Genomic DNA, 53,339 nt, shown 5'->3' with positions numbered 1-53,339 from the left:
CCGGGGCGGGTGAGCACGACGGCGCCGGCGCCCTCGCCGATCCGCCAGCCGCCCGTGCCGGCGCCGAAGGCGAGGCCGGGGCCGGTGGCGGGGGCACCGTGGGCGGCGGTCCGCTGCACCAGGTTCTCCGGCGAGCCGGCGAGGTCGACGGCGCCGACGAGGACGGCCTCCACGCTGTCGTCCAGCAGCAGCAGTCGGGCGGTGTCCAGGGCCTGCGCGGTGCCGGCGCCCTCGGCGGAGACGGTGAAGGACGGACCGGTGAGGTTCCACAGGGAGGAGATCCGGCTGGCCATGATGTTGCCGATGTAGCTGAGCACCTCGTTGGCGACGATCGGCTCGTGCACCCCGTCGCGGGCGATCGCGGTGAGCCGCTCGCGCTGCTCGTCCGTCAGGTCGCTGCCGGCGAGCAGCTCGCGCAGGTGGGCGGCGATCCGGTGGCGGGCCAGGTGCAGGTGGGCGGAGGGCTCGATCTCCATCGCGATGACGACGGCGATCCGCCGGGCCTCGGGCGCGGAGGTGCCCGGGGCGGGGGCGCGGCCGTACCCGGCGTCGGTGAGCGCCTCGTCGGCGACCTTGGACATCAGCGCGTGCTGCAGGTTGTAGTTGCGCAGGTCGGCGGGCGGGATCCGGTGGTCGACGGGGTCGAGGCCGACGGTGTCGACGAAGGCGCCGACCGGCGGCGTGCCGGGGGTGACCCCGGCTGCGGCGAGGGCGCCGTCGGTGGTCTCCTCCAGGCCGCGCCAGCGGCGTTCGGGCAGCGGGCGGAAGGAGTCCAGCCCGTCGTGGACGGCCCGTTCGAAGGCGGTGGCCGAGTCGAAGGCGCCGAAGTGCGCGCCGAGGCCGACGATGTCGGGCGCCGGCAGCACGGTCGCCGCACGGGCCGGGACGGGGGTGTCCCGGGTCGGGACGGCGTCGGAGAGCACCACATGGGCGTTGGTGCCGCCGAAACCGAAGGCGGAGACGGCGCCCCGCCGGGCACCGGCCGCGGCGGGCCAGTCCCGTCCGGTGCGGACCAGGGCGGTCGCGGCCGCCCCACCGGGCCCGGGCACCGGCTCGGTGACGCCGACCGTCGGCGGCAGGTGGCCGTGCTCCATCGCGAGCACCACCTTGAGCAGGCTGCTCAGGCCGGCGACGGTCAGCAGGTGGCCGATGTTGCCCTTCACCGAGCCGAGCAGCGGCAGTTCGCCGCCGTGCGCGCCGAAGAAGCCGGCGACCGAGGCGGCCTCGGTGGTGTCGCCGATCGGGGTGCCGGTGGCGTGGCACTCCAGGTAGTCGACCTCGGCCGGCGAGAGGCCCGCGGCACGGTAGGCCAGTTCGTAGGCACGGTGCTGTCCTACCTCGTCCGGCACCAGCAGGTGGCGGCCGCCGCCGTCGTTGGAGAGACCGATGCCGTCGATCACGGCGTGGATCCGGTCGCCCTCGCGCAGCGCGTCCTCCAGGCGCCGGACGGCGACCATGCCGGCGCCCTGGCCGGTGAGGATGCCGGCCGAGCGGGCGTCGAAGGGCTGGCTGAACCCGTTCTCGGGGTAGGCGTGCAGGTCGGAGAAGGAGAGGTGGATCAGGGTCGGGTCGGGGGCGCAGACGCCGCCGGCGAGCACCAGGTCGGCCTGGCCGGTGGCGAGGTGGTCGCAGGCGAGCTTCAGCGCGTACAGCGCGGAGGAGCAGGCGGCGTCCAGGGCGTACCGGGGGCCGCCGAGGCCGAGGGCGGCGCCGACGATCCGGGCGGGTGCGCCGCTGACCCGGGCGTCGGCGGGGTCGCGGCGCGGCGCGGTGTCGGGGCGTGCGGGCAGGTCGAGGCCGGCCCGGCGCAGGCCGGTGCGGACGGCCTGCTCGACCAGCGGCAGGCTGAGGTCGGCCGAACCGGGCGTCGGGAACGAGTAGTTGCCGAGCACCAGGCCCGTCCGGGCGAGCAGGTCGGGGCGGTCCAGGTGGCCGCCGGTGCGCAGCGCCTCGCGGGCGGTGTGCAGCGACCAGTGGAAGACCCGGTCGAGGCCGGCGAGGCGCTCGGCGGCGATCCGGTAGCCGGTGGGGTCGAAGTCGAAGCCGCGGACGAAGCCGCCGCGGGTGCAGGTGATGCGGTGGTGCGGGTCGAGGTCGCGGGGGTCGGCGGGCGGTCCGAAGACCTCCGGGCCGCCCTCGCCCCGGCTGTCCGTCCCGCTGACGAGGTTCTGCCAGAACCGGTCCGGCGTCTCGGCGCCGGGGAACAGGCAGGACAGGCCGACGATGGCGTACGTGCTCATGGAAGCGGTGGTCCCTCCGGTCCGTGCGGCGGTCCGGCCGGCCTGCTGGGGTGCGGCCGGCCGGACCTGCCGGGTCGGGTGCGTCAGCTGCGGGCGAACTTCGCGGCCAGCTGCGGGGTCGACACGAGGCTGACTCCGCTCAGCCGGGCGAGGACCCGCCCGCCGTGGCCGACGGCGGTGACCGTCAGGCTCGCCGAGGTGCCGTTCACCGAGGCCGGTTCGACCACGGCGAGGAAGGTCTCGCCGTCGGCCGGTGCCCGGTGCAGTTCGGCGCGGGCCACCGAGAGCGGCAGGCTGGCCGTGGCGCGGAACAGCCGCATCCAGACCAGGCCCGCCTGCAGCAGCAGGTCGGTCGTGCCGGGCCGGTACAGCGCGCCGGCGAACGCCCCTGCGGCGGCAGCCGGTTCGGCCAGGGCGCACTCCAGCACCAGCCGGGACTCGTCCTCGGCCAGCACCCGGCGGACGCCCTGCAGGGCGGCGCCGTGGAAGAGCGTGCCGTCGGAGTAGAACCCGCCGGCGTCACGTCCGCCGCCCGCGGCCGGCAGCCCGGCCAGGGTCGGGTGGTTGAGCTCCGTCGCCGGGTCGTTGCCGAGCACCACCGTCGCCGCGTAGTGCGGGCGGACGGTGCCGTCCGCGGCGACCGAGCGGATCACCACCTCGGTGCTGGCGCGGTCGCCCGCCGGGGTGGCCGCCAGCTGCAGCCGCTCCGGCACCGTCTCGTCGAAGAGGACGCCCTTGTGCACCGCGAAGTCCCGCACCTGGCGGACGGTTCCGCCGCTGAGCCGCTCCACCGCGCCGACCGCCCAGCCGAGCGCCAGCGCCGCGGGCAGCACCGGCACCCCGCCGATCACGTGATCCGCGACGATCGGCTCGGCGGCCAGTGCGGCCACCGGGCGCTCCAGCACCACGGCGGCAGCGGGCGCGGCCGGCTCCCGGACCGACAGCGGGGTGGTCGGGCCGAGCACGGTGACGGTGTCCTCGGCCCGCCCGGCCGCGAACTGGCCGGTGAACAGGGCCGTTCCGGTCTCCACCGGGATCAACGTGATGCCGCGCTCCTGGAACACCGCCTTGATCTGCGGGGAGACCATCCCGCTGTCCCAGGCGCCCCAGTTGAGCGAGCTGACCCGGGCGGCGGGGTGCCGCCGCCGGAACGAGGACGCCCAGGCGTTGAGCACCTCGTTCGCCATGGCGTAGTCCGACTGCCCCTGGTTGCCGAAGAAGCCCGCCACCGAGGAGAACAGCACCACGTGCCGCAGCCGGTCGCCCGGCAGCGCCTCGACCACCGCGCGCAGCCCGCCGAGCTTCGGCGCGAAGACCCGCTCGATCTCGGAGGCCCGCTTGTTGGCGATCAGCTGGTCGGCCAGCACCCCGGCCCCGTGCACCAGACCGGTGATCCGGCCCGCGTACGGCGCCAGCGCGGCCGTGGTCGCGGCGGTGTCGGTGATGTCCACGGCCAGGTACTCGGCCTCGGAGCCGGCGGCCTTCAGCTCGGCGAGGGTCTCGCAGACCTCCCGCTCGCCGACCACCGCCCGATACAGCTGCTCGACCCGCTTCGGGGTCGGCTTCTCCCCCTCGGACTTGAGGTGGGCCACGGCGGCCGCCTTCAGCTCGGCGGTGCCGGTCACCCCGGCCGCCCAGGCGGGCTCCTCGCCGAGCGCCGTCCGGCCGAGCAGCAGCAGGCCGGGGCGGTGGGCGCGGGCCAGGTCGGCCACGCAGCGGGCGGTGATGCCGCGTCCGCCACCGGTGACCACCAGCAGGTCCTCCGGGCCGACCTCGGCAGCGGTGGCGGAACCGGGCCCGGCGGCGAGGCCGGTGGGCCGCTCCGCCAGCGTCAGGGCGACCCGGCGGCGACCGTCCAGGCCCACCTGCACGGGCTCGGCCGAGGCGTCGGAAAGCTCCGCGAGCAGCAGGTCCGCAGCCGTGCGGTCGGCGACAGCGGGCGCCAGGTCGACGGCCCGGCAGAACACCTCGGGTGCCTCCACGGCCAGCGTCTTCACCAGGCCGCCGTAGCCGCCCGCCGGGACGAGGTCCTCGGCGACACCGGTGAGACCGAAGGCCCCGTCCAGCCGGGTGACCGTGACGAAGCCCGTCCGGCCGGCCGAGGCAGCCCGGGTCAGCGGCTCCACCAGATGCTTGGCGACCAGCAGCGCGTGCGAGAGCCGGCGGACGCCGTCCGCCCACTCGGTCTCCCGACGGGTGTCGAAGACCACGGCCAGCGCGACCGGCCGGTCCAGCACCTGCTCGACGCGCTCGGCGAGCTCGGTCGGGCCCCATCCGGAGAGCGCGTGGTCCTCGACACCGTCGATCCGGCGCCCGACGGACGGCAGCCGCAGCACCCGGACGGGCCGGCCGTGCGCCAGCAGCCGCTGGGCGACCAGCGGCACCAGCTCCCCGCCGTCGTCCACGAGCAGCGCCGCCGCACCCTGCGGGTAGGCGTCCACCAGGACGTCCGGGGCGGGCAGTTCGAGGAGGGCGGCCTGCGCCCGGCCTATCGCACCGGCGGGCACGGTGGCCTCCGGCCGGGGCGCGGGCGCAGCCGACGCCTCGGGCGCGGCGGGGGCGGCGGACGCCTCGGTGCCGCCGATCGTGCCGGTCATGAAGTCGACGATCTGGCCGAGGGTGCGCAGCTCACCGAGCTGCTCGGGGCCGACTGCCACCTCGGCGGGGAACCGCTCGGAGAGCACACCCAGGATCTCGACCCGCTTGATCGAGTCGATCCCCAGATCCGCCTCCACGTCCATACCCAGCTCGAGCATCTCCGCCGGATACCCCGTCTTCTGCGCCACCACCTCCAACAGCGCAGCCGACACCTCCCCCGCACCGAAAGCCGGAGCAGCAGGCGCTGCGGCGGCGGGCGCACCGGCACCGGCCACCCCCACCATGAAGTCCACGATCTGCCCCAGCGTCCGCAGCTCACCCAACTGCTCCGGACCCACCGGCACATCACTGGGGAACCGCTCGGAGAGCACACCCAGGATCTCGACCCGCTTGATCGAGTCGATCCCCAGATCCGCCTCCACGTCCATACCCAGCTCGAGCATCTCCGCCGGATACCCCGTCTTCTGCGCCACCACCTCCAACAACGCAGCCGACACCTCCCCCGCACCGGCCGAGGGCGCCGGGGCCGCCTCCGCTACGACAGGGGCGGGTACCGGGACCGGGGCCGGCGGCAGCGCCGGTGCGACCGGCGTTTCGGCGGTGGGCAGCGGCTCGGCCGGTACCGGTACGAACTCGGCGACCGGGGCGGCGGCCGGCAGCGCGGGTGCGGCCACCGGCGGGGGCGTCTCGACCGCCTGCGGCTGCACCGGTGTGCCCGGTGCGGTGGGCGCCCCTGGTGCACCGCCGAGCTCCAGGGCGGCGAGGTCGCGGAGGATCTCGTTGGCGCGCAGGTGGGTGCGGCCGATGGCGAGGCCGTGCTCCTTGACGGCGGTGACGCCGGCCAGCACTTCGTCGACCCGGCCCTGTCCTGCGGCGTTCTCCAGCAGTCCGGCGAGCCGCTGGGCGCTCTGCAGCTGGCCGTTGAGGTAGTCGTCGTGGAGGGCGAGGTGGTCGGCGATCAGCTCGGGCAGTCGGTCGGGCGCCGCGGCGGCGGCGTGGTCGTGGTCCACGGGTGCGTTCTCCTGGACGGCGTTCCTCGCGGGGAGGAGGACGGGTGCGGGCTCCGGCGGAAGGGCGGCAGCGGGCGGCGGTGCGGGTGCGGGCGGCGCCACTGCCGTCGGGGCGGGGATCACGGGCTCCGCGACCGGAGCGGCCAGCGGGGCGGCGGCCGTGGGCGCGGTGGGTGCGGCTGCCACCGGGGTGATCCGGTAGCCGTTCTCCAGCGCCTCGCGGTAGGCGGCCTTGCGGGCGTCCGAGACGTGGTTGATGCCGTTCAGCGGCACCGTCATGCCCTTGCTCGGGACGGCCTCCGGAGCGGCTGCGGCGTAGCGGTCGGCGAGCGCCAACGGCACGCCGAGGACTGCGAGTTGGGCGACGGCCCGCTTGAGGGCGAGGTCGGCGTCGGCGCCCGGTCCGCCGTCCAGCCGGACGGCGTGGTGCGGGCGGTCGCCGAGGATGCGGGCGACCAGCTGGGTGAGGACGCCCTTGGGGCCGAACTCGACGAAGGTGCGGAACCCGGCCGTGTACATCTCCTCGACCCGGTCGGCGAAGTGCACCGGGTTGATCAGCTGTTCGGCGAGCAGGGCGGCATTGGCCGCGAGGTCGTCCCCGTAGCGTCCGCCCGGGGTGTTCGCGTAGACGGGCCGCAGCGGCGGACGGACCTCCACCCGGTCGACGGCGGCACGGAAGGCCTCGACGGCGTGGCCGACGAAGGGGGTGTGGAAGGCCGCGGAGACCGGCAGTCGGGAGATCCGCAGCCCCGCTCCCGACGCCGTGGCGACCAGCCGCTCCACGGCGGCGGTCGGGCCGCCGACGACGATCTGGTCGGCCGCGTTGCGGTTGCACACCGCCAGCTCGGGGTGGTCGGCGAGCAGCTCGGCGACCTTCGCCTCGGGGGCGCTGACGGCGGCCATCGCGCCGGCGTCGAAGCCGGGGTCGGCGGGCGGTGCCATGGCGGCGCCGCGGGCCCGGGCGAGCGCGAAGTAGGCGTCGTCGGTGAGCGCGCCGGCCGCCCAGAGTGCGGTCAACTCGCCGAAGCTGTGGCCGAGGTGGCCGTCGGCGGCGAAGCCGAGCTCGCCGAGGTAGCGGTACTGGCCGGCGGCGAGGGCGCCGATCGCGGGCTGCGCGTACTCGGTGCGGCGCAGCGACTCCTCCTGGGCGGTGCGGGCCGCGGCGGTGAAGGCGGGCGGCGGGAAGGCGACCCGGGAGAGCAGTTCGGCGCCGTCGAACTCGCGGTTGGCGCGGTCGAAGGCGGCGCGCAGCGGTGGCAGGGCGAGCACGGCGCGGTGGCCGGGGTTGACGTACTGGCTGCCCTGGCCGGCGAAGAGGGCGCCGACCTTGCCGGTGTCGGCGGCGCGGCGGCGGTACCAGAGTCCGCGGGGGTGGGCCCAGTCGGCGGCGTCGTGCTTGGCCCGCAGTTCGGCGGCGGCGAGGGCCCGCAGTTCGGCGAGTTCGGCGTCGTCGCGGGCGGCGAGGGCGAGCCGGGCGTGGTCGGCGGGGGCGGGGCCCTCGGCGGCGGGGGCGCCGTCGGCGAGCAGCGCGGCGAGGGCGGCCGGGTCGGCGGCGTGCCAGAGGTGGACCCGGGCGACGGGGAACATCACCTTGAGGTCCTCGCCGTCGCCGTGCTCCTGCAGCACGAAGTGGAAGTTGGTGCCGCCGAAGCCGAAGGAGGAGATGGCGGCGCGGCGGTCGGTGCGCCGGGGGTCCTTGATCCAGGGCCGGCTCTCGGTGTTGACGTAGAACGGGCCGGCCGTGAAGTCGATCGCGGGGTTGGGCTCGTCGACGTTGATGGTGGGCGGGAGCACCTTGTGGTGCAGGGCGAGTGCCAGCTTGATCATGCCGGCCGCGCCGGCGGCGGCCTTGGTGTGGCCGATCTGGGACTTCACGCTGCCGACGGCGGCGTACTGCCGCTCCTCGGTGGTGTCGGCGACGACGGCGGCGAGGGCGGAGAGCTCGGTGGCGTCGCCGACGGCGGTGCCGGTGCCGTGCGCCTCGAAGAGCTCGACGCTGTCGGGGGTGCAGCGGGCGTCCTCGTACGCGCGGCGCAGGGCGACCATCTGGCCTTCCTTGCGCGGGGCGTAGATGGACTTGAAGCGTCCGTCGCTGGAGGAGCCGATGCCGCGGACGACGGCGTAGACCTCGTTGCCGTCGCGTTCGGCGTCGGCGAGGCGGCGCAGAGCGAACATGCCGATGCCCTCGCCGATCAGGGTGCCGTCGGCGTCCTTGTCGAAGGGGCGGATCCGGCCGGCCTTGGAGAAGGCGGGGGTCTTGCTGAAGCAGAGGTACATGAAGATCGTGTTCTCGGCGTCGCAGCCGCCGGCGATCATCGTGTCGGCGCGGTGCTCCAGCAGTTCGCTGACGGCGGCCTTGGTGGCGGCGAGCGAGCTTGCGCAGGCGGCGTCGATGGTCATGTTGGTGCCGCCGAGGTCGAGCCGGTTGGCGATCCGGCCGGCGACGACGTTGCCGAGCATGCCGGGGAAGGAGTTCTCCTCCCAGGGGGCGAAGGCGAGTTTGAACTTCTCGGCGATCTCCTCGGCGTCGCGCTCGCTGAGGCCGCAGCTGCGGACGACCTCCTTGAGCACGGGGGTCTGCAGCCGGGCGGAGAGCGGCTGGGTGAGCTGGTTGGCGCCGGTGACTCCGAGCACCACGCCGGTCCGCTCGGGCCGGTACCAGGGCCGGTGGGCGCCGGCGTCACGCAGCACGTCCCGGGCGACGACCAGGCTGAGCAGCTGGAGGACGTCGGTGACCTCCAGGGTGGTCGGCGGCAGCCCGAACTCCATCGGGTTGAACGGGACGGTGGGCATGAAGCCGCCGCGTCTGGCGTAGGTCTTGTCGGGCGCGGTCGGGTCCGGGTCGTAGTGCTCGGAGACGTCCCAGTGGGTACTCGGCACGTCCTCGATGCAGTCGGCGGCGGACATCACGTTGCCCCAGAACTCCCGCAGGTCACGGGACTTGGGGAAGAGCGCGGAGAGGCCGACGATGGCGATCGGCTCGTCCGCGAGCCGGCGGCCGAGTTCCGCGTCGGGCAGGGGGCTGGTGTGCTTCGAGGTGTTCACGGCAGGGCTCTCTCGAACTCGGAGGGCCGGGCGCCGGCCGGGGCTTGCGGGCGGCCGGGCCCGTACGGACGGGCCTGCGTCAGACCTTCGTTGCGGGTGCGCGCCGCGCGGAGGCGGCGGGGCGGACCAGGCGCGCGATCACGGCGGCGGCGTCCGGCCGGCTGAGCATGGTGTAGTGGTCGCCGGGGCTGCGGTGGACCTCCAGCCCGTGCGGGGCGAGCGGCCCCCAGCCGAGGGTGCGGTCGCCGGGCAGCAGGCTGCGTTCGGCGGTGACGAGCACCAGCGGCACGGTGGAGGGCCGGGCGGTGTAGGGGGCGGTGAGCCGGTTGTTGCGGAGCAGTCCGTCCACGTAGGTGCCGTAGAGCTTGCGCAGGCCTGCCGGCGGGGTGTCGGCGGGCAGTGCGCCGCCGGCCGCGGCGGCCGCGAGGACGTGGCGCAGGCCGTCCTCGGTGCCGCCGCCGGCGAGCAGCTGCGGGTCGACGTCGACCGGGCGGCTGCGCTTGGCGCCCAGGTACATGGCGAACCAGCCGAGCAGCAGCGGCGGTTCGAGCGCCTCGTCGGGCTGCTGGTACTCCGGGGTGGGCGCGATGCTGTCGAGCAGGACGAGCCGGTCGGGCCGCCGCCCGGCCGGCATCCGTTCGACCAGGGCCTGGGCGACCACGCCGCCGAAGGACCAGCCGGCCAGGGTGCGCGGCCCGCCGTCGTCGAGGGCGGCGAGCTCGTCGCCGATGCGGTCGGCGAGTTCCTCGACGGTGGTGTCGGCGCGGCCGCCGGTGAGTGCGGCCTCCCAGTACGCGGGGTGACCCGACAGGTCGAGGACGGTCAGTCCGGTGCCGGGCGGCAGCGCCTCGGCGAGGGTGCGGTGGACGCCGGCGGCGAGTGCGCCGGGGTGGACGAGGAAGACCGTGCCGAGGCCGTCGCCGGCCTCGGCCAGCCGGTGGACGACGGCGGGGCCGGCGTCACGCCGAGGCCGCATGGTTCTCCCCGGCTCGTGCGGCGGACTCCTCCGCGATGTACTCGGCCAGGTCCTTGATGCTCGGGTGGTACCAGAGGGTGGTGGTCCCGAGTTCGAAGCCGAGCCAGTTCTCCATCTCCCCGGCGAGGATGAGCGCCTCGGTCGAGTCGAGGTCGAGTTCGTCGAAGTACGTCTCGGGCGGAACGTCCTCCGAGGGCACTCCGAGCCGGTGGGCGATCTTCTCGATCAGCCACTGCTGGGCCTCAACGGCGGTCACGACAGGCACGGTCGGTCCTTCCCCAGGGTGCGGTGATTTCGTCCGGTCGGAACATTTCCGAGAGCAACCCGCAGGTAAATCGGCGGCAAAGCCGAGACTGCGGGAAGGCAGCCCGAATCACGCGCCGACGGCGCACGGCAGACACGGAATCCGGGCTCTTCACACGATGGCGCGACCGGCCGCCACCAGCCGCCGACAGGCCATGACCTGCAGCAACTCCGGTACGACAGACGGTCGTTCAGTGGGTGAGCGGTGACGGCGGGAGCACAGCGGGCAGTTCCGCCGCGTCCCGGGTCAGGACCGTACGCGAGTGGCATTCGCACGTGCAACCAACTCCGCGTAAATCAACGCGGATGCAACGCAGGAGAAATGTACTGACCGGACGGAATATCCTGTCGAAACTCGGCCCGGAAAAATGAAATTGATGCGGCGCCAGGCCCGTGCTTCGAATACGCACGCGCCTTGCCGTGTCCGGTCCGCGGGCGGCCGGCGACCCGGACGGCCGGCGCCGCCGGCATGGTCCAGACTTCAACGACACCTTGCCGCCCGCTCCGGCGGCTGGTTATGGTCACGTCAGCGCGCCGCGGCTGCCCCACGGCCGTGCGCCGACCACCGCGCAGAGGGGGATCGAGGACGCCATGTCCGCGGACCGGCAACGGAAGCGGCCGCCGGGCGACGGGCGGCGGCCCGCACTCCCCCGGCGGCAAAGGCCGAGGGGCGGACCCGCCGCCCGGCAGGCCCGCCCCTCCGACACACGTTCAGCCCAGCTGCACCACGGCGCGGGACATGCCGAGCACCTTCTGGCCACCGCTGGTCGCCAGCAGGTCGACGCGCACCCGGCGGTCGTCCAGCAGCGCGGCGACCTTGCCGGACACCTCGATCACCGCGCCGACGCCGTCGTTCGGCACCGGGACCGGCTTGGTGAACCGCACGCCGTACTCGACCACCGCGGCCGGGTCGCCGACCCAGTCGGTGACCACCCGGATCGCCTCGGCCATGGTGAACATGCCGTGCGCGATGACGTCGGGCAGGCCGACCTCCAGGGCGAACTTCTCGTTCCAGTGGATCGGGTTGAAGTCGCCGGAGGCGCCCGCGTACTGCACCAGCGTGGCGCGCGTCACGGGGAAGGACTGCGCCGGCAGCTCGGTGCCGACCTCGACCTCGTCGAAGCTGATCGCCATCGGGTTCACTCCCCCGCCTCGTCGGCCGCACGGGCGACCAGGGTCATGACCGACGTCACCACGTGCTCGCCGGACTCGTCGTTGACCTCACCGCGCACGGACAGCACGTCGTTGCCGGCCAGCGACTTGATGGAGTCGATCGTCACGGTGACCGTCAGCCGGTCACCGGCCCGCACCGGGCGGGTGTACACGAACTTCTGGTCGCCGTGCACCACCCGGCTGTAGTCCAGGCCGAGTTCCGGGTCGGTGACGACCTGCGCGGCGGCGGCGTAGGTGATGACGAACGGAAAGGTCGGCGGCGCGATCACGTCCGGGTGGCCGAACGCCTTGGCGGCCTCCGGGTCGGTGTACGCGGGATTGGCGTCGCCGACGGCAACGGCGAACTCGCGGATCTTCTCCCGGCCGACTTCGTACGGCGCGGTGGGCGGGTAGGTCCGCCCGATGAAGGAGGGGTCGAGCGGCATGGGCAACTCCTCTGATCAACCGTCATGCAGACATGCAGAAATGACTCCAGGCCGCGCCCCGCGAGGGGGAGCGGCCTGGAGTCGAGGCAAAGTCAGCGGGTCTCGCGGTGCGCCGTGTGGGCGTTGCAACGCGGGCAGTGCTTCTTCATCTCAAGACGGTCCGGGTCGTTGCGCCGGTTCTTCTTGGTGATGTAGTTCCGCTCCTTGCACTCCACGCAGGCCAGCGTGATCTTCGGGCGGACGTCGGTGGCAGCCACGGGAGTGCCTTCCTGGGACAACGAATAAGAACACAGACAAGTGTAGCCGATCGGGAGGATGACCCCCCGATCGACTACGCGGGGTAGCGGTGACCGGACTTGAACCGGTGACACAGCGATTATGAGCCGCTTGCTCTACCAACTGAGCTACACCGCTTTGATGAGCAACCACCCCGCCGGAGCGGAAGGCCTTTCACCAGAGCCCCCATGCGGAATCGAACCGCAGACCTTCTCCTTACCATGGAGACGCTCTACCGACTGAGCTATAGGGGCGAACGAGGAAGAGATTACACGGTTCCGGGCCAGAGGTGAAATCCGTATCCGGCACGGAAGACCCCAGGTGGGGCGGGCCGCACGGACGCCCGCAGGCAGTACGGCCGTTCGAGGCACCGCGCATCCCGGCGGCCCGACCGATACGACTTTCCCCCGCCTCCGCGGCGACCGTGCGCCTGCGTCCTAGGCTCGACCAGCAGCAGGCCACGGCCGGCCCCGGGCACCCCGGACCGGCCCGGTCCGCCCCGCGCAGGTCAGGCCCGGACGGGCGACGCGGGCGCGGGTCACAGGAGCTGCGGCAGGAGCCGGACGAGGGATCTGGAGGAGGAGGAGCGGATGACCGGGGCAGACGCACCCGCCGGCGGGCCGCCCGGCCAGGAGCCCGTCCTGCTGCTCACCGGCGCCCGGCTCTCCGACGGCCGGGTGGTGGACGTCCGGATCGCCGGCGAGCGCATCCAGGCGGTGGGCACCCCGGGCGGCCTCGGCCCGCTGCCGCCGCCCGGCAGCACGGGCGGCACCGCCGGCACGCGGATCGACCTCACCGGCTACCTGCTGCTGCCCGCGCCGGCCGAACCGCACGCCCACTACGACACCGCGTTCTCCGCCGCCCTGCCCGGCCCGCCGCCGCACGGCCCGCCCGAGCTCGTCCGCCGGGTCACCGAGGCCGCCCTCACCGCACTCGGCTACGGCGCCACCGCCCAGCGCACCCACGTACGGATCGGCGACGTGCACGGCCTCGGCCGACTGGAGGCGGTGCTGACCGCCGCGCAGGCGCTGCGCGGGCTGGCCGACCTCCAGGCGGTCGCCATGCCCCGGCTGCTCACCGGCCGGGCCGGCGCGGACGGCCGGGCGCAGCTCCGCGAGGCGATCCGGCTCGGCGCCGCGGCGGTGGGCGGCTGTCCGGAGCTCGACCCCGACCCGGTCGGGTACGTACAGGTGCTGCTGGAGGCCGCCCGTGAGGCGGACCGGCCGGTCGACCTGCACTGCTCGGGCGCCGACCCGGGCCGACTCGCTCGTATGGCAGGCGTGTTGGCGCCGCTCCGGCCTAAGGTCACGCTGGGCCCGTGCGACGCGCTGGCCCCTGGCGCGTCCATGGTGCTGGCGAGCGCGGGCATCCGGGTGGTCTGCCTGCCGCAGTCCGGCGGCTGCGCCGGCGGCGAACGCCCGCCGGGGGGCCTGCCGCCCTCCGTGGTCAGGGAGTTGGCGCGGGCCCGGGTGCCGCTGGCCGCGGGCAGTGGGGCGCTGCGCGATCTCGCAGCGCCGGTCGGGCGGGCCGATCCGCTGGAGGCCGCGTTCCTGCTGGCGTCCTCGGGGGCCCTCGGCCCGGAGGACGCGTACGACGCGGTCGCCGGTCAGGCCCGGGCCGGGCTGGGGCTGCCGCCCGTCCGGGTCGACGTCGGCTTCCCGGCCGAGCTGCTCGCGGTGCGGGGCGACAGTCTGGCCGGAGTGCTGGCGGGTGGGCACAGCCGGGTCGTGGTGCACCGCGGCCGGGTGGTCTCCCGGACCAGCGCCGTCCGCGAGTTCGCCGACACCGTGGCACTGGCGCTGCCCCGCCAGCCCCTCCCGGAGGACTGACCCGCCGGAGGACCCGACCGCCGGAGGACCCGACCGCCGGAGGACTGACCTGTTGGGGGCCGGCCCGCCGGAGGACTGACCCGCCGGATGGCTGACCTGCCGGAGCCCGGGACGCCGGACACACAGTGCGGGCGGGCCGCACCCCCGTGCCGGCCCGCCCGCACTGCTCCCCCGTGTCCGGGGCACTCAACCCCGGGCACTCAACCCCGGGCACTCAACCCCGGGCACTCAACCCCGGGCGCGGCTTCCTCGGGATCGACTCGCCCGGGCCCGGCTCCCCGTGCCGCGACCCGTGGGTGAGCTCCCGTCAGCGGCCCCAGGCCGAGAACTGGACGCTCGCGTTGTTCCCCGAGCCGCCGCTCCTCGAGACGTAGAACTTCAGGTCCGTGCCCGAGGAGTCGTAGGAGTTGGAGCCGACGTACGGGTCGTTCCAGTGCACCCGTACCAGGCGGCCGTTGAGCACCGGGTTCGCGCAGTTCTCCGAGAAGAACCGGGCGTAGCCCTCGGTGCCGGTGGCGAAGCCGTTCGACTCGGACGCCCAGCTGCCCGTGCCCTGGTCGTAGATCCGGACGGGCGGCTGCGCCGTCCAGATGCCGTGGCTGAGGCCCCACTCCTCGCGGGTGAGGGTGCAGCCCGTCCAGTTGCTGAACGTCACGTCGACGCTGCGGGCGGCGGAGGCCAGTGCCGGCGCGGCCGCGGCCCCGTTCGCCCCCTTGGTCTCCTTCGCCGTCTTCGCCGTCTCGGCGGCGGCGGCGGTGCCGGCCGCGCCGAGCGACAGCGCCCCGGCCGCGGCCAGTGCGAGAGCGGCTGCTCCGATTCTGCGTGCGGTGCCCATCGTGATTCCCCCGTGTGGTCCGGCCCCGGGACTCCCCCGCGGCCCGGCAACAACTCTGCGGGAAGCGGATAAACACCGGATCGGCAACGGCTGACCGCACCGTCAACGCCCCGCCCGTCGAGCACTGCCCCGCCCGTCGAGCACTGCCCCGCCCGTCGAGCACTGCCTCGGCCGTGGCCGATCGGTCACGGCCGGGTATGAGTTGAACGCGTTCAAAATAGGCGGACGCCGGGGAGGTGCCCGTCGGTCGGGCCTGCGCATGCCGCGCGGTCCGCAGGAACGGGGGAGAGAGATGAAGGTGCTGAGAGCGGCCGCGGTCGCCGCACTCCTCGGGGTCTGCGCGTGCCAGGGGCAGGCCGCGCGCCCTGCGCCGAACACCGGGTCCGCGTCCGCCGGCGCCGGCGCCGGAGCAAAGGACGCCGACCGGCTCCTCGCGGCGGCCGCCGAGAACGGCCGCTCCGCCGGGTCCGTCACCGCCGGCTTCCGTATCGCTGCCATGGGTCAACTGGCCACCGGCACGGTTTCGGTGGACGCGTCCGGCCACTGCACCGGCACCATCGAGAGCACGAAGCTGGGCAGGATGTCGTTCCTCACCGACGGGACGCGGGCCTGGCTCAAGGCAGACGAACGCGTCTGGGGCCCACGGGTGGCGGCCATGGTCAAGAACCGCCACGTCACGGGCCCGGCCTCCGCAGCACCCTTCAGCTCGTTCGGCCCCCTGTCCTGTCGGGCGGCCGCCGCCCCCATCACCGGCGACATCGACACCGCCGTCACGACCGCCCGGAGCAGCACAGCGGCGAACGGTGTCCGGACGGCCGCGCTCACCGACTCCGACGGCTCGACCCTGGAGATCACCGCCGGCGAGCACCCCTTCATCGCCCGCACCGCCTTCGGCAGCAACGGCGAACAGCGGACCTGGGTCTTCCGCCACTACGGCTGGCCGGTGGACTTCACCCCGCCCCCGGCCGCCGCGACCATCGACCTCGCAGCCGTCCTCCTGCCCGACACCGCCCGGTAGGGCCCGACCGCGATGCCACCTCGACCGAGACCGGCGGACCGGCTCGCCTCTTCGCCCGGCTGACCATGGTGTGCCGCTCGATCCGGCGCGGGTGCGGCACGACGCGCCCGTTGTAGCGCAGTCGGACACTCGACCGGTGCTTTCGCATGCCGTCGGCGGCAGGCGGTTGCTCGTCTCAGCGGGAGTCGGTGGCTCCGCGGGGCGGGTACTGCGGGTACTGCGGCGGTTGCGTCGATGCTTCCGTCCGCCGGCCGGCTATGGCTGCAGCGAGCGCGAGAAGTGCTTCAACCTGCGCCATCTGTATGCGGATCTCCGGATGCGCCGCGCTTGAGAAAGACTTCGGGTTCACCATCGCGAGAAGCTGCTCGGCCCTGGAGACGTGCGCGAGGTAGTCAGTCATGTGTGCACCGTAGCGCCGAACTCGCAAGCGGTGGAGTGGCTTTGGCCGGCGTCCTGTGCGGCCTGGGGTCGATCGTGGTCGGGGGGCCGCAAGCACTTTTCGTACCGTTGGCCGGTGCAGCGATAAGTGCTGCTGCTCTGGTTCACGACGAGCGAGGAAGAAGCATGTTCGGACTGATGGTTCGCTTCACCTGCAAGGACGAGTCCGCGGCGGCCGCGTTCGACGACCTGGTTGCGCGGACCGGCGAACTGATCCGGGTCAACGAGCCCGGCACGACGGTCTACGCAGTCCACCGCGTTGACGGCCGTCCGCTGGAGCGGATCTTCTACGAGCTCTACCGCGACCGCGCCGCCTTCGACGAGCACGAGTCGAAGGGCTACGTGAAGGTCTTCCTCGCCGAGCGCGACCAGTACCTCTCCTCCGTCGAGGTCGACCGGCTCGACCTCGTGTCTGCCAAGGGCGTGGACGTTTGAGCGCCGAGTACGAGAAGCACTGGGCAAGAAGATCGCCTTCCACCGCAAGCGCCGCGGGCTCTCGCAGCAGGAGTTCGCCCAGCTCCTCTGCCGCTCGAAGACCTGGGTGTCCCAGCTGGAGCACGGTGTGCGGCGCATCGGTGGTGGACGCCCGAAGGGTCCGTTGATGCTGCTGCAAGCAACCCTCCGCGGACCGAAGTGGAGGCTGCCCGAGCTTCGCGGTGATCCCGACAGGCGGCTCGCCGCGGCCCCTGTCGGGTCGCAGGTGGCGCGGCGTCCGTCCGAGCAGGGCTGTTCGGCTGCATCAACGGCCGGCTGTTCCGGACCTCTCGGAACGGCATGGTGCAGGAGAGCGGCTACGGAGTGGTCTGGAAGCGGCCCGGGCCGAGGTCCCCTCCCCTCGCCGACTGCGCGACGGCGCTCGGCCGGCGCCCGTACGACCTGCGGCACGCCGGGATCTCGCTCGGGCTGAACTCCGGGGGCGACCCGACCGAGATCGCCCACCGGGCCGGGCACAGTGTCGCGGTGATACTGCGGGTCTACGCGAAGTGCCTGCACGGCACCGAGGACGACGCGAACGAGCTGATCTCGCAGCGGCTCGCCCGCGGCTCGCACCGCCCCGCCGGCCGCCGCCGCGGGCCCGGATTCTGGTCCGTGACTGGTCCGTACGCCCTGGTCAGACCCGGGATTCGGGCGACTCAGGGTGAGACGAGCCACACATAGCGCGCATGTCGATCGCCACAACGACCGATGCAACGAAACAGCCCCTGATCTGCGTTTCCGCAGATCAGGGGCTGTTTTCTATCCTGTGGCTGGTGCAGGGTTCGAACCTGCGTAGCTTGCGCGACAGATTTACAGTCTGCTCCCTTTGGCCGCTCGGGCAACCAGCCAGGATGTTGTCCCCCGGGGGCGCTGCCCCGTTCGACGCGGTAAACAATACCTGATGGATGGGGGTGGTTCGCCACTCGGTTGCCGGGGTCCGATCACGGGCTCGGCCGCGGCGGACGGGGGCGGGGCCGGGCCGTGCTGGATAGGCTTGGGCGGCGCCCGTGCCGTACGGCCGGGCGGTGACCGTGCAGCCAGTACCCAAGGAGACCAACACCCATGGCCGACTCCAGTTTCGACATCGTCTCGAAGGTCGAGTGGCAGGAGGTCGACAATGCGATCAACCAGACCTCCCGCGAGATCGCCACACGCTTCGACTTCAAGGGCGTCGGCGGCGAGATCAGCCGGTCGGGCAACAAGATCGAGATGAAGGCCAACGGCGAGGAGCGGGTCAAGGCGATCCTGGACGTCCTCCAGAGCAAGTTCATCAAGCGCGGGCTCTCGCTGAAGGCCCTGGACGCCGCCGAGCCCCAGCTGTCCGGCAAGGAGTACAAGATCTTCGCGGACGTCAAGGAGGGCATCACCACCGACGACGCCAAGAAGGTCGCCAAGATCATCCGCGATGAGGGCCCGAAGGGCATCAAGGCGCAGGTCCAGGGCGACGAGCTGCGGGTCAGCTCGAAGAGCCGTGACGATCTGCAGGCCGTCCAGGCGCTGCTCAAGGGCAAGGACCTCGACTTCGCGATCCAGTTCGTGAACTACCGCTAGACCGTTCCGGCCCGGGAGGGCGCATCGGGGCAGCGTGCCGACACGGCCGCACTGCCCTCGGTGCGCCCTCCCGCCGGTTACAGGTGCATCGAGGCATCGAGACCCGTCGACCGCTCGGCTCGGCCGAGTCGCCGCCGCGCCTCTCGGCAGTCCCCCGACCGCCTGTCGGCTCCGAGCGCAGCAGCGCCGGGGTTTCGTACGCCACCTCGCCGTCCCGCGTTCAGGAGAGCGTCTGCCCGAGCACCCCCGCCGGACCTGGCCCCGCCAACCCTTGAAGGCACTCCCGCCTGCTTCCGGCCGGCCGGCCGTGCGATCCGTGCGGGATTCGTGGAGTCGCGCCGCGGAGTGCGGGGATGCCGGAACCAGCCATGCTCCCGGCACGAACGAGCCAATCGGATCGCCATCGAACGAGCCTTGAAGTTCAAGGGGCTACCGTCGCCTGAGTCTGCCGCCCGGCCGGGGCGAGGGCCCCGCGCGGGACGTTGCGGCAGTCGAGGGGGGATCGTGATGCGTTCATCGCTCAGGCATGCGGTGGCGGCGGGTTTCACCGCGTGCCTGCTCGCGGCGGCCTGCGCCGGCACCGCTCAGGCGGTGCCTTCGACCGGTTCGGCCGGGCGGACGACCGCGCCGGCACAGGCGATACAGGCGGCACAGGCGTCGAAGCACGTGCCGCCGGCCGGCGCGACGGTCGTCAGGATGACGGTCCGCGGCGTTGACCGGAAGGTCGCGGAGTCGCACGGTTTCAAGGTGGTGACCAATCCGGACGGCAGCGAGCGCGTGGTGCCGACCGCGTCGGCGACCAACCCGGACGGCAGCCCGTACCGGGCGAAGGGCGGTGTCGGCGCGGCGGCGGTCAGTCCGCACAACGTCGTCGAGGGGGACTGCGGCGACTCCTACCTGTGGATCCACCCGGTCGGCGGCTTCGTCTCCGAGATCGAGACGGGCTTCGACCTCAACATGGGTGCGGTCGCCTATCACTGGCAGGTCAACAGGTCCGACAAGTACGGCTCGGACTCCCACTCGTGGGGCGGCGGCCTGGGAGTGGACACGTCCTGGCGCGGCGAGTGGGACGTGCGGAGCGGCGGGGTGACCTGGGAGACCGCGGGTGTCACCCCCTCCAGCGACGCGCTGCTGTGGGACGGCGAGATCTGCTCCAGCGGCGGTCCCAGCGACCGCGACTACGTCGTCTGATCGGAGGATGACTGCATGACAGCGATGTCGGGCGCGCCGTGGTCGGTGTCCCTGGACTACTCGCACGACGCGGCCTTCGCGCTGGCGATCCGCGACGCGCTCGGCATCGCCGGCCCGCACGGGCTGCCACCGGTGGCGCCTCCGCCGGAGCTGGTCGTCGACCCGGCCACCTCGGCGGACGAAGCCGGCGCGGCGTGGCAGCGCTGGTGGGACCGGATCCTGCCGCCGACCGGGCGGGGCGAAACCGGCTCCCCCGTCCTGCCGGATGCCCCGCTCGACCGTGTCGTCACGGAGAACTTCGGCGCCCTGCACGCGTGGAGCGCCGCACGCAAGCGCGAGGTCGCCCGCGCCACCAGCCCGACTCGCGCCGTTCCCCGGATCCGGGACTTCCTGCGCGAGTACGAGCAGGCCACCGGTGTCCGCCCGGCGGGGTTCCGGCTCAGTGTGACCGCGCTCCCTGTCGCGGGCTCCGTGTTCCTGCCGCTCGGCGGCGAGCGGATCGCCGTCAGCATCGCGCTGCTGTCCGATCGGGCGGAGTACCTCAGGCGCATCCTGGCGCACGTCGGCCCGTGAGCGGGAGCCACAACCCTGCAGCGGCCGGAACGGCCGGAACAGCGTGAATGCGCCGGGCCCCGGACCGTGCACTGTCCGGGGCCCGACGTATCACTGTGCCCAGCACGTCGCCGTGCCTGGCGCAGCCCCTGACTGCCGTCAGCCCCGGACCCAGTCGGCCGAGTGGCGCCGCGCTCCGAGCCCGACCGCGTCGAACTCGTCGAACCGCCCTTCCGTCACGGTCGCCCCCAGCCGGCGCAGCGCCTGCGAGATGGGGGTGCCCTCGGCGGGTCGTTGCTCGTCCTCCTCGATGCGGAGCGGTCCGAGCTCGATCCGGCCGTGCAGCCAGACGGCTGCCTGCTGGGTGCCGGTGCCGCCGAAGAAGTCGGCCTCGACGTAGGCGATCGCGCCGGCCTGCGACCAGGCTTCCAGCCTGCGGCCGAACCCGGCCGGGAAGCGGGTGAAGCCCGGCTCGGTACGGTCCCCGGGGACGTTCAGCACGCCGTGCAGCCGGTCGGTCATCGGGATCAGCGCCAGGCCCTGCGCCAGTCGCGCCACCTGCGCGGTCGGCACTTCGGCCGCCACCACGTCGAGCAGGTCGGCGGTGGCGAGCAGAGCGTTGAGTTCGTATGACATTCCGTCATTCTGCGCTGCTCAGCGCCGTCGGGTCAGCCGAATATTCGAACTGACTATCCATCGGTCAGGATGGAGGCATGACGAGTCCCTTCCGTCGCCCGACGGCCGAGGAGTTGGCGGCCGCGCACGACACGACGATCCCGGACGTGGCGGCGCCCGGGCTGCGGGTGCTGTTCTGCGGGATCAACCCCGGCCTGTGGTCCGGCGCCACGGGCCGGCACTTCGCGCGGCCGGGCAACCGCTTCTGGCCGGCGCTGCACCGGTCCGGCTTCACCCCGCGGCAGCTGCGGCCCGACGAGCAGGACGAACTGCTCGGGTACGGCCTCGGGATCACCAACGTGGTGGCGCGCACCACGGCCCGGGCGGACGAGCTGACCGCGGACGAGTACCGGGCGGGCGGGGCCGCCCTGGTGGACCGGGTGGAGCGGCTGCGGCCGCGCGTCCTGGCGGTGCTCGGCATCGGCGCGTACCGGACGGCGTTCGGGCGGCCGAAGGCCCGTGTCGGACGGCAGCCGGAGGGCATCGGCGCGACCGCGGTCTGGGTGCTGCCGAACCCGAGCGGGCTCAACGCGCACTACACCCCGGACGGCATCGCCACCGAGTTCCGCCGGCTGCGCGAGGCCGTCGAGGCCTCCGAGGCGGAGGAGGCCGCCGAGGTGGGCAAGGCAGTCGAGGCGGACGGGGCGGACGACGCGGGCGAGGCACTCGCGGCGGAGGAGACACCGGACGCTCGCGACGAACGCTGAACGGGCGTCAAGCCGACCGGCAGCGGCGCCGAGCGCAGTTCGCGGACGAGTGCACGGACGGCAGCCGTCCGGGCCAGGGCCGGCGTGGTGACGTAGCCGACCTGGCGACTCGGGGGGTTCGGGCCGAGGTCGGTGACGGCGAGGCCGGGAGGTGCGCCGAGCAGGCTGAGTCCGGGCACCACGGCCATGCCGATGCCCTGGGCGACCAGCGAGAGCACCACGGTGTCGTCCTCGACCCGGATCGTGGCCGGCGGCATCCAGTCCTGTTCGGACCACCAGCTCCTGGTGTAGGAGCTGCAGTTCTCGTCCCAGTCGACCAGCGGGAGCTCCTTGGGCCTGGGGTGGCCGGCCGGGTGGACGAGGGCGTAGGACTCCTCGAAGAGGGGCACCACGACCAGTCCGGGCGGGGGTTCGGTCGTCTGGTCGACGGTGGCGATGCCGAGGTCGGCCCGGCCGTCCGCGACCTCGCCGGCCGTGCCGGGTCCCAGCTCCCGAACGATCCGCACCTGCGGGGCGAGACCGGGGTGCCGGGCGGCGAGCCGGGCCAGCACCGCGGGCAGCAGGTGCGCGGCCGCGCTGCGGAACGCCGCCACCACCGGACGCCCGGTGACCTCACCGGTCGACGCCTCCCGGACTTCCGCCGGCATCGCCGCCAGCAGCCGCAGCACCTGCCGGGCGTGCGCGGCGGCCCGCTCGCCGGCCGGGGTGGGCCTGGCGCCGTGCCGGCCGCGGTCGTACAGCACCGTGCCGAGCTTGCCCTCCAGGGTGCGCACGGCGTGCGAGACCGCGGACTGGGTCAGCCCGAGGGCCGACGCCGCTGCGGTGAAGCTCCGCTCCCGGTCGACGGCGGCCAGGATGCGCAACTCGTGCGGGGCGAGATCGGTGTCCCGCCGCGCGGATCCGTCGGTCATCGGGCCAGCCTACCGCCGGTCCATGAACGGGATTCATGGACCGGCGGCCTCCCATCGACGGCGGCCCCTGCCCGGCACCCGGCTGCCCGGCCTACGGTCGTCACCGATCCCCGAACCCGTGTCAGGAGCACCGCCGTGTCCCGTACCGCCACCGCTTTCGCCGCCGTCCACCAGGTCGCCCGGCCGACCGGCCTGCCGTCCCCCGAGGACTTCGCCCTCGTCACCGGCACGCTCCCTCCGACCGCCGAGGGCCAGGCCCTCGTCGAGAACGTGCTGCTCTCCGTGGATCCGTACATGCGGGAGGAGATGGACGGCGGATGGGCGCTGGACGCACCGCTGGAGGGCCGTTCGGTCGGCCGGGTGGTGGAGTCCCGCACCCCGGCCCTCGCCGTGGGCGACCTCGTCTTCCACCGCCGGGGCTGGCGGACGCACGCCCTGGTCACCCCGGACGAGGCCCGGGTGCTGCCCGACCTGCCCGGTGTCCCGCAGAGCGCCCACCTCGGACTGCTCGGCGGTACCGGGCTCAGCGCGTACGTCGGCCTGACCAGGGTCGCCCGGCTGCAGCCCGGCGAGGACCTGTACGTGTCCGCGGCCGCCGGCGGCGTGGGCAGCGCCGTCGGCCGGATCGCCCGGCTGCTCGGCGCCGGGCGGCTCGTCGGAAGCGCCGGTTCCCCCGCGAAGGTCGCCCACCTCACCGACCGGCTCGGCTTCGACGCCGCCTTCGACCACCACGACGGCCCGATCGGCGACCTGCTGCGGGCCGCCGCCCCCGAGGGCATCGACGTCTACTTCGACAACGTCGGCGGCAGCCACCTGGAGGGGGCGATCGAGGTGCTCCGCGACCACGGGCGGATCGCCTGGTGCGGCGCCGTCGCCCAGTACAACAGCGCCGAGCCGCCCGCCGCACCGCGCAACCTGTACGACGTCGTCGGCAAGAGCCTGCGGCTGGAGGGCTTCCTGGTGCGGAACCACCTGGCGGTGCGGGACGAGCTGTACGAGTTCCTGGTGCCCCACCTGCAGAGCGGCCGGGTCCACTCGGACGAGACCGTCGTGGACGGCTTCGACCGGATTGTCGCGGCCTTCCTCGGCATGCTGCGCGGCGACACCGTCGGCAAGACGCTCGTCCGGGTGTGACGCTCGTCAGGTGTGAAGGTCGTCGGGTGCGACGGCCGGCCGGTCAGCCCGCGGTGACGGGGGCGGGTTCGCCCGCGGTCACGTGCAGCAGCTCGCGGTGGGTGAGCGGGAAGACGGTGTGCGGGTGGCCGGCGGCCGCCCAGAGCAGCGGGTGCGCCTCCAGTGCGGTGTCCACGACGGTGCGCAGCGGCGCCGGGTGGCCGACCGGGGCCACACCGCCGATCGCCTGGCCGGTGGCCTCGCGGACCTGCTGTGCGGTGGCCCGGGTGATCGGGCCGGTGCCGAGGCGCTCGGCGAGGAAGGCGGTGTCCACCCGGTGGGCGCCGCTGGTCATCACCAGCAGCGGGGCGCCGTCGCAGATGAAGACCAGGCTGTTCGCGATCGCGCCGACCTCGCAGCCCAGGGCGGCCGCGGCCTCGGCGGCCGTCCGCGCCGAGTCCGGCAGCACCCGGATCGCGGCGGTGACGCCGGCGGCGGCGAGGGCCTCGGCGACCGGACGGCTGCGCTCGGGCAGCTCGGACGGGTCGGACGGCCCGGTGTCCCGGGTGGTGGACGGGGTCGCGGTCACTGGGACTCCTCAGGGGACGGCACCGGCCGGACGGAGCCGCCAGCCTGCTCCCCGGACGGGCGGCTTGTCCAGCCGATTCCCCCTCGCACGGCACCCGACGGTGTCGCGGAGTCAGGGTCGGCGGCGGGCCCGGGCGAGGATACGGAGCGGGGCGAGGACGCCGTAGCCGATGTCACGGCGGAGGGCACGGGCACCGGCCCGCTCGACGGCGGCGAGTTGGTGGGCCATCAGGTCGGTCATGGTGCGGCCGACGGCCCGCAGTCCGGGGTCGGCGTGGTCGACGACGTCCGCGGCCGCGTCCAGGGCGCCGCGGGCACGGCGGCACTGGTCGGACAGCAGCGCGCGGACGGCTGCGGTGTCCCGCGCGGCCCGCAGGTCCTCGGGGGTGACGCCGTGCTCGGCGAGGCGTTCGCGCGGGATGCAGATCCGTCCGGCGGCGACGTCGCCGGCGAGGTCGGCGAGGAAGTCGACCCGCTGGGCGGCGTCGACGAACCGGCGCCAGGCCCGGGTCTGCTCCCCGTCGGGGCCGCCGGGGTACTGGAGGCCGGTGAAGACCAGGATGCCGGGCAGGGCGTAGGCGTCGAGGTAGTCCTGGTAGTCCTGCTCGGTGCCGAAGCCGGTGAAGGCGGCCTCCGCGGTGGCGGCGCCGGAGAGGAAGTCGTGCACCCAGTGTTCGGGGAGGCCCCGGGTGCGGACGGCGTGCGCGTAGGCGCGGAGGACCGGGTCGGCGCTGCGGGCGGGGGTGTCGAGCGCCTCGGCGGTGCGCTCGGCGAGGTCCTTGAGTCCGTCGGCCCGTTCCTGGGGCGCGCCCTGTTCGGCGGTGTCGTCGACGAGGTTCATGAAGGCGAGCCCGGCGGCCAGGAAGGGCACCAGGCGCGGGGCGGCGAGCAGCCGCAGTGCCAGGTAGGGGGCCTGTTCGCGGCGGAGGACGCGCCGGGCGGCGGTGGTGTAGTCGGCACGCAGCGGCGCTTCGGTGACGGCGGCGGCGGTCAGGGTGGTGCGCCAGCTGGGCACGGGTCTCCTCGGCGGCGGGGTGTACTGACCGGCTCACCGTAGCGCGTGGCGCGGGCAGCCCCCGGAGCCCGGGTGCCGGGGCGTCAGGGCCGGCCGGGATCACGGGTGTCGGAGCCCGAGGAGCGGGAGTCCTCGGTGTCGGAGCCCGGGGGGCCGGTCCGGCAGCGCGGCGGCCGCCCCGGGTCACCAGCCGGCGAAGCGTTCGTCGGTGCTGACCACCTCGCGGCCGAGCGGCGCGAGCGAGATCGGGATCATCTTGAGGTTCGCCCAGCCGAACGGGATGCCGATGATCGACAGGAACAGCGGGATGCTGGTCAGGAAGTGGGCGATGGCCAGCCACCAGCCGGCGAAGATCAGCCAGATCACGTTGCCGACGCAGGAGGCGGGGCCGGCGTCCGGCTTGTCCACCGTGGTGCGCCCGAACGGCCACAGCACATAGCCGGCGATCCGGAAGGACGCGATGCCGAACGGGATCGTGATGATCAGGATGAAGCAGATGATCCCGGCGATCGCGTAGCCGATCGCCATCCAGATGCCGCAGAAGAGCAGCCAGAGGACGTTGAGGATGAGTTCGATCACCTTCATGACGTCCAGCCTGGCACGCGTCGGTCCGGGCGGCCATCGAGGGACCTCGACGAGCGGCTTTACTGTTTCATTACTATAGGACGGCCGATTCCGCATCCGGGCACCGCGCGCCGCGCGGCGGTCCGCCCTGCGCGCTGCCCGGATCCGCTGACGAGAGGACAGACGCCATGCCCGTTCCCCGAGTCCGGACGACCAGCCTGCCCGGTGTGGGCATCCAGTACGACCTGACCACCCGAGAACACCGGCACCTCTCCGTGATCGCCCACCGGGACGGCACGCGCAGCCTCAACGTCTACCGCGCCGACGACCCGGACGCCTGCGCGCAGGCCCTGCACCTGACGGCGGACGAGTCCACCGCCCTGGTCGACGCGCTGATGCCCGCCCACCACAGCCCCGGCGTGCTGCACACCACCGACCTCGGGCTGGTCGCCGAGCGCATCCCGCTCGGCGGCACCTCGTTCTGGAACGGCCGACTGCTCGGCGACACCAGGATGCGCACGGCCACCGGCGTCTCCATCGTCGCGGTGCTCCGCCGCACCGGCGCGGTGCCCTCCCCCGGCCCGGACTTCCGGCTGGCCGGCGGGGACACCCTGATCGTCATCGGCACCCGCGAGGGCGTGGACGCCGCCGCCGCGATCCTGGGACGGGAGTGATCGGGTGCACACCGCCACCGTCTTCATCGAACTCGGCACCGTCGTCCTCGTCCTCGGTCTGCTCGGCCGGCTCGCGAGCCGGTACGGGCAGTCCCCGATACCCCTGTACCTGCTCGGCGGCCTGGCCTTCGGCCACGGCGGGCTGCTGCCGCTCAGCTCCAGCGAGGAGTTCGTCGCGACCGGCGCCGAGATCGGCGTCGTCCTGCTGCTGCTCATGCTCGGCCTGGAGTACACCGCGGCCGACCTGGTGACCAACCTCAAGCAGCAGTACCCGGCCGGGGCCGTCGACTTCGCGTTCAACGCGCTGCCGGGCGCGGCGGCCGGCCTGCTGCTGGGCTGGGGTCCGGTGGCCGCCGTGGTGCTGGCCGGCGTCACCTGGATCTCCTCGTCCGGTGTGATCGCCAAGGTGCTCGGCGACCTCGGGCGGCTCGGCAACCGGGAGACCCCGGTGATCCTCAGCATCCTGGTGCTGGAGGACCTGTCGATGGCCCTCTACCTGCCGATCCTCACCGCGCTGCTGGCCGGTGCCGGACTCCTCGCCGGCAGCATCACCCTGGCCGTCGCGCTGGCCACCGCCGGCGCGGTGCTCTTCGTCGCCCTCCGCTACGGGCGGCTGATCTCGAGGTTCGTCTCGCACGACGACCCGGAGAAGCTGCTCCTGGTCGTCTTCGGCCTCACCCTGCTGGTGGCCGGTATCGCCCAGAAGCTGCAGGTGTCGGCCGCGGTCGGCGCGTTCCTGGTCGGCATCGCCCTCTCCGGCGAGGCCGCCGAGGGCGCGCACACGCTGCTCAGCCCGCTGCGGGACCTCTTCGCCGCGGTGTTCTTCGTCTTCTTCGGCCTGAGCACCGATCCGACCTCGATCCCGCCGGTGCTGCTGCCCGCACTGGCTCTCGCGGTCGTCACCGCCCTCACGAAGATCGCCACGGGGTACTGGGCGGCCCGCCGGGCCGGCATCGGTCCGCGGGGGCGCTGGCGGACGGGCGGTGCGCTGGTCGCCCGCGGCGAGTTCTCCATCGTCATCGCCGGGCTGGCGGTGACCGCCGGCATCGAGCCGGATCTCGGCCCGCTGGCCACCGCCTACGTGCTGATCCTGGTGATCGTCGGCCCGCTCGCGGCCCGCTGGACGGAGCCCGCGGCCGGACGCCTGGCCGCACTGCGTACCCGCCGGTGGGTGCCGTCGCGGCCGCGCGGCGCGGCGCGGCCGGCGCCGGACGAGGAAGCGGTGGAACCCGTGCAGTCCTGACGCACGGCCGGCCCCTCCTGCCGAGCGACGCCGCCGTCAGCCGAGGGCCTTCGGGGGCTCGGTCGGGTGGGGGATCGCGGGGGTGTCCGGGTCCTCGGCGAGCAGGGCGCGCAGGCGTTCGCGGAGTCGGCCGGAGGCGGCCCGCAGGCGTTCGGCGCGATCGGCGCGGGTCCCGGTCGGCTCCACGGGGACGACCGGGACCCCGTGGGCCTTCGCGGTGGCCACCAGGCTGTCCGCCGCCGCCGGCAGCGCGGCGAGCGCGGTGGCGGCGAACAGGCCGCCGCCGAGCTGCCGCGGCCGGCCGAGCAGGCCGCGGTGGACGATCTCGCAGGGCAGCAGCCGCTCCTCGCGACCGGCGGCCTCGGCCGCCTCCGCGGCCGCCAGCACCAGGGTCAGCAGGCCCTCGGCGGCGCGGGCCACGACCCACTTGCGGCCGGGCACCGGCGGCAGGAACTCCCTGATCCGGTCGACCTCCTTGTCGAGGACGACGTCGGGCAGCAGGTCGAGCGTGGAGTGCAGCCGGAGCTCCTGCACCTTCGTCCAGGGGACGTCCTCGCCGTCGAAGCCGACCTTCTCCGCGTCGAAGGCGACCTGGCCGAGGCCGTCCAGCTGGTGCAGCAGCCACACAGCCGGTCCGGGAACGCGCGGGTGACGGCCGATCAGGGCGGCGATCGACACCTCCCAGTCCTCGACGGCCGGCGCCTCGGGCGGCGGCAGGGTGGCGAGCGCCCGACGGACCCAGTCGCCCTCGCCGACCACGTTGCGGGCCCTGGCCCGGCCGGTCCGCGCGGCCGAGCCGAGCGCCGTACCGGCCCGGCGGCCGATCCCCTGCGCGCCGTCGCGCACCCCCATGTCCCGCTCCCCCTCGGCCGGATGACGTCCGGTCCAGTCTGCCCGAACGGCCTGCCGGCCGGGGCTGCCGACCGGGTCAGCCGGCCGCGGCCCGGGTGCTCTCCTCGGCGCGGGCGAGCAGCACGGCGCGCTCGCGGGCGTTGCGGGTGAGGCCGGCGGCGCGGGTGAACTCGGCGGCGGCCTCGCCGTGCCGGCCGAGCCGGGCCAGCAGGTCTCCGCGGACGCTCGGCAGCAGGTGGTAGCCGCGCAGGGCGGGTTCGTCGGCGAGCTCGTCGGCCAGGACGAGGCCGGTCTCCGGGCCGAAGGCCATGCCGAGGGCGACGGCCCGGTTGAGTTCCACCACCGGTGAGGGGCTGCGTGCGGCGAGCGCGGTGTAGAGGGCGGCGATCCGCACCCAGTCGGTCCGATCGGCGGTGCCGGCCCGGGCGTGGCAGGCGGCGATGGCGGCCTGCAGGGCGTACGGGCCGGGCGGGGTGCCCTGCTCGGCGGCGAGTGCCTCGGCGCGGCCGTGGGCCGCGAGGCCTCGGTGGATCAGCAGCCGGTCCCAGCGGCTGCGGTCCTGGTCGAGCAGCAGGACGGGTTCACCGTGCGGGCCGGTGCGGGCGGGGGTGCGGGAGGCCTGGATCTCCATCAGGGCGATCAGGCCGTGCACCTCGGGTTCGCGGGGCATCAGGCCGGTGAGCACCCGGCCGAGCCGCATCGCCTCCTCGCAGAGGGCGGGCCGCATCCAGTCGTCGCCGGCGGTGGCGGCGTAGCCCTCGTTGAAGACGAGGTAGACGACTTCGAGCACGGAGGCGAGCCGGGGTGCGAGCTCCTCGCCCTCCGGCACCTCGAAGGGGACCTCGGCCTTGGCGAGGGTGCGCTTGGCGCGGACGATCCGCTGCGCGACGGTGGGTTCGGCGGTGAGGAAGGCGCGCGCGATCTCCTCGGTGGACAGGCCGCCGAGCAGCCGCAGGGTGAGGGCGACCCTGGCCTCGGTGGAGAGCACCGGATGGCAGGCGGTGAAGACCAGCCGGAGCAGGTCGTCCTCGATCTCGTCGGCGAGGACGGCCTGCTCCGGCTGCGGGCCCTGCGGCGGGTCGGTCTCGAGCGCGTGGCCGATCAGGCGGAGCCTCTCGGCGAGCCCGGCCTCCCGGCGGATCCGGTCGACGGCGCGGCGCCGGGCGGTGACGGTGAGCCAGGCGCCCGGTTTGTCGGGCACCCCGGTCACGGGCCACTGCTCCAGGGCGGCGACCAGCGCGTCCTGGGCGGCCTCCTCGGCGAGGCCGACGTCATGGACCAGCCGGGCCAGCCCGGCGATGATCCGGGCCGATTCGATCCGCCAGACCGCCTCGATGGCGCGGTGGGTGTCGCGTGCCGTCACAGCTCCCCATCACAGCAGTCCGGGGCCGCCCGCGGCCAGCGCGGCGCGGCCCCGGACGGGCCGGGACGGGGTCAGCCGGTGATCGGCTTCTGGTGCTCGTCGCGCCAGGCCTGCTCCTTGGCTGCGTCCTCCGGGCTGAGGATCTCGGGCGGGAAGTCCGAGGCCTCGAAGACCTTCCGGAGCTCCAGCACGGCGCCGTCCTCGAACGGCGCGCGGCCCGCCCACTCCAGGGCCTCCTCGCGGGAGCTGACGTCGAGCACCCAGAAGCCGGCGATGAGCTCCTTGGTCTCGGCGAAGGGCCCGTCGGTGACGGTGGCCTTCCCGTCCTTGAAGGTGAGCCGGGCGCCGTTGGAGCTGGGGTGGAGGCCGTCGGCGGCGAGCATGATGCCGGCCTTGATCAGCTCCTCGTTGAACCGGTTCATCGCGTCCATGGCCTCCTTGGTCGGCATGACGCCGGCCTCGGAGTCCTCGTTGGCCTTGACGATCAGCATGAAGCGCATGGTGGTGCCTTCCTCGGTGTCGGGCCCGCTCGGTGCGGGGCCGGGCGCCGGTCGTTCCGGCTTCCGTCTGTGCGTCGATCGGCGCGGGCCCGGATCGACACGGCCGCGGAAATTTCCGCCACGACTTCTCCGCCGGGCCCTCAGTGGCGTTCGCGGCGCGGTTCGACGGCGTTCTGCAGGCGGTCCCACTCGGCGATATCGGGGTGGTGCAGGTCGAAGGCGGGGCTCTCCGAGCGGATCCGCGGCAGCGCGGCGAAGTTGTGCCGCGGCGGCGGGCAGGAGGTGGCCCACTCCAGCGAGCGGCCGTAGCCCCAGGGGTCGTCCTCGGTGACCTTCTCGCCGTACTTGGCGGTCTTCCACACGTTGTAGAGGAACGGCAGGACGGAGAGGCCGAGCAGGAAGGACCCGACGGTGGAGAGGCTGTTCAGCGCGGTGAAGCCGTCCCCGGCGAGGTAGTCGGCGTAGCGGCGGGGCATGCCTTCGGCGCCGAGCCAGTGCTGGACGAGGAAGGTGGTGTGGAAGCCGACGAAGAGCGTCCAGAAGCAGATCTTGCCGAGCCGTTCGTCGAGCATCTTGCCGGTCATCTTGGGCCACCAGAAGTGGAAGCCCGCGAACATCGCGAAGACGACCGTGCCGAAGACCACGTAGTGGAAGTGGGCGACGACGAAGTACGAGTCGGAGACCTGGAAGTCGACCGGTGGCGAGGCGAGGAGCACGCCGGTGAGGCCGCCGAACAGGAAGGTGACGAGGAAGCCGATGCTCCAGAGCATCGGCGTCTCGAAGCTGAGCGAGCCGCGCCACATGGTGCCGATCCAGTTGAAGAACTTCACCCCGGTGGGGACGGCGATCAGCAGGGTCATGAACGAGAAGAAGGGCAGCAGCACCTGCCCGGTGACGAACATGTGGTGGGCCCAGACGGTGACCGACAGGCCGGTGATCGCGATGGTGGCGGCGATCAGGCCGGTGTAGCCGAAGATCGGTTTGCGGCTGAAGACCGGGATGACCTCGGTGACGATGCCGAAGAACGGCAGCGCGATGATGTAGACCTCGGGGTGGCCGAAGAACCAGAACAGGTGCTGCCAGAGGATCGGGCCGCCGTTGGCCGGGTCGAAGACGTGCGCCCCGAACTTGCGGTCGGCCTCCAGGGCGAACAGCGTGGCGGCCAGCACCGGGAACGCGAAGAGCACCAGGATGCTGGTGAAGAGGACGTTCCAGACGAAGATCGGCATCCGGAAGACGGTCAGGCCGGGCGCCCGCAGGCAGGCGATGGTGGTGATGAAGTTGACCGAGCCGACGATGGTGCCGAAGCCGGACAGCGCCAGCCCCATGATCCACATGTCGCCGCCGATACCGGGCGAGTGGATCACGCTGGAGAGCGGCGTGTAGGCGAACCAGCCGAAGTCCGCGGCGCCGTCAGGGGTGAAGAAGCTACCGACGACGATGATCGAGCCGAGCAGGTAGAGCCAGTAGGCGAGCGCGTTGAGCCGGGGGAAGGCGACGTCCGGCGAGCCGATCTGCAGCGGCATGATCCAGTTGGCGAAGCCGGCGAACAGCGGGGTCGCGAACATCAGCAGCATGATCGTGCCGTGCATGGTGAACAGCTGGTTGTACTGCTCGTTCGACACGATCTGGGTGCCCGGTCGGGCCAGCTCGGCCCGCATCACCAGGGCCATCACGCCGCCGATCAGGAAGAAGGCGAACGAGGTGGTCATGTAGAGCGTGCCGATCTTCTTGTGATCGGTGGTGGTCAGCCAGCCCACCAGCGCTCGTCCGCGGCCGCCCCGGCGGGCCGAGCCGAAGCTGCGGCGGGGCTCGCGCGGTGGGGGCCGGTGCTCGGTGTCGGTCGGGAGAATCGTCACTGCACCACTCCTCCGCGCCAGGCCCACCGGCCGTTCAACGGGTAACCGGCCCATCAGTACCAGGCAGGTCCGCGGACGGGCGGAGGCGCGCCGGGGCTCGCGGCGGTGTCACCCGGCCTGCCGAACGGGGACGCTCCGGCGCACGGGGAAGTACCTCAGGGGCGCGTGGGGCACCTCCCGACCGAAAGCGGGGAGAGAGCTGCGCGATTCGGAGGCGGGCCGCCGTACGGATCATGGGTTGCCCCATGCCGCCGTGATGCCCGCACTCGGACGGCGCAGTTCCCCGCGCCCCTGGACATGCCCCGGTCCCTCAGCGGCCGGCCATGCGCTCCAGGCGGGCGATCCGCTCGCCCATCGGCGGGTGGGTGGAGAAGAGCTTGGCGCCGACCTCGCCCGGCCGGAACGGGTTGGCGATCATCATGTGGCTGGCCGTCTGCAGCTGCGGCTCGGGCGGCAGCGGCAGCCGCTGGGTGCCGGTCTCCAGCTTGCGCAGTGCGCTCGCCAGGGCGAGCGGGTCGCCGGTGATCCGGGCGCCGTCGGCGTCGGCCTGGTACTCGCGGGAGCGGCTGACGGCGAGCTGGATGAGCGAGGCGGCGATCGGGCCGAGGATCATGATCAGCAGCAGGCCGATCAGGCCGGGCCCTTCGTCGTCGTCGCTGCGGCCGATCGGGATCAGCCAGGCGAAGTTCACCAGGAACATCACCACCGAGGCGAGCGCGCCGGCGACCGAGGAGATCAGGATGTCCCGGTTGTAGACGTGGCTGAGCTCGTGTCCGATGACGCCGCGCAGCTCGCGTTCGTCGAGCAGCTGCAGGATGCCGTCGGTGCAGCAGACCGCGGCGTTGCGCGGGTTGCGGCCGGTCGCGAAGGCGTTCGGCGCCGGGGTCGGCGAGATGTACAGCCGGGGCATCGGCTGCCGGGCCGAGGTGGAGAGCTCGCGGACGATCCGGTACAGCCGGGGGGCCTCGATCTCGCTGACCGGCCGGGCCCGCATCGCCCGCAGCGCCAGCTTGTCGCTGTTCCAGTACGCGTAGGCGTTGGTGGCGATCGCGATCACCAGGGCGACCAGCAGGCCGGTGCGGCCGAAGAAGCTGCCGATCAGCAGGATCAGCGCCGACAGGCCGCCGAGTAGTACGGCCGTCCTCAACCCGTTGTGCTGGCGGTGCACGGCAGGCCCTCCGTGGTGGTGCGACGGGGAGCCCGGTGGCGGCGCCCTCGTGGGAATCAACGGAAGGATGCCGGTCGTTCGTTCCCCGCCGCACGCCGGGCGGGCCGCCCGGGTGCCCCCCGGGCGGTCAGAACAGACTGCCCCCGACCACCTGCAGGACCAGCTGCGGAGCGACCGAGAGCACCACCGCGCCGCCCGCGGTGAGCGCCAGCGCGGCCGCCAGCGGGCCGGGGGTGCGGACCGCGCGGACCTCGGCACCGGCGGGGGCCGGGGCGAACAGCCGGGCCGTCCACAGAAGGTAGTAGTAGAGGGCGATCACCACGTTGACCGCCATCACCACGGCCAGCCAGCCCAGCTTCGCGTCGACGGCGGCGCGGAAGACCACGACCTTGCCGAACAGGCCGATCACGCCGGGCGGCAGGCCCGCCAGGCAGAGCAGGAAGAAGGCCATCGCCAGGGCGCTCCAGCGGCCGCGGGCGAACAGCCCCCGGTGGTCGTCCAGCCGGGTGCCGGCCGTCCTGGCCACCACGGCGGCCACGCCGAACGCGCCCAGGTTCACCACGCCGTAGATCAGCGCGTACGCCACGGTCGCGCCCAGCGGCTGCGGCGAGCCCTGGTACCCGGCGGCGGCCAGCGGGACGAGCAGGTAGCCGGCCTGGCCCACCGAGGACCAGGCGAGCAGCCGCACCGCGCTGAACGGGGTGTCGCCGCGCTGCCGCAGCGCGGCCACGTTGCCGACCGTCATGGTGAGCGCGGCCAGCACCGCCAGCACCAGGCCCCAGGTGTGCCCGTACGGGTGGAAGGCGATCGTGGTGACCAGGGCGAGCCCGGCCAGACCGGCCGCCTTGCCGACCACCGAGAGGTAGCCGGCCACCGGGATCGGCGCGGCGGTGTAGGTGTCCGGCAGCCAGAAGTGGAACGGCACGGCCGCGACCTTGAAGGCGAAGCCGACCAGGGTGAGCACCGCGCCGGCCTCGGCCAGCGGCTTCAGCTGCCCGGGCACGTGGGCCAGGCCCTCCGCGATCGGCGCGAGGTGGATCGAGCCGGTCGCCGCGTAGACGAAGCCGACGCCGAGCAGCATCACCGCGGTCGCGGTGACCGAGGAGAGGAAGAACTTCAGGGCGCCCTCGGCGCCCCGGCCGTCCCGGCGCAGCGCGACCAGGGCGAAGGCCGGCAGCGAGGCCACCTCCAGGGCGATGATCAGCGTCGCCAGGTCGCGGGAGGCGGGCAGCAGGGCCGCGCCGGAGGCGCTGGAGAGCAGCAGGAACCAGTACTCGCCGCCGGGCAGCCGCTCCTCGTCCACGGTGTGCAGCGAGAGCAGCACGGCGATCAGCGCGCCGCCGAGCGCGAGCAGCTGGAAGGCCAGCGCGAAGTGGTCGGCGGTGTAGCTGCACGCCCCGCCGGCCGCCTTCAGGCAGAAGGTGGAGCGGGCGTCGCCGCGCACCAGCGGCAGCATCGACAGCAGGGCCAGCAGCAGGCCCACGGCCGAGGCCCAGCCCAGGACGCGCTTGCGGCCGGTCGGCAGGAAGAGGTCCGCGACCAGCACGGCGAGTGCGGCGAGCGCCGCGACCAGCGGTGGCGCGACGGCCACCCAGTCCACGGACTGGATGAGGCCGCCCGGGTCGGCGACGGCGAGTGGGTTCATGGCGGGCTGCCCCAGGAGAGGAGATCCGAGCGGGGTGCTGATCACGGCTCAGCCACCCCCGAGCAGGTGCTTGACGGCCGGGTCGGACAGGCTGAGCAGCAGGGCCGGCCAGAGGCCGGCGACCAGGGTGAGCGCGGCCAGCGGCGTCCAGCTGGCGGCCTCGTACGCCTTGATGTCGGGCAGCTCGGTGACGAGGGCGGGCTGCTTCGGGTCGCCCATGCAGACCCGGCGGACGACGACCAGCAGGTAGCCGGCGGTCAGCAGGGTGCCGACGCCGGCCAGCACCATGTAGGTGACGAACGCGGGCCGGGAGAGGCCGGCGGCCGGGTCGAAGGCGCCGAACATGGCGAGCAGCTCGCCCCAGAAGCCGGCCAGGCCGGGCAGGCCGAGGCTGGCGACGGCGGCGAAGGCGAGCAGCGCGCCGATCCGCGGGGCCCGGCCGTACAGGGCGGCGCCGGTGGCGCCGGCCAGGGTGTCCAGGTCGGAGGTGCCGTAGCGGTCCTTGACCGCACCGACGAGGAAGAACAGCAGGCCGGTAATCAGGCCGTGGGCGATGTTGCCGAAGAGCGCGCCGTTCACCCCGGCCGGGGTCAGCGAGGCGATGCCGAGCAGCACGAAGCCCATGTGGCCGACCGAGGAGTAGGCGATCAGGCGCTTGAGGTCGCCCTTGGCGCCCTGCCGGGCCAGCGCGAGGCAGGCCAGCGAGCCGTAGACGATGCCGACCGCGGCGAACGCGCCCAGGTAGGGGGCGAAGGTCGCGGCGCCCTCGGGGACGACCGGCAGCAGCACCCGGACGAGGCCGTAGGTGCCCATCTTCAGCAGCACGCCGGCGAGCAGCACCGAGCCGACGGTGGGTGCGGCGGTGTGCGCGTCCGGCAGCCAGCTGTGCAGCGGCCAGGCGGGCGCCTTCACGGCGAGGCCGAGCAGGATCGCGAGGGCCGCGACCACCTGGGTGGTGTGGCTCAGCCCGTCGCCGTGGGCGGCGGCCAGCCGGGTCATGTCGAACGTGCCGGCCTTGAATCCGATCAGCAGGAAGCCGAGCAGCATCACGGCCGAGCCGAGCAGCGTGTACAGGATGAACCGGTTGGCGGCCGGCACCTTGGCGCCGCTGCCCCAGCGGGCGATCAGGAAGTACATCGGGATCAGCACGACCTCGAACGCCACGAAGAACAGCACCAGGTCGAGCACCGCGAAGGTCGCCAGCATGCCGACCTCCAGCAGGAGCAGCAGGCCGGTGAAGGACTGCACGGAGGGCACTCCCTCGCCGGCGGGCAGCCGGCGGGTGGAGTACAGCGCACAGAGGAAGGTCAGCAGCGCGGTGAGGACGAGCAGCGGCAGCGAGATGCCGTCCACGCCGAGGTGCAGCCGGACGTCGATCGCCGGGATCCAGCGGACGTTCGTGACGGCCTGCATCACGGCGGGGCGGTCCTGGTCGAAGCCGATCGCCAGGGCGACGGCGAGCGCCAGGGTCGCGCCGGTGACGCCGGTGCCGAACCACAGGGCGCGGCGGTCGGCGGTGGCGCGGTCGGCACCGAACGGGACGAGGGTGGCGGCGGCGCCGGCCAGCGGCAGCAGCAGGAGGGCGATGAGGACTGCGTTCATCGGGGGCTCCAGGTTCGTGCTGCGGCGGGTCGGGGCGGGCGCGGGCTGCGGTTCGGGTGCGGGCTGCGGGTCATGTGCCGACCGCCACCAGGACGGCGAGCAGGACGGCCCCGGCGAGCAGCGCGCTGAGGTAGCTCTGGGCGTTGCCGGTCTGGGCCCGGCGGACGAGCCACCCGAGGGCGTTGGCGCCGTTGCCGGCACCGCGGACGTACGTCTCGACGACCTCGCGGTCGAGGAAGGTCACCAGCCGGGCGGCGGCCGCGGTCGGACGGACGAACAGCGCGCTGTACAGCCGGTCCACGCCGAAGCCGTGCTGGGCGAACCGGTGCACCGGGCCGAGCAGCAGCCGGCCGGGGTCGGCGGGCGCCGTCCCGGCGGTGGCGGCAGCCTGTCGGGCCCCGGCCGCCCGCCAGGCGGCGTAGGCGATCAGGATGCCGGCCAGCGCGAGGCCGGTGCCGGTGACGGTGGTCGCGAGGGTCGGGCGCAGCGAGCCGCCGTCGAGCAGCGAGGGCAGCCAGTTGTCGCGCAGCCCGAGCAGGCCGAAGGCCATGGTCGGGACGGCGAGCACCCAGAGCGGCCAGCGCATCGCGGGGGGCTCGGCGGTGGCCGGGTCGGCCTCGTCGATCTCGGGCGAGTACGGGGCGCCGGCCTCGGCGGCGGCCGCACCGGCGGCCGGTGCCGCCGCGGCGCGGCCGTGGAAGGCGACCAGCCACAGCCGGGTGGAGTAGGCGGCGGTGAGCAGTGCGGTCAGGCAGGCGGCGACCAGGACGATCCAGCCGGCCGCCTCGGGCACCGCCGAGGCGGGGCCGGCGCCGCGGGTGAGCGCCTCGCCGTGGGCGGCGTGCTCGGCTGCGGTGAGCACGGACTCCTTGGAGAAGAAGCCGGTGAACGGCGGCAGGCCCATCAGGGCGACCAGGCCGATGCCCATCGCCCAGTAGGCGTCCGGCACCCGCTTGCGCAGGTCGGGCATCCGGGACATCGCGGAGATCGAGTTGGTGTGCGCGGCGTGGATGACCACGCCGGCGGTGAGGAAGAGCAGGGCCTTGAAGACGCCGTGGCCGACCAGGTAGAAGACGGCCGAGTCGCGGTCGCCGGAGGCCAGGGCGCCGGCCATGTACCCGAGCTGGCCGACGGTCGAGTAGGCGAGCACCCGCTTGAGGTCGTCCTGGGCGAGGGCGCAGAGCGCGGAGCCGATCATGGTGACGGCGGCCATCACGGCGAGCACCACGAGGGCGGCGGAGGACAGCAGGAAGACCGGCATCAGCCGGGCGACCAGGTAGATGCCGGCCGCGACCATCGTCGCGGCGTGGATCAGCGCGGAGACCGGGGTGGGGCCGGCCATCGCGTCGGGGAGCCAGGTGTGCAGCGGGAACTGCGCGCTCTTGCCGGCGACGCCGCCGAGCAGCAGCAGGGCGATCAGCGTGGGGTGGCCGAGCCGTCCCTCGGTGGCGGCGGCCAGCACGTCGGTGATCCGGAAGCTGCCGGCGTCCGCGCCGAGCACGAAGATGCCGAACAGGAACGGCACGTCGCCGAGCTTGGTGACCAGGAAGGCCTTGAGCGAGGCGGAGCGGGCGTCCTCGGTCTCCCAGTGGTGGCCGATCAGGAAGTACGAGCAGATGCCCATGATCTCCCAGCCGACCAGCAGCACGATCAGGTCGCCGGAGTACACCACCAGGAACATCGCCGCGGTGAACAGCGAGACCAGCGCCGCGTACGAGGGGTAGCGGGGGTCGTCCTTCAGGTACGCGGTGGAGTAGATCTGCACCAGGGTGGCGACCAGGCCGACCAGCAGCGAGATCAGGACGGAGAAGCCGTCCAGGTGGAGCGCGAGCGAGATGTCGGGGCCGCCGGTCGGGGTGAGCCGGGTGGCGGCGTCCAGGCTCTGCCCGGTGCCGAGCTGCAGCGCGACGACCACGGCGAGCACCGCGGAGGCGGCGACCGGCAGGACGGCCAGCGGGCGGGCGAGGCCCGGGTACTTCTTGCCGGTGGCGAGGCCCGCGGCCGCGCCGAGCGCGGGCAGGGCGGGGACGAGGAGGGGCAGGGCGAGGTTCATGCGGCCCGGCCCTCCGGCTCGGTCGCGGCGGCCTCGGGGGCCGCCTCGGACGGGTCGCCGAGCAGGGTGAGCCGGTCGACGTCGGCGGTGCGGCGGGTGCGGAAGACCAGCAGCACGATGGCGAGGCCGAGGCCGATCTCGGCGGCGGCCACCGTGACGGTGAAGAGGGTGAGCGCCTGTCCGGCGTGCACGGCGTCGCGCAGCCAGGCGTCGAAGGCGACCAGGTTGAGGTTGACGGCGTTGAGCATCAGCTCGACGGACATCAGCACCAGGACGACGTTGCGCCGGGCGAGCACGCCGTAGACGCCGACGCAGAACAGCAGCGCGGCGAGGACGGCTGGGTAGACGAGATGCATCGGCGTCAGCGCTCCTGCGCGGGGGCGGTCGGGGCGGTGGACGGGACGGTCGCCGCGGGGGCGGCGGGCCGGCCGACGGGCTTGCCGGCGCGCAGCTTCCCGGCGCGCGGCCGGGGCAGCCTGCCGGAGGTGCTGCGGGAGAGCACGATCGCGCCGACCAGTGCGGCCAGCAGCAGCACCGACAGCGCCTCGAAGGGCAGCACCCAGTGGCGGAAGAGGTACTCGCCGGTGGCGCGGGTGGAGCCGCCGCCCGCGGTCAGGTCGATCCAGCTGGTGCGGAAGGCGTCGGCGACCAGGGTGACCAGGGTGCCGGCGGCGGCCAGCGCCACCAGCAGGGCGGCCCAGCGGTTGCCGGAGTCGGCGTCCGGCGAGCGGCCGATCGGCGCCCGCGTGAGCATCAGGCCGAACAGCACCAGGACGACCACCGAGCCGAGGTAGATCAGCACCTGCACCCAGGCGATGAACTCGGCGGTGAGCAGCAGGAACTCCACGGCGAGCCCGCCGAGCGCGACGACCAGCCAGAGCGCGGCGTGCACCAGCTGCTTGGTGGTCACCGAGACGACTGCGGCGCCGAGCACGGCCAGGCCGACGAGCAGGAAGACGACCTCGGCCCCGGTCGGGGAGAGGAAGGAGCGGGCGGCCGGCTCCAGCGAGCCGGTGGCGGCGAGCAGGGTGCTCATGCGTCCTCACCCTCCTGTGCGGCCGCGGCGGCCAGCTTCTCGGCCGCCTTGCGGGCGGTCGCGATCTCCTTGGGCTCCTCGGCGGCGGGGTCGAGGGCGGGCGGTGCGGGCACCGTCCACATCCACTCGCGCAGCCGCTCCCGCTCGTGGGTGAGCTCCAGGATGTCCGTCTCCGCGTACTCGAACTCCGGGGACCAGAACAGCGCGTCGAAGGGGCAGACCTCGATGCAGATGCCGCAGTACATGCAGAGCGAGAAGTCGATCGCGAAGCGGTCGAGCACGTTGCGGGTGCGGGCGCGGGCGTTCGGGTCGGCGGCCGGCAGCGTCTCCTTGTGGGAGTCGATGTAGATGCACCAGTCCGGGCACTCGCGCGCGCAGAGCATGCAGACCGTGCAGTTCTCCTCCAGCAGCGCGATGACGCCGCGGGAGCGCGGCGGCAGCACGGGCTGCACGTCGGGGTACTGCGCGGTGACGCTCTTGCGCGTCATCGTCCGCAGGGTGACGGCGAGGCCCTTGGCGAGGCCGGTGCCGGGGATGTTGAGAGCCATCAGGAGATCGCCACCTTGACGATGCCGGTGAGGGCCAGCTGGGCGAGCGCGAGCGGGATCAGCACCGTCCACGCGAAGCGCATCAGCTGGTCCTCGCGCAGCCGCGGGTAGGTGACCCGGAGCCAGATCACCACGAAGGCCAGCGCGAAGGTCTTGAGCAGCGTCCACAGCCAGCCGAGCGAGTCCGAGAACGGGCCGTGCCAGCCGCCGAGGAAGAGCACCGTGGTCAGGCCGGCGACCACCACGATGCCCGCGTACTCGGAGAGGAGGAAGAGCGCGAACCGCAGGCCCGTGTACTCGGTGTAGGCACCGAAGATGATCTCCGAGTCGGCGATCGGCATGTCGAACGGCGGCCGCTGCAGCTCGGCGAGGCCGGCGGTGAAGAAGACGAAGGCGCCGATCGCCTGCCACGGGATCCACCACCAGTGGAAGGCGTCCACGATCCCGGGCAGCGACACCGTACCGGCGGCCATCGCCACCGAGGCGGCCGCGAGCAGCATCGGCAGCTCGTACGACATCAGCTGGGCGGCCGTGCGCAGGCCGCCGAGCAGGGAGAACTTGTTGGCGGAGGCCCATCCGGCCATCAGCGAGCCGAGCACGCCGATGCCCATCACGGCCAGCACGAAGAAGATGCCGGCGTCGACCGCCTGACCGACGAAGCCGTCCGGGCCGACCGGGATCACCAGCAGCACCAGCAGGTACGGCAGCAGCGCGACGGCCGGGGCGATCCGGAAGACCCGCCGGTCGGCGCCGGCCGGGACGACGTCCTCCTTCTGCGCGAACTTGACGCCGTCGGCGACGAGCTGGGCCCAGCCGTGGAAGCCGCCGGCGTACATCGGGCCGAGGCGGCCCTGCATGTGCGCCATCACCTTGTGCTCGGTCTGGCCGATCACCAGCGGCAGCACCAGGAAGACCACCAGGGTGGCGACGCAGCGCAGCAGCGTGTCGAGGAGGTTCACGCTCCGTCTCCGTCCTGGCCGGGGGTCTGCGGGGTGTCGGGGTCCTGCGGGGCTCGGGGCTCCTGCGAGGTGCCGGGCTCTGCGGGTGCCGCTGGTCCCGGCTTCGCGGACTCTGCCGGCGCTTCGGGCGCGGCCGGTTCGGGCGTCGCCGGTTCGGGCGTCGCCGGTTCGGGCGTCGCCGCGGGCTCGTCGTGGGCTGGGACGGGTGCGTGCCAGGGCGCGTCCGAGGACTGCGTCCGGGCGGTCCGGCGCGGCCGCTCCTCGGCGGGGGCGGCAGGTGCGGCGGGCGCACCGCCCTCGGCCGGCGCGGCGGGTGCCTCGGGCTGCGCCGTGGGTGCGGCCTGGCTCACCGAGCCCTCGCTGATCGAGCGGGTCCGCCGCGGCCGGTCGGCCCGGACGGGTGCGCCCTCGGCACCGGCGGCGGCCGCACGGGGACCGGCACCGGCCGCGCGCGGGGTGCGGGCTGCCCGGGCCGGGCGCTCGGCGACCGGCGGCAGGGTGCCCTTGAGCGGGCCCCACTCGTTGGGGTCGGGCACGCCGGCGGGCTGCATCTTGCGGCGGGCGGGGCCGTCGCCGTGGTCGGACTCACCGGGCTCCTTGGCGCCGGGCCAGGCCTTGGCGACCCGGGCGGCGAGCACGAAGTCCTTGCGCAGCGGGTGGCCCTCGAAGCCGTCCGGCAGCAGCAGGGTGACCAGGTGCGGGTGGTCGGCGAAGTCGATGCCGAACATCTCGTGGGTCTCCCGCTCGTGCCAGGCCGCGCCGGCGTAGACGCCGACGGCGGTGGGCAGAGCGGCCTTCTCGCGCGGCACCCGGGTGCGCACGAGCAGGTGGCGGACGGCGCCGGGGGTGGCGACGTCGGCGAGGTGGACGGAGACGGAGAAGCCCTCGGTGAGCTCGTCGACGGCGCTCAGCCAGTCGAAGTAGCTGAGTCCGAGGCCGTCGCGGGCGGCGGTGAGCGCCTCGATCCAGTGCTCGGCGGGGACGTCGACGGTCAGCAGGCCGTACGCCTCGGCGGCGGTGGCCCAGGGGCCGATCGCGGCGGCCGTCCGCTCGGCCGGGGTGGGCTCGGCGGCGGGCAGCTCTGCAACCGGCTGCTCGGCGGGGGCCGCAGCGGCGGGTTCGGCGCCCGGCACCGGCTCGGTCCCGGGCTGCTCGGGGGTGGTCACTGCGCGCCCTCCGGTCCGGCGACCAGCCCGCGGCGGAGCGCGGAGGCGGGCGCGGTGTAGCGCTGCGGCAGCGACTCGGCGGCGATCTTCTCCTGGAGCTTGAGGATGCCCTGGAGCAGCGCTTCGGGCCGCGGCGGGCAGCCCGGCACGTAGACGTCGACCGGGACGATCTGGTCGACGCCCTTGGTGACGGAGTAGGAGTCCCAGTACGGGCCGCCCGAGTTGGAGCAGGCGCCGAAGGAGATCACGTACTTGGGCTCGGGCATCTGCTCGTAGAGCCGCTTGACGGCCGGGGCCATCTTGTCGGTGACGGTGCCGGAGACGATCATCAGGTCGGCCTGGCGGGGACCGGGCGCGAACGGGATGACTCCCATCCGGATGAAGTCGTGCTTGGCCATCGACGCGGCGATGAACTCGATCGCGCAGCAGGCGAGGCCGAAGTTGAAGCACCAGAGGCTGTAGCGGCGGCCCCAGTTGAGGACCACCTTGACCGGGTCCGGTGCGAGCCGGGCCAGCGGGCCGAGCCGGCGCGGCTCGACGGCGCCGGGGTTGGCCGGGTCGGGGATGCCGAGCGGCACGGGGCCGTCGCCGCCGTGCGCGTGGGCGTGGGTCACGTCCATTCCAGAACGCCCTTCCTCCAGGCGTAGAGCAGTCCGACCGCGAGGAAGCCGATGAAGACGAACATCTCCACCAGCGTCGCCGCCCCGTACCCCGCGGCGGCGAAGACCGTCGCCCACGGGAAGAGGTAGATCGCGTCGACCGCGAAGATCACGTAAAGGAAGGCATAGACGTAGTACCGGATGTGGGTCTGCGCCCACCCCTCGCCGACCGGATCCACTCCGCACTCGTACGCCAGCAGCTTCTCGGGCGAGTACACCACGGGGCGCAGCAGGCGGTTGGCGGTGAACGACACCGCGACGAACAGCACGCCGACGACGGCGAGCAAGCCCACCGCCGCGTACGCGTCGAAGTAGCCACTGCCCGCGGCAGGGCCGGCAGCAGCCAGCTGCCCCTCCATGCGTTCGCCTCCACATCGGCCGGGCCCGCCGCGCGGCGGGATCCGATCTCTTTACGCGCTCATAACCATTGCTCAGGCGTGAGTCTAAGTGCACCGCTCGTCTACTCCTGAACCCGCCCGATCCGCAAGACGCATGCTGGACACCCGCCCCGGCGGCCCCGCCCGGAGCGGTGGTCCCGGGGGTGGGGTTAACCCCCGGGCGGGGAGGGCGTCCAACCCCATGGCGGCGGCCCGCGGCGACCCGCGATGCTGGTCGGGCAGCGGACGGCGGGGCACCGAGGGGGTGCCCGGTCCACTGCGGTGACGGGGCGAGGTCCGTCGGGAGGGCGGTGCACGGATGAAGGACCAGGTCGACCGCGAGGAGAAGGCGGCCCGGCCCTCGCTGTACGGGCGGCAGATGTGGCTGCAGGTGCAGCACATGCTGCTGAACCTCCCGCTCGGCATCGCCGGTTTCGTCTTCACGGTGGTGACGCTGTGCGTCGGCCTGGGCCTGGCGGTGACGGTGCTCGGACTGCCGCTGCTGGCCGCCGGCCTCGCCGGCAGCCGGTGGCTGGGGGCGCTGGCTCGGCGGCGGGCCCGGACGGCGCTGGGCTCGGAGGTGCCGGAGGCCGCCCCGCTGGCCCCGGTGCGGCCGGGGCCGGCCGGCTGGGTGGTGGCCTGCCTGACGGACGGGCTGAGCTGGCGCTCGGTGCTGTACGGGGTGCTGCTGCTGCCGTGGGGGATCATCGGCTTCGCCGTGACGCTGGTGCTGGTGCTGGTCGGCTGGCCGGTGCTGCCGTGGGCGATGCGGGGGCTGGCGGCCGTCGAGCGGATGCTGGTCGGCGTGCTGCTCTGCCCGAACGCGCTGACCGAGCGGGTGCGGGAGCTGGAGGAGGACCGCGGCGCGGTGGTCGACACCGCCGCGGCGGACCTGCGCCGGATCGAGCGGGACCTGCACGACGGCGCCCAGGCCCGGCTGGTGGCCCTGGCGATGGACCTCGGTCTGGCCAGGGAGCGGCTGTCCGAGAGCCGGACGCCGGAGGACGTCGCGGGGGCCGCACGGATGGTGGACGCGGCGCACGGCGAGGTGAAGCTGGCCCTGCGTGAGCTGCGGGACCTCGCCCGGGGCATCCACCCGGCGGTGCTCACCGACCGCGGGCTGGACGCGGCGCTCTCGGCGGTGGCGGCCCGCTGCACGGTGCCCGGCGGGGTGAAGGTGCACGTCGACCTGAAGGGCTCCGAGCGGCCGGATCCGGCGGTCGAGGGGATCGCCTACTTCACGGTCAGCGAGCTGCTCACCAACGTCTCCAAGCACGCCGCGGCGCGGACGGCGACGGTGGACGTCTGGCGGTCCGGCGACCGGCTGATGCTGGTGGTGCAGGACGACGGCCGGGGCGGAGCGGACCCGCGCACGGGCAGCGGGCTGGCGGGGCTGGCCGAGCGGGTGGGCGCGGTGGACGGGGTCTTCCTGGTGGAGAGCCCGGCCGGCGGCCCGACCTCGGTGACGGTCGAGCTGCCCTGGCGGACGAGGGCCGCCCGGGCCTGACCGGCCTTACGTCGTGTCTCAAGGGCGACTGGGCACACAGGGGCGCGTGGGGCCCCTGAATCAACCACCCGACTGCTCTCTGACGACATGCCCGAGCGCCGGGGAGCCGATCGCCGGCAGGCCGGGCGTTGGAGGGCCCGGCGGCCGCGACCCTTGCGCGGTGCGGCCGCCGGGCCCGGCCCCGGTGGCGGGGGTCAGCCGCCGGTCGGCACCCGGAGCCTCGGCCCGGTGGGGCGCGGGCCGGCCGGGGACGGTCGGGTGGGTTCTTTCTTCGGGCGCAGCGGGGCTCCTCCCGAGGCTGAGCGCAGGCGTGACGGACAGGCTTGCTTTGTCAGCATTTCAGCTGTATGTCCGAATTGCCGCCGCGGCGCGCCCGAGGACGCCGCACCTGCCCGGCTCATGCCTCCAGCAGGGCGAACAGCTCCTCCCAGCGGTCGAGCACCCGCTCCGGCGCGTAGCGGACGATCGCCTCCCGGGCCCGCGTCCCCATGGTGTCGCGCAGCTCCTGGTCGTCCATCAGCCGGCCGAGCTGGCGGGCCAGCGCGGAGGTGTTGCCGACCGGGGCCAGCAGGCCGTCCTCGCCGTCCCGGACGATCTCGTGCACGCCGGGCGCGCAGTCGAAGGCCACGCAGGGCACGCCGCAGGCCATCGCCTCCATGAGCGAGATCGGGAAGCCCTCGCCGCGCGAGGAGAGCACGAAGATCCCGGCGCCGGCGAGCGCGCCGGGCACGTCGTCCGTCCGCCCGCAGAACTCGACCGAGTCGTCCAGGCCGAGTCCGGTGCACTGCGCGCGCAGCGCCTCCTCCTCCTCGCCCAGGCCGTAGATCTTCAGCTGCCAGCCCTCGCGGCCGCGGACGGCCTCGGACCAGGTCTCCAGCAGCAGGTCGACGCCCTTCTCCTGGGCGAGCCGGCCGATCGAGACCACGGTGCGGGCGGCGGGGGCCGCCGTCTCCGGCACCGGGAACGGCAGCGGGTTGGGGATGCCGCAGGTCGAGTTCATGCCCTGGCGGATCCAGGCGTCCGCGTCCTCGTCGGTGAGCACCACCAGGCGGTCGACGTCCGCGTAGTGGCGCTGCACCCGGCCGAAGCGGGAGGAGGCCCGGCAGGTCTCGAAGGACTCGTGGCTCATGCCGATGACCTGGAGGCCCTTCAGGTCGGCGAGCGCCACCCACTCCATCGCCCACACCTGGGTGACGATCACCACGGCGCCCGGCCGGGCGGCCCGGAACATCGCGTTCATCCGCTCGGCCGCCTCGCGCATCCCGGCTTCGCGGGCGGACTGCCGGCGGCGGGCCGCGACGTCCAGCCGCTGCCACGGGTAGGCCGGCGTCCAGGCGGCGGGCGGGTGGCCGTCGTACAGGGTGGTCATCCCGTACGGCAGGCCGTCGCCGAAGTCCTTGTGCAGCACCGCGGGGCAGATGCCGATCAGTTCGACCCGGTGGCCGCGGCCGGTCAGCAGCTCGGCCATCCGGTGCGACCAGCTGGCCACACCGCCCAGTTCGTCGACGCTGTTGCTGACGATGAAGATGTCGCGGCTCACCGGCCGGCCTCCCGCTCCTGCTGGTCCTGCTCGTCGTGCCCGGCCCGTACGGCCGCCGGGGCCGGCCCGAACATCAGGTCGGCGATCCGGGCCGCGGCGTCGCCCCGGTCGTGCTCGCCGTACGCCGCGGCGAACTCCCGCCGGCGGTCGGCGTACTCCTTGCCGGTGGCCTCCAGCTCGTCCAGGGCCGCGTACAGCTCGCCCTCGTCGCGCAGCACCGGGCCGGGCGCCTCGCGCAGCAGGTCGAAGTAGGTGCCGCGGACGTCCTCGGCGTACTCCTCCCAGTCGTACGCGAAGAACAGCATCGGCCGGTCGAGCAGCGCGTAGTCGAACATCACGGACGAGTAGTCGGTGACCAGGGCGTCCGCCATCAGGTACAGCGGGGTGACGTCCTGCACCTCGGAGACGTCGACCACCCGGCCGCGGACGGACGGCGGCAGCACCAACCGGTTCAGGTAGTGGCAGCGCACCAGCAGCGTCATCCGGTCGCCGAAGCGCTCGGCGAACTCCTCGACGTCGAAGGGCAGCTCGAAGGCGCGCACCTTGCCGCGGGCGTCCGCACGGAAGGTCGGCGCGTACAGCACCACCGGCTTGGACAGGTCGATGCCGAGCTCGCCGGCGAGCTGCCGGTCCTTGCCCGCGTCCTCGCGCAGCAGCACGTCGTTGCGCGGGTAGCCGACCCGCAGCAGCCGCTCCTCGCCGATCCGGTACGCCGGTGCCAGGGTGCGCACGTCGTGCTCGGAGCGGACGACGAAGTGGTCGAAGCGGTTCAGCCCGGCCAGGTACTCGGCCTGCTGCGCGGGCGTCTGCCGCTTCAGCGAGGCGAGGTCGAAGCCCATCTTCTTGAGCGCCGAACCGTGCCAGGTCTGGATGTAGGTGGTCTCCGGGCGCTTGCGCAGCCGGTACGGGTAGCCCTGGTTGTCCACCCAGAACTCGGCCTGGGCCAGGGCCCGCAGGTACTGCCAGGACCAGCGCCGCACCAGGGTGGCGCCGGACGGGAACCCCTCGGTCGACTTCGCGTACGACCAGACCGGCTTCATCGGTGCGCCGCGGCGCACCAGCTCCTCGTAGACCGCGCGCGGGCTGTCGCTGAACTGCCGGCCCTGCTGGCTCTCGAAGACCACCTGGCCCTTGACCACGGGCAGCCGCTGCAGCAGCCGGTGGTAGACCTTCAGCTTGGTGTCGCCGTTGTTCAGGGTGCGCTTGAGCTGCAGCGCGCCGCGGGCGGTGCGCCGGGCCCGGTCGGCGGCGGTGTTGGCGAGCGCCGAGGCCTCGCCGCGCAGGGCCCGCTCGACGAGGTCGGTGCCGCGCCGGGCGGCGGCGCCCTCCGCCGCGATCTCGAAGGCGAGGTGGCCGCGGGCGGTGGCGTGCGGGGCGAGCCGGTCGCCGGTGAGCCGGGTCAGCCGGGGCCGGACGGCGGGGGCGGCGGCCGAGTCGAGGTCGAGGTCGCCGACGGTGAGCCGGGTGGTGGTGCGCTCGCCGTTGGCGGTCAGCACGCAGCGGACGTCCCAGACCGCGTCCAGGATGCCCAGCGGGCGCAGCTTGCGGGCGAGGTCGGCGGTGGCGCGCCAGGTGATGCCGTCGCCGTCGTGCCGGACCTCGGCAACGGGGAAGGAGAACGACTTGAGGCCCTTGCGGCGCGGCGAGAAGTCCAGCCGGGCGGCGAGCTTGGCGTCGGCGGGGATCCGGCCGAGCGGGTTGACGATCCGGCCGGCCAGCTCGACGCCCTGCGCCCCGGCGGCATAGTGGGTGAGCCGGTTGCGCAGGAAGAGCTTGCGCAGCGGCGACGCGTGGTAGCCGTGCGCCGTGACGTCGAGCACCTTGCGGCCCTCGGGGTCGTCGAGGTGCTCGGCGCAGAAGTACACCCGGCCGTCCTGCTCGGCGAGCGGGGCGGCGAGCTTGTCCCGGTTGATCAGGGTGTCGACGGCGGGCAGCAGGTTGTCCCAGTCGTCCTGCCCGAGCAGGTAGGCGCAGATCCGCTGCGGGCTGCCGACCTCCTCGTACGCCTCCGGGGCCAGCCCGGCCAGGTAGCCGCGGGCGTGCTCGGCGAACTCCTTGCGGAAGTCCTCCGGCAGGAAGGGCAGGTCGCGCAGGTGCAGCACCAGGTCGTGCTTGAGGAACTTCACGTCCTTGCGGTACTTGAGCTCGACCATGCCGCGGTCGGCGAGCATCGCGTCGATCCGGCGGTGGATCTCCAGCCGGTCGGTGAAGTTGCGGATCTCGTGGCGGCGGTTGGAGAGCGAGCGCTCGCCCTTGCTCGGCGGGGCGACGTCCCACCAGTAGACCCGGTTGGGGATCAGGGTGATCCGCTCGGCGGCGAGGTACGCCTGCGAGGAGAAGAGCAGGTCCTCGTAGAGGATGCCGACCGGGAAGGTCAGCGCGTGCTCGGCGAGGAAGGTCCGGCGGTAGGCCTTGTTGGTCGAGAGGGTGTCCCAGACCAGCAGATCGGGCAGTTCGGCGATCGAGTCCAGGGTGCGGGTGCGCGAGTAGATCCACGGGTACCAGGCGTCGGTCTTGCCGTACCGGTTTCCGAGGAAGCGCCGCACGCTCAGGCCGGAGACCAGGTCGGCACCGGTACGGGTGCCCGCCTCGTAGAGGTTGCGCGCGGCGTGCTCGGCGAGCTCGTCGTCGCTGTCCAGGAACATCACGTACTCACCGCGCGCCTCGGCGACGCCGTGGTTGCGCGGGGCGCCGCAGCCGCCGCTGTTGGCGGGCAGCCGCAGGGCCCGCACCCGGCCCGGGTTCTCCTGCTCCAGGCGCCGGGCCACGGCGAAGCTGTCGTCGGTCGAGCAGTCGTCGACGATCAGCACCTCCAGGCCGCGCAGCGACTGTCCGAGGGCGGAGGCCACCGCCCGGGGCAGCCGGGCGGCGTCGTTGTAGACGATCACGATGACGCTGACCAGCGGCTGCGCCTGACTGGAGGGCATGGAGCGGGGGTCCTTGTCGTCGGGTGGTGCTCGAGGGTGCGTGCTGAGGGTCTCCGATGCTGCCGTGGCGGCTCTGCCGATTGAGCCACGGCATCATGGGAATGGGATGAATTCTCCCACTGCGCGGGGAGTGCCCCGTCCCGCAGGCGCCCCGCGGTCCCTCGCACGCCCCGGCCCGGGCGGGCCGTTCGCCCTCAGCCGAGTCGGGCCAGCAGCCGCCGCAGCCGGGCCCGGACGACCTCCCAGCCGCCGCGCACGCCGTCGGCGACGCGCATCCCGAGCTCACCGTTGGTCGTCCCGTACGCCTGGACGAGGGCGAGGCGCAGCAGCGGCCGGTAGACGACGGAATGCCGCTTGCCCAGGCCCGGCGCGCGGACGGCGGTGGCCGCGCGGTCGCCGTTCTCGTAGCCCAGCACGACCCGCAGCGACCAGGCGGTCATCTCACCGACGTCGCGCAGCTCGAAGGCGTCCACGGTGGTCTCGGCCGTCCACCCGCCGTCGGGGTGCGGGTCGAGCTGCAGGGCGCGGCGAACGGTCAGCGGCGGGCCGAGCCGGGTGCGCAGCTCCAGGCGGGCGTCGACCGGGCGGGCGGCGGAGGCCAGCCCGTACGGGTCGTGCAGCCGCAGCCGGATGCTGCAGACCGGGCCGAGCCGCACGGTGCCGTCGACGGCCAGGGGCAGCCCGGCCGGGGGCAGCTCGTCGAGGCCGGTGAGCGGCAGACCGTCGACCAGGACGGGCCGGCCGTCCTCGTCGGTGAGGTAGGGCGGGGCGAGCCGGGGCGGGGCGGCGGCGAGCTCGCAGACGCGGGCCAGGTCGGTGCCCTCGACCGGTTCGGGGCGGGCCAGCAGCAGTTCGCTCAGCCAGCGGCCCGCCGGGGTGGCGCCACGCAGCGGAACGGGGCCGAAGCCGGCGAGGTGGGTGCGGGCGATCCGCCACCAGGCGGCGCGGTAGGCGGCGGGCTTGGTCCGCAGTTCACGGACGTACATCCGAAGGTCATGGTCGATGAACTTGGTGCGGGCGGCGTCGGCGAGGGCCGGCTCGCCGGCCTCGGCGAGGATCCGCACCGCGTCGGCGTGCGCGTCCACCCGGTCCTGCCAGTTGCGGACCTCGTCGCGGCGGAGCGAGATCGACTGGCGGCCGGCCTCCCGGCGGACGTGCCAGAGGTACACGGTGTCGCCGACCGCGACCAGCCGCGGCCGGGCCGCGTAGAGGCGGGCGGTGAAGACGAAGTCCTCGTAGTGCACCGGGCCCTCGGCGAAGCGCACCTGGTGCTTGTCCAGGAAGTCCCGCTGGTAGAGCTTGTTCACGCAGAGGGTGTCGCGGAGGAACTCGGGGCGCTCGCCGATGCCCTCGTAGCGGCGGGGCGGGGCGCCGGCCGCGGGGAAGAGGTCGCGCTGCCAGGGGGTGTCGGTGCCGGCGGGCAGTTCGCGCCGGACGCAGACTCCGGCGACCACCTCGGCCTGCTCGGCGACGGCCGTCTCCAGCAGCGTCCGGGCGGCGTCGGGGGCGAGCACGTCGTCGCTGTCGAGCAGCATCACGTAGGCCGAGCGGGCCGCCGCGAGGCCCTGGTTGCGGGGGGTGCCGCAGCCGCCGCTGTTCTCCGTGCGCGTGATCACTCTCACGCGGGGGTCGGTGGCGGCAAGCCTGGTCAGACGTTCGGGCGTGGCATCGGTGGAGGCGTCGTCGACCACGATCACCTCGGCGACGGAGTCCCCCTGGGCGAGCGCCGACCGCACCGCATCGGTGATGTGCGCGGCGTCGTCGAAGACGATCACCACGACGCTGACCTGGGGTGACGTGCTGGGCGCCGTGCCGGGAGTGCTGGCGGTCATCCCGCGACCTGCTCCTCCCGCTGACGATAACCGCCTGCGATCGTACCGGACCGTACTTATCGGGGTGTCGGACAACTCGACTCGAACACACCCGGCCCGCACCGGCCACCGGTCACCGCGGTTTCGAACGGGTGCCGCATAGGATCTCGGACATGACTTGGTTGATCACGGGCGGCGCCGGTTACATCGGCGGACATGTCGTGCGGCAGCTGGCGGAGGCCGGTGAGCGGGTCGTCGTCCTGGACGACCTCAGCTCCGGCTCGGCCGGCCGGCTGCCCGCCGGGGTGCCGCTGGTGGTCGGCTCGACGCTCGACCGGGCGCTGCTGGACACGGCGGTCCGCGAGCACGAGGTCACCGGGGTGCTGCATATCGCGGCCAAGAAGCAGGTCGGCGAGTCGGTGACGGAGCCGCTGCTCTACTACCGGGAGAACGTCGAGGGCCTGCGCATCGTGCTGGAGGCGGCCGTCGCCGGCGGCGTCCGCAAGGTGCTGTTCTCCTCCTCGGCCGCGGTCTACGGCATGCCGGACACCGACCTGGTGACGGAGTCCACCCCGTGCGCGCCGATCAACCCGTACGGTGAGACCAAGCTGGTCGGCGAGTGGCTGCTGGCCGCCGCGGCGAAGGCGTACGGCCTGTCGGCGGTCTCGCTGCGGTACTTCAACGTGGCCGGCGCGGCCTCGCCCGAGCTGGCCGACGACGGGGTCACCAACCTGGTGCCGATGGTCTTCCAGCGGCTCACCGACGGCCTGCCGCCGCTGGTCTTCGGCGACGACTACCCGACCCCGGACGGCACCTGCATCCGCGACTACATCCACGTGGAGGACGTGGCGGCCGCGCACCTCGCCGCCGTCCGCCGGCTGGACGCGGCCGGGGAGCCGGTCGGCCTGACCCTGAACATCGGCCGCGGCGAGGGCGTCTCCGTCCGCGGCATGCTCGACGCGATCGGCCGGATCACCGGCCGCGCGGTGGAGCCCGAGGTCACCCCGCGCCGCGCGGGCGACCCGGCGCGGGTGGTCGCCGCGGCCGACCTGATCCACAAGGAGCTGGACTGGTCGGCGCGGTACGGCGTCGACGAGATGATCGAGTCCGCCTGGGCGGGCTGGCGGGCCCGCCACCCGGGGCTGTGACGGGCTGATCCCCGCGGCCCCTCCGGCCGCCTGCTCCTACTGCGGCACCGCGGTGCCGTAGTAGGAGTCCAGCGCGTACACGCAGCGGTCCTTGCTGCCCGCGAAGACCCGGCCGGCGACGGCCACCGGCGACCCGGTGAGCTCGCCCTTGGTGCCGAGCTCCCAGCGGAGCCGGCCGGTGGCGAGGTCCACGGTGTGCAGCGAGTGGTCCCGGCTGCCCAGGTGCACCAGACCGTCGGCGACGGCCGGCGAGCCGACGATCTCGCCGCGGGCGGCGTACCGCCAGCGCTCCCGCCCGGTGGCGGCGTCGAAGGCGTACAGGGTCTCGCCCGAGCCGAGCAGCACCGCGTTGTCCGCGACCACCGCCGGCTCGGCGCCCTGCCGGCTGCCCGTCCGCCCGCGCCAGCGCTCCCGCCCGGTGGCGAGGTCGACGGCGTAGAGCGTGCCGAGGTAGTCGGCGACGTACGCGGCGCCGGCGTCCAGCGCGGGCGGGGTGAAGAGCACCACCGGCGCGTCGAAGCGCCAGCGCTCGGCGCCGCTGGCGGCGTCCAGGGCGTACACCCGGGGGCCCGCCGTGACGTACAGCACGCCACCGCGCTCGACCGGGCGGGAGGGCACGTCCTCGCCGACCGGGACGGACCAGCGCAGCCCGCCGCCGCGCGGGTCGACGCAGCGCAGCCGCCCGCCGCCGTAGTAGTAGGCGGCGCCGCCGACCAGGGCCGGCCCGGACTGCGGGTTCTCGTAGTCCTGCTGGGCGTCGTCGGCGCGCCACAGCTCCGCGCCGTTGGCGGCCGAACGCAGCTGCACGCCGCCGCCCCTGATGCCGCAGCAGAGCACCCCGTCGGCCGCGTCCAGCGAGTAGACCCAGCCGTCGAGGGAGTTGCGCCAGCGCTCGGTGCCGTCGGCGACGTCCACGGTGTACAGGTGCGGGCCGTCGGCGGCGTGCACCCGGCCGTCGGCGACCGCGAGCGCCCAGGCGACGTCGCGGGTCTTCCAGCGGCGCTCGCCGGAGGCGATGTCGAGGGCGTGCACCTCGAAGCTGGAGACGAAGAGCGTGCCGTCGGCGACCACCGGGGTGCCCCAGACGTCGTTGGACATCCGGAACCGCCAGGGCCGCCAGCGCGGTGCCGGTGCGGGCGGCGGGACGGCGGCGCGGCGGACCCAGTCGGTGGCCGCGGGCGCGGCCGGCCCG

45 protein-coding genes, 3 tRNA genes and 2 pseudogenes are annotated in these 53,339 nt (G+C 73.8%); 14 read left to right on the top strand and 36 right to left on the bottom strand.

Going from position 1 to position 53,339, the window contains the following annotated elements:
- From KSNIM_RS22000 to KSNIM_RS21960, 9 genes are all read right to left on the bottom strand, one after another.
- A partial coding sequence (locus KSNIM_RS22000; protein WP_317634044.1) for a beta-ketoacyl synthase N-terminal-like domain-containing protein occupies positions 1–2,240 on the bottom strand: 2,240 nt, incomplete at its 3' end.
- Between the two features lie 83 nt (positions 2,241–2,323).
- A complete protein-coding gene (locus KSNIM_RS21995) occupies positions 2,324–8,893 on the bottom strand; it encodes a type I polyketide synthase (RefSeq protein ID WP_263104901.1) in 6,570 nt (2,189 codons plus the stop codon).
- Positions 8,894–8,972: 79 nt separating this feature from the next.
- Complete coding sequence (locus KSNIM_RS21990; protein WP_263104900.1) at positions 8,973–9,869, bottom strand: alpha/beta fold hydrolase; 897 nt, start codon at positions 9,867–9,869, stop codon at positions 8,973–8,975.
- Positions 9,853–10,125: an acyl carrier protein gene (locus tag KSNIM_RS21985; RefSeq protein ID WP_263104899.1), complete on the bottom strand. Its 273-nt coding sequence runs from the start codon at positions 10,123–10,125 to the stop codon at positions 9,853–9,855. Before KSNIM_RS21985 ends, KSNIM_RS21990 begins: the two co-directional genes overlap by 17 nt.
- 758 nt (positions 10,126–10,883) lie before the next feature.
- Positions 10,884–11,306, bottom strand: a complete 423-nt coding sequence (locus KSNIM_RS21980; RefSeq protein WP_263104898.1) for a MaoC family dehydratase — start codon at positions 11,304–11,306, stop codon at positions 10,884–10,886.
- Between the two features lie 5 nt (positions 11,307–11,311).
- Positions 11,312–11,770 carry a MaoC family dehydratase N-terminal domain-containing protein gene (locus KSNIM_RS21975; RefSeq protein WP_263104897.1) on the bottom strand — a complete coding sequence of 153 codons (459 nt, stop codon included), beginning with the start codon at positions 11,768–11,770 and terminating at the stop codon, positions 11,312–11,314.
- A gap of 92 nt (positions 11,771–11,862) precedes the next feature.
- Positions 11,863–12,027: a 50S ribosomal protein L33 gene (gene rpmG, locus KSNIM_RS21970; RefSeq protein ID WP_004571794.1), complete on the bottom strand. Its 165-nt coding sequence runs from the start codon at positions 12,025–12,027 to the stop codon at positions 11,863–11,865.
- An 84-nt stretch (positions 12,028–12,111) separates the two neighbouring features.
- A tRNA-Met gene (locus KSNIM_RS21965) sits at positions 12,112–12,184 on the bottom strand.
- Positions 12,185–12,227: 43 nt separating this feature from the next.
- Positions 12,228–12,300, bottom strand: a tRNA-Thr gene (locus KSNIM_RS21960).
- Positions 12,301–12,636: 336 nt separating this feature from the next.
- Here KSNIM_RS21960 and KSNIM_RS21955 point away from each other — a divergent pair.
- On the top strand, positions 12,637–13,875 hold the full coding sequence (locus KSNIM_RS21955; protein WP_263104896.1) for a hydrolase: 1,239 nt from the start codon (positions 12,637–12,639) through the stop codon (positions 13,873–13,875).
- Positions 13,876–14,182: 307 nt separating this feature from the next.
- Here KSNIM_RS21955 and KSNIM_RS21950 read toward each other — a convergent pair whose 3' ends face one another.
- Positions 14,183–14,710 (bottom strand): aegerolysin family protein, encoded by a 528-nt coding sequence (locus tag KSNIM_RS21950; protein WP_263104895.1) that lies wholly within the window; start codon positions 14,708–14,710, stop codon positions 14,183–14,185.
- A gap of 292 nt (positions 14,711–15,002) precedes the next feature.
- Between KSNIM_RS21950 and KSNIM_RS21945 the strand changes: the two genes are divergently transcribed.
- Entirely contained in the window at positions 15,003–15,728 is a 726-nt protein-coding gene (locus KSNIM_RS21945; protein WP_263104894.1) for a hypothetical protein, read from the top strand.
- A 175-nt stretch (positions 15,729–15,903) separates the two neighbouring features.
- On the opposite strand, the gene KSNIM_RS21940 is transcribed toward KSNIM_RS21945, so the two are convergent.
- Positions 15,904–16,128 carry a hypothetical protein gene (locus KSNIM_RS21940; protein ID WP_263104893.1) on the bottom strand — a complete coding sequence of 75 codons (225 nt, stop codon included), beginning with the start codon at positions 16,126–16,128 and terminating at the stop codon, positions 15,904–15,906.
- A gap of 164 nt (positions 16,129–16,292) precedes the next feature.
- Between KSNIM_RS21940 and KSNIM_RS21935 the strand changes: the two genes are divergently transcribed.
- The 3 genes and pseudogenes from KSNIM_RS21935 to KSNIM_RS21925 all read left to right on the top strand — a co-directional run bounded on the left by KSNIM_RS21935 (position 16,293) and on the right by KSNIM_RS21925 (position 17,324).
- Complete coding sequence (locus KSNIM_RS21935) at positions 16,293–16,601, top strand: putative quinol monooxygenase (protein ID WP_263104892.1); 309 nt, start codon at positions 16,293–16,295, stop codon at positions 16,599–16,601.
- Positions 16,579–16,683, top strand: a pseudogene (locus tag KSNIM_RS39125) (hypothetical protein); the annotation flags it as partial. The gene KSNIM_RS21935 and the pseudogene KSNIM_RS39125, both read left to right, overlap by 23 nt.
- A 257-nt stretch (positions 16,684–16,940) precedes the next feature.
- Positions 16,941–17,324, top strand: a complete 384-nt coding sequence (locus KSNIM_RS21925; protein WP_263104891.1) for a hypothetical protein — start codon at positions 16,941–16,943, stop codon at positions 17,322–17,324.
- 86 nt (positions 17,325–17,410) lie between these two features.
- On the opposite strand, the gene KSNIM_RS21920 is transcribed toward KSNIM_RS21925, so the two are convergent.
- Positions 17,411–17,491, bottom strand: a tRNA-Tyr gene (locus tag KSNIM_RS21920).
- Between the two features lie 214 nt (positions 17,492–17,705).
- Between KSNIM_RS21920 and KSNIM_RS21915 the strand changes: the two genes are divergently transcribed.
- The 3 genes from KSNIM_RS21915 (at position 17,706) to KSNIM_RS21905 (ending at position 19,958) form a co-directional block, all read left to right on the top strand.
- On the top strand, positions 17,706–18,194 hold the full coding sequence (locus tag KSNIM_RS21915; protein ID WP_263104890.1) for a YajQ family cyclic di-GMP-binding protein: 489 nt from the start codon (positions 17,706–17,708) through the stop codon (positions 18,192–18,194).
- 696 nt (positions 18,195–18,890) lie between these two features.
- Positions 18,891–19,385: a hypothetical protein gene (locus KSNIM_RS21910; RefSeq protein ID WP_263104889.1), complete on the top strand. Its 495-nt coding sequence runs from the start codon at positions 18,891–18,893 to the stop codon at positions 19,383–19,385.
- Positions 19,386–19,400: 15 nt separating this feature from the next.
- Positions 19,401–19,958, top strand: coding sequence for a hypothetical protein (locus tag KSNIM_RS21905; protein WP_263104888.1), 558 nt, complete (start codon positions 19,401–19,403; stop codon positions 19,956–19,958).
- Positions 19,959–20,096: 138 nt separating this feature from the next.
- Here the strand turns inward: KSNIM_RS21905 and KSNIM_RS21900 are convergent, their stop codons facing one another.
- Positions 20,097–20,573, bottom strand: a complete 477-nt coding sequence (locus KSNIM_RS21900; RefSeq protein ID WP_263104887.1) for a hypothetical protein — start codon at positions 20,571–20,573, stop codon at positions 20,097–20,099.
- A 77-nt stretch (positions 20,574–20,650) separates the two neighbouring features.
- On the opposite strand from KSNIM_RS21900, the gene mug reads away from it, so the two are divergent.
- On the top strand, positions 20,651–21,319 hold the full coding sequence (gene mug, locus KSNIM_RS21895) for a G/U mismatch-specific DNA glycosylase (RefSeq protein ID WP_263104886.1): 669 nt from the start codon (positions 20,651–20,653) through the stop codon (positions 21,317–21,319).
- A gap of 29 nt (positions 21,320–21,348) precedes the next feature.
- Here mug and KSNIM_RS21890 read toward each other — a convergent pair.
- Positions 21,349–22,230 (bottom strand): annotated as a pseudogene (locus KSNIM_RS21890) (LysR family transcriptional regulator); the annotation flags it as partial.
- A 135-nt stretch (positions 22,231–22,365) separates the two neighbouring features.
- On the opposite strand from KSNIM_RS21890, the gene KSNIM_RS21885 reads away from it, so the two are divergent.
- The gene (locus KSNIM_RS21885) at positions 22,366–23,364 is read left to right on the top strand and encodes an NADP-dependent oxidoreductase (RefSeq protein WP_263104885.1); all 999 of its coding nucleotides are present in this window, start codon (positions 22,366–22,368) and stop codon (positions 23,362–23,364) included.
- Between the two features lie 43 nt (positions 23,365–23,407).
- Here KSNIM_RS21885 and KSNIM_RS21880 read toward each other — a convergent pair whose 3' ends face one another.
- The 3 genes from KSNIM_RS21880 to KSNIM_RS21870 all read right to left on the bottom strand — a co-directional run bounded on the left by KSNIM_RS21880 (position 23,408) and on the right by KSNIM_RS21870 (position 25,531).
- On the bottom strand, positions 23,408–23,932 hold the full coding sequence (locus tag KSNIM_RS21880; RefSeq protein WP_263104884.1) for a YbaK/EbsC family protein: 525 nt from the start codon (positions 23,930–23,932) through the stop codon (positions 23,408–23,410).
- 111 nt (positions 23,933–24,043) lie between these two features.
- Positions 24,044–24,946, bottom strand: a complete 903-nt coding sequence (locus KSNIM_RS21875; protein WP_263104883.1) for a squalene/phytoene synthase family protein — start codon at positions 24,944–24,946, stop codon at positions 24,044–24,046.
- A gap of 183 nt (positions 24,947–25,129) precedes the next feature.
- On the bottom strand, positions 25,130–25,531 hold the full coding sequence (locus tag KSNIM_RS21870) for a YccF domain-containing protein (RefSeq protein WP_263104882.1): 402 nt from the start codon (positions 25,529–25,531) through the stop codon (positions 25,130–25,132).
- Between the two features lie 167 nt (positions 25,532–25,698).
- Between KSNIM_RS21870 and KSNIM_RS21865 the strand changes: the two genes are divergently transcribed.
- Together KSNIM_RS21865 and KSNIM_RS21860 are read left to right on the top strand one after the other, a co-directional pair.
- A complete protein-coding gene (locus tag KSNIM_RS21865) occupies positions 25,699–26,184 on the top strand; it encodes a cation:proton antiporter regulatory subunit (protein ID WP_263104881.1) in 486 nt (161 codons plus the stop codon).
- A 4-nt stretch (positions 26,185–26,188) separates the two neighbouring features.
- Entirely contained in the window at positions 26,189–27,427 is a 1,239-nt protein-coding gene (locus tag KSNIM_RS21860) for a cation:proton antiporter (RefSeq protein WP_263104880.1), read from the top strand.
- A 36-nt stretch (positions 27,428–27,463) separates the two neighbouring features.
- Here KSNIM_RS21860 and KSNIM_RS21855 read toward each other — a convergent pair whose 3' ends face one another.
- The 15 genes from KSNIM_RS21855 to KSNIM_RS21785 all read right to left on the bottom strand — a co-directional run bounded on the left by KSNIM_RS21855 (position 27,464) and on the right by KSNIM_RS21785 (position 43,196).
- Positions 27,464–28,279 (bottom strand): hypothetical protein, encoded by an 816-nt coding sequence (locus KSNIM_RS21855; RefSeq protein WP_263104879.1) that lies wholly within the window; start codon positions 28,277–28,279, stop codon positions 27,464–27,466.
- Positions 28,280–28,355: 76 nt separating this feature from the next.
- Positions 28,356–29,642 carry an RNA polymerase sigma factor gene (locus KSNIM_RS21850; protein ID WP_263104878.1) on the bottom strand — a complete coding sequence of 429 codons (1,287 nt, stop codon included), beginning with the start codon at positions 29,640–29,642 and terminating at the stop codon, positions 28,356–28,358.
- A 71-nt stretch (positions 29,643–29,713) separates the two neighbouring features.
- Positions 29,714–30,133 carry a YciI family protein gene (locus tag KSNIM_RS21845; RefSeq protein ID WP_263104877.1) on the bottom strand — a complete coding sequence of 140 codons (420 nt, stop codon included), beginning with the start codon at positions 30,131–30,133 and terminating at the stop codon, positions 29,714–29,716.
- Between the two features lie 149 nt (positions 30,134–30,282).
- Complete coding sequence (gene ctaD, locus KSNIM_RS21840; protein WP_263104876.1) at positions 30,283–32,001, bottom strand: cytochrome c oxidase subunit I; 1,719 nt, start codon at positions 31,999–32,001, stop codon at positions 30,283–30,285.
- 310 nt (positions 32,002–32,311) lie between these two features.
- Positions 32,312–33,169, bottom strand: a complete 858-nt coding sequence (gene htpX, locus KSNIM_RS21835; RefSeq protein WP_263104875.1) for a zinc metalloprotease HtpX — start codon at positions 33,167–33,169, stop codon at positions 32,312–32,314.
- 127 nt (positions 33,170–33,296) lie between these two features.
- Positions 33,297–34,814: an NADH-quinone oxidoreductase subunit N gene (locus KSNIM_RS21830; protein WP_263104874.1), complete on the bottom strand. Its 1,518-nt coding sequence runs from the start codon at positions 34,812–34,814 to the stop codon at positions 33,297–33,299.
- 48 nt (positions 34,815–34,862) lie between these two features.
- Complete coding sequence (locus tag KSNIM_RS21825; RefSeq protein WP_263104873.1) at positions 34,863–36,416, bottom strand: NuoM family protein; 1,554 nt, start codon at positions 36,414–36,416, stop codon at positions 34,863–34,865.
- A gap of 70 nt (positions 36,417–36,486) precedes the next feature.
- The gene (locus KSNIM_RS21820; RefSeq protein WP_263104872.1) at positions 36,487–38,469 is read right to left on the bottom strand and encodes an NADH-quinone oxidoreductase subunit L; all 1,983 of its coding nucleotides are present in this window, start codon (positions 38,467–38,469) and stop codon (positions 36,487–36,489) included.
- Complete coding sequence (gene nuoK, locus KSNIM_RS21815) at positions 38,466–38,825, bottom strand: NADH-quinone oxidoreductase subunit NuoK (protein WP_263104871.1); 360 nt, start codon at positions 38,823–38,825, stop codon at positions 38,466–38,468. The genes KSNIM_RS21820 and nuoK overlap by 4 nt, the downstream gene beginning before the upstream one ends.
- A gap of 5 nt (positions 38,826–38,830) precedes the next feature.
- Positions 38,831–39,505, bottom strand: a complete 675-nt coding sequence (locus KSNIM_RS21810; RefSeq protein ID WP_263104870.1) for an NADH-quinone oxidoreductase subunit J — start codon at positions 39,503–39,505, stop codon at positions 38,831–38,833.
- Positions 39,502–40,053, bottom strand: coding sequence for a NuoI/complex I 23 kDa subunit family protein (locus KSNIM_RS21805; protein WP_263104869.1), 552 nt, complete (start codon positions 40,051–40,053; stop codon positions 39,502–39,504). Before KSNIM_RS21805 ends, KSNIM_RS21810 begins: the two co-directional genes overlap by 4 nt.
- Positions 40,053–41,012, bottom strand: a complete 960-nt coding sequence (gene nuoH / locus KSNIM_RS21800; RefSeq protein WP_263104868.1) for an NADH-quinone oxidoreductase subunit NuoH — start codon at positions 41,010–41,012, stop codon at positions 40,053–40,055. The genes KSNIM_RS21805 and nuoH overlap by 1 nt, the downstream gene beginning before the upstream one ends.
- Entirely contained in the window at positions 41,009–42,178 is a 1,170-nt protein-coding gene (locus KSNIM_RS21795) for an NADH-quinone oxidoreductase subunit C (protein ID WP_411543754.1), read from the bottom strand. Before KSNIM_RS21795 ends, nuoH begins: the two co-directional genes overlap by 4 nt.
- Positions 42,175–42,798, bottom strand: a complete 624-nt coding sequence (locus tag KSNIM_RS21790; RefSeq protein WP_030276105.1) for an NADH-quinone oxidoreductase subunit B — start codon at positions 42,796–42,798, stop codon at positions 42,175–42,177. The genes KSNIM_RS21795 and KSNIM_RS21790 overlap by 4 nt, the downstream gene beginning before the upstream one ends.
- Positions 42,789–43,196, bottom strand: a complete 408-nt coding sequence (locus KSNIM_RS21785) for an NADH-quinone oxidoreductase subunit A (protein ID WP_263104867.1) — start codon at positions 43,194–43,196, stop codon at positions 42,789–42,791. Before KSNIM_RS21785 ends, KSNIM_RS21790 begins: the two co-directional genes overlap by 10 nt.
- 337 nt (positions 43,197–43,533) lie before the next feature.
- Here KSNIM_RS21785 and KSNIM_RS21780 point away from each other — a divergent pair, with 337 nt between their 5' ends.
- Complete coding sequence (locus KSNIM_RS21780; protein WP_411543753.1) at positions 43,534–44,721, top strand: sensor histidine kinase; 1,188 nt, start codon at positions 43,534–43,536, stop codon at positions 44,719–44,721.
- Between the two features lie 397 nt (positions 44,722–45,118).
- Here KSNIM_RS21780 and KSNIM_RS21775 read toward each other — a convergent pair whose 3' ends face one another.
- From KSNIM_RS21775 to KSNIM_RS21765, 3 genes are all read right to left on the bottom strand, one after another.
- Positions 45,119–46,261: a glycosyltransferase gene (locus KSNIM_RS21775; RefSeq protein WP_263104866.1), complete on the bottom strand. Its 1,143-nt coding sequence runs from the start codon at positions 46,259–46,261 to the stop codon at positions 45,119–45,121.
- On the bottom strand, positions 46,258–49,188 hold the full coding sequence (locus tag KSNIM_RS21770) for a bifunctional glycosyltransferase family 2 protein/CDP-glycerol:glycerophosphate glycerophosphotransferase (RefSeq protein WP_263104865.1): 2,931 nt from the start codon (positions 49,186–49,188) through the stop codon (positions 46,258–46,260). The genes KSNIM_RS21775 and KSNIM_RS21770 overlap by 4 nt, the downstream gene beginning before the upstream one ends.
- 194 nt (positions 49,189–49,382) lie before the next feature.
- Positions 49,383–51,020 (bottom strand): glycosyltransferase family 2 protein, encoded by a 1,638-nt coding sequence (locus KSNIM_RS21765; RefSeq protein WP_263104864.1) that lies wholly within the window; start codon positions 51,018–51,020, stop codon positions 49,383–49,385.
- Positions 51,021–51,172: 152 nt separating this feature from the next.
- Between KSNIM_RS21765 and galE the strand changes: the two genes are divergently transcribed.
- The gene (gene galE / locus KSNIM_RS21760; RefSeq protein WP_263104863.1) at positions 51,173–52,147 is read left to right on the top strand and encodes a UDP-glucose 4-epimerase GalE; all 975 of its coding nucleotides are present in this window, start codon (positions 51,173–51,175) and stop codon (positions 52,145–52,147) included.
- Positions 52,148–52,183: 36 nt separating this feature from the next.
- Here the strand turns inward: galE and KSNIM_RS21755 are convergent.
- Positions 52,184–53,339 (bottom strand): PQQ-binding-like beta-propeller repeat protein (locus KSNIM_RS21755; protein WP_263104862.1); only part of this gene is annotated, 1,156 nt, incomplete at its 5' end.

The organism is Kitasatospora sp. DSM 101779 (assembly GCF_025655475.1).
GTDB lineage: Bacteria > Actinomycetota > Actinomycetes > Streptomycetales > Streptomycetaceae > Kitasatospora.
The sequence above is the reverse complement of the archived record's forward strand: the minus strand, read 5'-3'. Positions and strand labels throughout refer to the sequence as shown.

Bases quoted from the DNA above. Each gene is read 5' to 3' on its own strand.
- KSNIM_RS21935 (WP_263104892.1), top strand. From the start codon at position 16,293: ATGTTCGGACTGATGGTTCGCTTCACCTGCAAGGACGAGTCCGCGGCG.
- KSNIM_RS21980 (WP_263104898.1), bottom strand. From the start codon at position 11,306: ATGGCGATCAGCTTCGACGAGGTCGAGGTCGGCACCGAGCTGCCGGCG.
- KSNIM_RS21910 (WP_263104889.1), top strand. From the start codon at position 18,891: ATGACGGTCCGCGGCGTTGACCGGAAGGTCGCGGAGTCGCACGGTTTC.
- KSNIM_RS21950 (WP_263104895.1), bottom strand. From the start codon at position 14,710: ATGGGCACCGCACGCAGAATCGGAGCAGCCGCTCTCGCACTGGCCGCG.
- KSNIM_RS21785 (WP_263104867.1), bottom strand. From the start codon at position 43,196: ATGGAGGGGCAGCTGGCTGCTGCCGGCCCTGCCGCGGGCAGTGGCTAC.
- galE (WP_263104863.1), top strand. From the start codon at position 51,173: ATGACTTGGTTGATCACGGGCGGCGCCGGTTACATCGGCGGACATGTC.
- KSNIM_RS21905 (WP_263104888.1), top strand. From the start codon at position 19,401: ATGACAGCGATGTCGGGCGCGCCGTGGTCGGTGTCCCTGGACTACTCG.
- mug (WP_263104886.1), top strand. From the start codon at position 20,651: ATGACGAGTCCCTTCCGTCGCCCGACGGCCGAGGAGTTGGCGGCCGCG.
- KSNIM_RS21900 (WP_263104887.1), bottom strand. From the start codon at position 20,573: ATGTCATACGAACTCAACGCTCTGCTCGCCACCGCCGACCTGCTCGAC.
- KSNIM_RS21870 (WP_263104882.1), bottom strand. From the start codon at position 25,531: ATGAAGGTGATCGAACTCATCCTCAACGTCCTCTGGCTGCTCTTCTGC.
- KSNIM_RS21820 (WP_263104872.1), bottom strand. From the start codon at position 38,469: ATGAACCTCGCCCTGCCCCTCCTCGTCCCCGCCCTGCCCGCGCTCGGC.
- KSNIM_RS21790 (WP_030276105.1), bottom strand. From the start codon at position 42,798: ATGGACGTGACCCACGCCCACGCGCACGGCGGCGACGGCCCCGTGCCG.
- KSNIM_RS21955 (WP_263104896.1), top strand. From the start codon at position 12,637: ATGACCGGGGCAGACGCACCCGCCGGCGGGCCGCCCGGCCAGGAGCCC.
- KSNIM_RS21810 (WP_263104870.1), bottom strand. From the start codon at position 39,505: ATGAGCACCCTGCTCGCCGCCACCGGCTCGCTGGAGCCGGCCGCCCGC.
- KSNIM_RS21845 (WP_263104877.1), bottom strand. From the start codon at position 30,133: ATGCTGATCGTCAAGGCCAACGAGGACTCCGAGGCCGGCGTCATGCCG.
- KSNIM_RS21945 (WP_263104894.1), top strand. From the start codon at position 15,003: ATGAAGGTGCTGAGAGCGGCCGCGGTCGCCGCACTCCTCGGGGTCTGC.
- KSNIM_RS21925 (WP_263104891.1), top strand. From the start codon at position 16,941: ATGGTGCAGGAGAGCGGCTACGGAGTGGTCTGGAAGCGGCCCGGGCCG.
- KSNIM_RS21940 (WP_263104893.1), bottom strand. From the start codon at position 16,128: ATGACTGACTACCTCGCGCACGTCTCCAGGGCCGAGCAGCTTCTCGCG.
- KSNIM_RS21825 (WP_263104873.1), bottom strand. From the start codon at position 36,416: ATGAACGCAGTCCTCATCGCCCTCCTGCTGCTGCCGCTGGCCGGCGCC.
- KSNIM_RS21855 (WP_263104879.1), bottom strand. From the start codon at position 28,279: ATGGGGGTGCGCGACGGCGCGCAGGGGATCGGCCGCCGGGCCGGTACG.
- KSNIM_RS21780 (WP_411543753.1), top strand. From the start codon at position 43,534: ATGAAGGACCAGGTCGACCGCGAGGAGAAGGCGGCCCGGCCCTCGCTG.
- KSNIM_RS21865 (WP_263104881.1), top strand. From the start codon at position 25,699: ATGCCCGTTCCCCGAGTCCGGACGACCAGCCTGCCCGGTGTGGGCATC.
- KSNIM_RS21990 (WP_263104900.1), bottom strand. From the start codon at position 9,869: ATGCGGCCTCGGCGTGACGCCGGCCCCGCCGTCGTCCACCGGCTGGCC.
- nuoK (WP_263104871.1), bottom strand. From the start codon at position 38,825: ATGCATCTCGTCTACCCAGCCGTCCTCGCCGCGCTGCTGTTCTGCGTC.
- KSNIM_RS21765 (WP_263104864.1), bottom strand. From the start codon at position 51,020: ATGACCGCCAGCACTCCCGGCACGGCGCCCAGCACGTCACCCCAGGTC.
- KSNIM_RS21770 (WP_263104865.1), bottom strand. From the start codon at position 49,188: ATGCCCTCCAGTCAGGCGCAGCCGCTGGTCAGCGTCATCGTGATCGTC.
- KSNIM_RS21915 (WP_263104890.1), top strand. From the start codon at position 17,706: ATGGCCGACTCCAGTTTCGACATCGTCTCGAAGGTCGAGTGGCAGGAG.
- KSNIM_RS21830 (WP_263104874.1), bottom strand. From the start codon at position 34,814: ATGAACCCACTCGCCGTCGCCGACCCGGGCGGCCTCATCCAGTCCGTG.
- KSNIM_RS21805 (WP_263104869.1), bottom strand. From the start codon at position 40,053: ATGGCTCTCAACATCCCCGGCACCGGCCTCGCCAAGGGCCTCGCCGTC.
- KSNIM_RS21975 (WP_263104897.1), bottom strand. From the start codon at position 11,770: ATGCCGCTCGACCCCTCCTTCATCGGGCGGACCTACCCGCCCACCGCG.